The 56550-nt window shown below is 65.1% G+C and carries 54 protein-coding genes (1 of these 54 cut by a window edge); 35 read left to right on the top strand and 19 right to left on the bottom strand.

Going from position 1 to position 56550, the window contains the following annotated elements; translation table 11 throughout:
• The 9 genes from KHO27_RS25130 to tspR form a co-directional block, all read left to right on the top strand.
• Nucleotides 1-347: the 3' end of an FAD-binding and (Fe-S)-binding domain-containing protein gene (locus tag KHO27_RS25130; RefSeq protein ID WP_214500944.1), read on the top strand. 2464 nt of this gene lie to the left of the window's left edge; 347 of the gene's 2811 nt are visible here — the last part of the coding sequence; the start codon falls outside the window, past its left edge; its stop codon occupies nt 345-347.
• Nucleotides 348-603: 256 nt separating this feature from the next.
• Nucleotides 604-1482, top strand: coding sequence for a 50S ribosomal protein L11 methyltransferase (gene prmA / locus KHO27_RS25125; protein ID WP_214500943.1), 879 nt, complete (start codon nt 604-606; stop codon nt 1480-1482).
• A 43-nt stretch (nt 1483-1525) separates the two neighbouring features.
• On the top strand, nt 1526-2857 hold the full coding sequence (locus tag KHO27_RS25120; RefSeq protein WP_214500941.1) for a DUF3426 domain-containing protein: 1332 nt from the start codon (nt 1526-1528) through the stop codon (nt 2855-2857).
• Nucleotides 2858-3062: 205 nt separating this feature from the next.
• Nucleotides 3063-4076 carry a tRNA dihydrouridine synthase DusB gene (gene dusB, locus KHO27_RS25115; protein ID WP_102683176.1) on the top strand — a complete coding sequence of 338 codons (1014 nt, stop codon included), beginning with the start codon at nt 3063-3065 and terminating at the stop codon, nt 4074-4076.
• Nucleotides 4073-4393 (top strand): DNA-binding transcriptional regulator Fis, encoded by a 321-nt coding sequence (gene fis, locus KHO27_RS25110; RefSeq protein ID WP_011535876.1) that lies wholly within the window; start codon nt 4073-4075, stop codon nt 4391-4393. The genes dusB and fis overlap by 4 nt, the downstream gene beginning before the upstream one ends.
• A 78-nt stretch (nt 4394-4471) precedes the next feature.
• Nucleotides 4472-6079, top strand: coding sequence for a bifunctional phosphoribosylaminoimidazolecarboxamide formyltransferase/IMP cyclohydrolase (gene purH / locus KHO27_RS25105; RefSeq protein ID WP_214500940.1), 1608 nt, complete (start codon nt 4472-4474; stop codon nt 6077-6079).
• Nucleotides 6080-6260: 181 nt separating this feature from the next.
• Complete coding sequence (gene purD, locus KHO27_RS25100; protein ID WP_046854049.1) at nt 6261-7553, top strand: phosphoribosylamine--glycine ligase; 1293 nt, start codon at nt 6261-6263, stop codon at nt 7551-7553.
• 136 nt (nt 7554-7689) lie between these two features.
• Entirely contained in the window at nt 7690-10464 is a 2775-nt protein-coding gene (locus KHO27_RS25095; protein WP_214500939.1) for a hybrid sensor histidine kinase/response regulator, read from the top strand.
• A 129-nt stretch (nt 10465-10593) separates the two neighbouring features.
• On the top strand, nt 10594-11190 hold the full coding sequence (tspR, locus tag KHO27_RS25090; protein WP_023633040.1) for a type III secretion system genes modulator TspR: 597 nt from the start codon (nt 10594-10596) through the stop codon (nt 11188-11190).
• Nucleotides 11191-11202: 12 nt separating this feature from the next.
• On the opposite strand, the gene cobJ is transcribed toward tspR, so the two are convergent.
• The 4 genes from cobJ to cobG are packed head-to-tail and all read right to left on the bottom strand — an operon-like array spanning nt 11203 to nt 15566.
• A complete protein-coding gene (gene cobJ / locus KHO27_RS25085) occupies nt 11203-12903 on the bottom strand; it encodes a precorrin-3B C(17)-methyltransferase (RefSeq protein ID WP_214500938.1) in 1701 nt (566 codons plus the stop codon).
• On the bottom strand, nt 12891-13625 hold the full coding sequence (locus KHO27_RS25080; protein ID WP_102683173.1) for a precorrin-2 C(20)-methyltransferase: 735 nt from the start codon (nt 13623-13625) through the stop codon (nt 12891-12893). Before KHO27_RS25080 ends, cobJ begins: the two co-directional genes overlap by 13 nt.
• Nucleotides 13622-14248, bottom strand: coding sequence for a precorrin-8X methylmutase (locus KHO27_RS25075; RefSeq protein WP_046854044.1), 627 nt, complete (start codon nt 14246-14248; stop codon nt 13622-13624). Before KHO27_RS25075 ends, KHO27_RS25080 begins: the two co-directional genes overlap by 4 nt.
• Nucleotides 14241-15566, bottom strand: a complete 1326-nt coding sequence (cobG, locus tag KHO27_RS25070; RefSeq protein ID WP_214500937.1) for a precorrin-3B synthase — start codon at nt 15564-15566, stop codon at nt 14241-14243. The genes KHO27_RS25075 and cobG overlap by 8 nt, the downstream gene beginning before the upstream one ends.
• Nucleotides 15567-15677: 111 nt before the next feature.
• On the opposite strand from cobG, the gene cbiE reads away from it, so the two are divergent.
• The 11 genes from cbiE (at nt 15678) to cycA (ending at nt 26796) form a co-directional block, all read left to right on the top strand.
• Nucleotides 15678-16889 (top strand): precorrin-6y C5,15-methyltransferase (decarboxylating) subunit CbiE, encoded by a 1212-nt coding sequence (gene cbiE / locus KHO27_RS25065; RefSeq protein ID WP_214500936.1) that lies wholly within the window; start codon nt 15678-15680, stop codon nt 16887-16889.
• A complete protein-coding gene (locus KHO27_RS25060) occupies nt 16882-17976 on the top strand; it encodes a cobalt-precorrin-5B (C(1))-methyltransferase (protein WP_110701773.1) in 1095 nt (364 codons plus the stop codon). The genes cbiE and KHO27_RS25060 overlap by 8 nt, the downstream gene beginning before the upstream one ends.
• On the top strand, nt 17973-18692 hold the full coding sequence (locus tag KHO27_RS25055) for a cobalt-precorrin-6A reductase (protein ID WP_111533301.1): 720 nt from the start codon (nt 17973-17975) through the stop codon (nt 18690-18692). The genes KHO27_RS25060 and KHO27_RS25055 overlap by 4 nt, the downstream gene beginning before the upstream one ends.
• Before the next feature lie 117 nt (nt 18693-18809).
• Nucleotides 18810-19247 (top strand): NfeD family protein, encoded by a 438-nt coding sequence (locus KHO27_RS25050; RefSeq protein WP_110701776.1) that lies wholly within the window; start codon nt 18810-18812, stop codon nt 19245-19247.
• A gap of 27 nt (nt 19248-19274) precedes the next feature.
• Entirely contained in the window at nt 19275-20129 is an 855-nt protein-coding gene (locus KHO27_RS25045; protein ID WP_023631114.1) for an SPFH domain-containing protein, read from the top strand.
• Between the two features lie 111 nt (nt 20130-20240).
• Nucleotides 20241-20630, top strand: a complete 390-nt coding sequence (locus KHO27_RS25040) for a DUF2946 domain-containing protein (RefSeq protein ID WP_031315367.1) — start codon at nt 20241-20243, stop codon at nt 20628-20630.
• Between the two features lie 47 nt (nt 20631-20677).
• Nucleotides 20678-21163 (top strand): copper chaperone PCu(A)C, encoded by a 486-nt coding sequence (locus tag KHO27_RS25035; RefSeq protein WP_102683976.1) that lies wholly within the window; start codon nt 20678-20680, stop codon nt 21161-21163.
• Nucleotides 21164-21183: 20 nt separating this feature from the next.
• Nucleotides 21184-21609 carry a DUF2946 domain-containing protein gene (locus tag KHO27_RS25030; protein WP_214500935.1) on the top strand — a complete coding sequence of 142 codons (426 nt, stop codon included), beginning with the start codon at nt 21184-21186 and terminating at the stop codon, nt 21607-21609.
• A 69-nt stretch (nt 21610-21678) separates the two neighbouring features.
• Nucleotides 21679-23745, top strand: coding sequence for a TonB-dependent copper receptor (locus KHO27_RS25025; protein ID WP_214500934.1), 2067 nt, complete (start codon nt 21679-21681; stop codon nt 23743-23745).
• 58 nt (nt 23746-23803) lie between these two features.
• Nucleotides 23804-25168: a PepSY-associated TM helix domain-containing protein gene (locus KHO27_RS25020; protein ID WP_214500933.1), complete on the top strand. Its 1365-nt coding sequence runs from the start codon at nt 23804-23806 to the stop codon at nt 25166-25168.
• Between the two features lie 212 nt (nt 25169-25380).
• Nucleotides 25381-26796: a D-serine/D-alanine/glycine transporter gene (gene cycA, locus KHO27_RS25015; RefSeq protein ID WP_094012234.1), complete on the top strand. Its 1416-nt coding sequence runs from the start codon at nt 25381-25383 to the stop codon at nt 26794-26796.
• Between the two features lie 86 nt (nt 26797-26882).
• Here the strand turns inward: cycA and KHO27_RS25010 are convergent, their stop codons facing one another.
• Nucleotides 26883-27182 (bottom strand): hypothetical protein, encoded by a 300-nt coding sequence (locus tag KHO27_RS25010; RefSeq protein WP_102683972.1) that lies wholly within the window; start codon nt 27180-27182, stop codon nt 26883-26885.
• Nucleotides 27183-27699: 517 nt separating this feature from the next.
• On the opposite strand from KHO27_RS25010, the gene urtA reads away from it, so the two are divergent.
• The 6 genes from urtA to KHO27_RS24980 all read left to right on the top strand — a co-directional run bounded on the left by urtA (nt 27700) and on the right by KHO27_RS24980 (nt 33786).
• Nucleotides 27700-28965, top strand: a complete 1266-nt coding sequence (urtA, locus tag KHO27_RS25005; RefSeq protein ID WP_214500932.1) for an urea ABC transporter substrate-binding protein — start codon at nt 27700-27702, stop codon at nt 28963-28965.
• 112 nt (nt 28966-29077) lie between these two features.
• Complete coding sequence (gene urtB, locus KHO27_RS25000) at nt 29078-30565, top strand: urea ABC transporter permease subunit UrtB (RefSeq protein ID WP_110701786.1); 1488 nt, start codon at nt 29078-29080, stop codon at nt 30563-30565.
• A complete protein-coding gene (urtC, locus tag KHO27_RS24995) occupies nt 30565-31644 on the top strand; it encodes an urea ABC transporter permease subunit UrtC (protein WP_111533307.1) in 1080 nt (359 codons plus the stop codon). Before urtB ends, urtC begins: the two co-directional genes overlap by 1 nt.
• Nucleotides 31641-32498 carry an urea ABC transporter ATP-binding protein UrtD gene (gene urtD / locus KHO27_RS24990; protein WP_178082057.1) on the top strand — a complete coding sequence of 286 codons (858 nt, stop codon included), beginning with the start codon at nt 31641-31643 and terminating at the stop codon, nt 32496-32498. Before urtC ends, urtD begins: the two co-directional genes overlap by 4 nt.
• A 45-nt stretch (nt 32499-32543) precedes the next feature.
• Nucleotides 32544-33242, top strand: a complete 699-nt coding sequence (gene urtE / locus KHO27_RS24985) for an urea ABC transporter ATP-binding subunit UrtE (RefSeq protein ID WP_062572701.1) — start codon at nt 32544-32546, stop codon at nt 33240-33242.
• A 31-nt stretch (nt 33243-33273) separates the two neighbouring features.
• On the top strand, nt 33274-33786 hold the full coding sequence (locus KHO27_RS24980) for a GNAT family N-acetyltransferase (protein WP_214500931.1): 513 nt from the start codon (nt 33274-33276) through the stop codon (nt 33784-33786).
• 33 nt (nt 33787-33819) lie between these two features.
• Here KHO27_RS24980 and KHO27_RS24975 read toward each other — a convergent pair whose 3' ends face one another.
• A complete protein-coding gene (locus KHO27_RS24975) occupies nt 33820-34125 on the bottom strand; it encodes a chaperone modulator CbpM (protein WP_023630087.1) in 306 nt (101 codons plus the stop codon).
• 2 nt (nt 34126-34127) lie between these two features.
• Nucleotides 34128-35087: a curved DNA-binding protein gene (cbpA, locus tag KHO27_RS24970; protein WP_102683965.1), complete on the bottom strand. Its 960-nt coding sequence runs from the start codon at nt 35085-35087 to the stop codon at nt 34128-34130.
• A gap of 162 nt (nt 35088-35249) precedes the next feature.
• On the opposite strand from cbpA, the gene KHO27_RS24965 reads away from it, so the two are divergent.
• Nucleotides 35250-36521, top strand: coding sequence for an Hsp70 family protein (locus tag KHO27_RS24965; protein ID WP_046854026.1), 1272 nt, complete (start codon nt 35250-35252; stop codon nt 36519-36521).
• Between the two features lie 80 nt (nt 36522-36601).
• Here the strand turns inward: KHO27_RS24965 and KHO27_RS24960 are convergent, their stop codons facing one another.
• The 3 genes from KHO27_RS24960 to KHO27_RS24950 all read right to left on the bottom strand — a co-directional run bounded on the left by KHO27_RS24960 (nt 36602) and on the right by KHO27_RS24950 (nt 38817).
• The gene (locus KHO27_RS24960) at nt 36602-37609 is read right to left on the bottom strand and encodes an AI-2E family transporter (protein ID WP_046854025.1); all 1008 of its coding nucleotides are present in this window, start codon (nt 37607-37609) and stop codon (nt 36602-36604) included.
• A 70-nt stretch (nt 37610-37679) separates the two neighbouring features.
• The gene (locus tag KHO27_RS24955; RefSeq protein ID WP_046854024.1) at nt 37680-37964 is read right to left on the bottom strand and encodes a PsiF family protein; all 285 of its coding nucleotides are present in this window, start codon (nt 37962-37964) and stop codon (nt 37680-37682) included.
• Nucleotides 37965-38028: 64 nt separating this feature from the next.
• A complete protein-coding gene (locus KHO27_RS24950; protein ID WP_214500930.1) occupies nt 38029-38817 on the bottom strand; it encodes an AraC family transcriptional regulator in 789 nt (262 codons plus the stop codon).
• 141 nt (nt 38818-38958) lie between these two features.
• Between KHO27_RS24950 and KHO27_RS24945 the strand changes: the two genes are divergently transcribed.
• A complete protein-coding gene (locus tag KHO27_RS24945; protein ID WP_102683963.1) occupies nt 38959-39852 on the top strand; it encodes a DMT family transporter in 894 nt (297 codons plus the stop codon).
• Here KHO27_RS24945 and KHO27_RS24940 read toward each other — a convergent pair.
• Complete coding sequence (locus KHO27_RS24940; protein WP_214500929.1) at nt 39833-40723, bottom strand: lipase family alpha/beta hydrolase; 891 nt, start codon at nt 40721-40723, stop codon at nt 39833-39835. The genes KHO27_RS24945 and KHO27_RS24940 overlap by 20 nt on opposite strands.
• Before the next feature lie 122 nt (nt 40724-40845).
• Here KHO27_RS24940 and osmE point away from each other — a divergent pair, with 122 nt between their 5' ends.
• Together osmE and KHO27_RS24930 are read left to right on the top strand one after the other, a co-directional pair.
• Nucleotides 40846-41187: an osmotically-inducible lipoprotein OsmE gene (osmE, locus tag KHO27_RS24935; RefSeq protein WP_023631201.1), complete on the top strand. Its 342-nt coding sequence runs from the start codon at nt 40846-40848 to the stop codon at nt 41185-41187.
• A gap of 6 nt (nt 41188-41193) precedes the next feature.
• Nucleotides 41194-41751, top strand: coding sequence for a ferritin-like domain-containing protein (locus KHO27_RS24930; protein ID WP_023631202.1), 558 nt, complete (start codon nt 41194-41196; stop codon nt 41749-41751).
• Nucleotides 41752-41773: 22 nt separating this feature from the next.
• Here KHO27_RS24930 and KHO27_RS24925 read toward each other — a convergent pair whose 3' ends face one another.
• The gene (locus tag KHO27_RS24925; protein ID WP_214500928.1) at nt 41774-43840 is read right to left on the bottom strand and encodes an AsmA family protein; all 2067 of its coding nucleotides are present in this window, start codon (nt 43838-43840) and stop codon (nt 41774-41776) included.
• A gap of 335 nt (nt 43841-44175) precedes the next feature.
• On the opposite strand from KHO27_RS24925, the gene KHO27_RS24920 reads away from it, so the two are divergent.
• The 3 genes from KHO27_RS24920 (at nt 44176) to KHO27_RS24910 (ending at nt 46665) form a co-directional block, all read left to right on the top strand.
• A complete protein-coding gene (locus KHO27_RS24920; protein ID WP_214500926.1) occupies nt 44176-44721 on the top strand; it encodes a phage infection protein in 546 nt (181 codons plus the stop codon).
• A gap of 122 nt (nt 44722-44843) precedes the next feature.
• Nucleotides 44844-45476, top strand: coding sequence for a TetR family transcriptional regulator (locus KHO27_RS24915; protein WP_102683958.1), 633 nt, complete (start codon nt 44844-44846; stop codon nt 45474-45476).
• A gap of 100 nt (nt 45477-45576) precedes the next feature.
• Nucleotides 45577-46665: an AGE family epimerase/isomerase gene (locus KHO27_RS24910; RefSeq protein WP_214500925.1), complete on the top strand. Its 1089-nt coding sequence runs from the start codon at nt 45577-45579 to the stop codon at nt 46663-46665.
• A gap of 52 nt (nt 46666-46717) precedes the next feature.
• Here KHO27_RS24910 and KHO27_RS24905 read toward each other — a convergent pair whose 3' ends face one another.
• From KHO27_RS24905 to KHO27_RS24880, 6 genes are all read right to left on the bottom strand, one after another.
• Nucleotides 46718-47485 carry an SDR family oxidoreductase gene (locus KHO27_RS24905; protein ID WP_023629361.1) on the bottom strand — a complete coding sequence of 256 codons (768 nt, stop codon included), beginning with the start codon at nt 47483-47485 and terminating at the stop codon, nt 46718-46720.
• 610 nt (nt 47486-48095) lie between these two features.
• Nucleotides 48096-48812, bottom strand: a complete 717-nt coding sequence (locus KHO27_RS24900; protein ID WP_102683956.1) for an ABC transporter ATP-binding protein — start codon at nt 48810-48812, stop codon at nt 48096-48098.
• Nucleotides 48809-49684, bottom strand: coding sequence for an ABC transporter ATP-binding protein (locus tag KHO27_RS24895; protein ID WP_031314650.1), 876 nt, complete (start codon nt 49682-49684; stop codon nt 48809-48811). The genes KHO27_RS24900 and KHO27_RS24895 overlap by 4 nt, the downstream gene beginning before the upstream one ends.
• The gene (gene livM, locus KHO27_RS24890; protein ID WP_214500924.1) at nt 49681-50982 is read right to left on the bottom strand and encodes a high-affinity branched-chain amino acid ABC transporter permease LivM; all 1302 of its coding nucleotides are present in this window, start codon (nt 50980-50982) and stop codon (nt 49681-49683) included. The genes KHO27_RS24895 and livM overlap by 4 nt, the downstream gene beginning before the upstream one ends.
• A gap of 2 nt (nt 50983-50984) precedes the next feature.
• Nucleotides 50985-51899, bottom strand: a complete 915-nt coding sequence (locus tag KHO27_RS24885) for an ABC transporter permease subunit (protein WP_019098910.1) — start codon at nt 51897-51899, stop codon at nt 50985-50987.
• A gap of 156 nt (nt 51900-52055) precedes the next feature.
• The gene (locus KHO27_RS24880; protein WP_214500923.1) at nt 52056-53192 is read right to left on the bottom strand and encodes a branched-chain amino acid ABC transporter substrate-binding protein; all 1137 of its coding nucleotides are present in this window, start codon (nt 53190-53192) and stop codon (nt 52056-52058) included.
• Between the two features lie 465 nt (nt 53193-53657).
• Here KHO27_RS24880 and pncB point away from each other — a divergent pair, with 465 nt between their 5' ends.
• Both pncB and nadE read left to right on the top strand, forming a co-directional pair.
• Entirely contained in the window at nt 53658-54863 is a 1206-nt protein-coding gene (gene pncB, locus KHO27_RS24875; RefSeq protein ID WP_110701816.1) for a nicotinate phosphoribosyltransferase, read from the top strand.
• Nucleotides 54864-54866: 3 nt separating this feature from the next.
• Nucleotides 54867-55694 (top strand): NAD(+) synthase, encoded by an 828-nt coding sequence (gene nadE, locus KHO27_RS24870; protein WP_139673813.1) that lies wholly within the window; start codon nt 54867-54869, stop codon nt 55692-55694.
• Between the two features lie 114 nt (nt 55695-55808).
• Here the strand turns inward: nadE and azu are convergent, their stop codons facing one another.
• On the bottom strand, nt 55809-56255 hold the full coding sequence (gene azu / locus KHO27_RS24865; RefSeq protein ID WP_102683950.1) for an azurin: 447 nt from the start codon (nt 56253-56255) through the stop codon (nt 55809-55811).
• Nucleotides 56256-56550 lie beyond the last annotated feature (295 nt).

The following is a 56550-nucleotide window of genomic DNA, read 5'->3' as shown; positions in this document are numbered from 1 at the left end:
ACAAGCTGGAGTTCACCCCCCAGGACGAGCCCGTGGCGGTACACGTGACCTGCAGCACCCAGCACCTGGGCGAAAGCCAGGCGCTGATCGACCTGGCGCGGCGCTGCAGCAAGCAGGTGGTGATCCCCGAAGGCATTCATTGCTGCGGCTTCGCCGGCGACAAGGGCTTCACCACACCGGAGCTCAACGCCCATTCGCTGCGCACGCTCAAGGACGCGGTGCAGTATTGCAGCGAGGGGATCTCCACCAGCCGCACCTGCGAGATCGGCCTGTCGAGCCACAGTGGCATCGACTATCACGGGCTGGTCTACCTGGTGGACCGGGTGACGCGGGCGCGCAGTCTCTGAGGGCAGGGCTTTCTCGCACCGGCCTCTCGCCGGCAAGCCGGCTCCCACCCCGACCGCGCTAGCCCAATGCAATGTGCCATCCTGTGGGAGCCGGCTTGCCGGCGAGAGGCCGGTACAGGCAAACAAGCCAGTTGCTCCCACAGGTATGGCGCATGCCGGCATGCGACTTCTGCACAAACCCCACGCACTCAAGTAAACTGGCGGCCTTTTCGCGCAGCCTCGGGCTGCCCCTGTCGATTTACCAAAGGTGCCCGCCATGCCCTGGCTGCAAGTACGCCTGGCCATCAGCCCGGAACAAGCCGAAACCTACGAAGACGCCCTGCTTGAAGTGGGTGCTGTCTCGGTGACCTTCATGGACGCCGAAGACCAGCCGATCTTCGAACCGGACCTCAACACCACCCCGCTGTGGTCGCACACGCACTTGCTGGCGCTGTTCGAGGCCGATGCCGAGCCCGAGCAGGTGTTCGCCCACCTGCGCCTGCTGACCGGCGCCGAGCTCCCCGAGTACCACGCCGAGGTGATCGAGGACCAGGACTGGGAGCGCAGCTGGATGGACAACTTCCAGCCGATGCGTTTCGGCCAGCGCCTGTGGATCGTGCCGAGCTGGCACGAAGCCCCGGAAAAGGACGCGGTGAACCTGCTGCTCGACCCGGGCCTGGCCTTTGGCACGGGTACCCACCCGACCACCGCGCTGTGCCTGGAATGGCTCGACGGCCAGCAGCTGCAAGGCACGCAAGTGCTCGACTTCGGCTGCGGCTCGGGCATCCTGGCCATTGCCGCGCTGCTGCTCGGCGCCCGCCACGCGGTCGGCACCGACATCGACGTGCAGGCTATCGAGGCCTCCCGTGACAACGCCCAGCGCAACGGCATTGCCGACGACACGTTCGACCTGTACCTGCCCGAGCAGATGCCGGCGATGCAGGCCGACGTGCTGGTAGCCAACATCCTGGCCGGCCCGCTGGTAGCGCTGGCGCCGCAGCTGTCCGGCCTGGTGCGCCCCGGCGGCCTGCTGGCGCTGTCGGGCATCCTCGCCGAACAGGGCGAGGAAGTGGCCGCCGCCTATGCCGCCGACTTCGACCTGGACCCGATCGTCGTGCGCGACGGCTGGGTACGTATCAGTGGTCGCCGCCGCTAAGCGCGCCTAGACTCATCTCCTGCACAGCTTCCCGGACAGCCGCATGACCGACAGTTTCGTCACCCAGTGCCCGCATTGCCAGACCAGCTTTCGCGTCACCCATCACCAGTTGAGCGTGGCCCGCGGCGTGGTGCGCTGCGGCCAATGCCTGCAGGTGTTCAACGCGGCGAAGCAACTGCTGGAGCAGAACCGCGCCACGGCTGGCGAAGGCGACATTCGTGCGCCGGTGCCGGCAGTCGAGCCGGCCGTGCCAGCGCCCGCAGCCGTGCAACCGGAGGCCGCCCCGCCGGCACCGAGCGAAGACAACTGGACAGTCACGGCCGAGGAACTGGATGCCCTCGACCTCGACCAGGAACTGGCGCGCCTTGAACGGCGCAGCCCGGGTGATCGACGCGCAGCCCCGGCCAAGGGCATGCTCCAGGCCCGCCGCGACGATCAACTCGGCGATGGGCCTGGCGATGAACCGTTCGGCACCGCCACTGACGGCGACCGTGAGCCGGCGCAGGAGCGCGAGGACGCACCGATGCTGGTCGAGCAGGAGCCGCTGGACCTGGCGCCGGCCGACGACGAGCGCACCGAGCCTACCCTCGGCGCGACCAGCCTCGATCTGGACGATGAACCACCAGTGCGCGATCGGCCACTCGACGACGACCTCGACGAACCCTCGCGGCAGCTGCCCAGCCATGACGACCCCGTGCCGGAAAAAGGCCTTTCGGCGCTGGATGATGAGGTGCACAGCGCGCCGTTCTCGGCCCGCGACGATGACCCCGACGAACATCCCGGACAGCGCCTGGAACCGAGCCTGGCCGCCAAGCCCGAGCGCTCGCGCAAGGAGCCGTTGGTCGACGTGGTCGACGACCCGTTGCAGTTGGGCTGGGAAAAGCCCGCCCCGAACTGGGGCAAGCGCCTGCTGTGGGGTTTCCTGACCCTGCTGGCCGCGGGCCTGCTGGCATTCCAGTACGTCTGGTTCCACTTCGACGAAATGGCCCGCCAGGACCAGTATCGCCCCTGGTTCCAACAGCTGTGTCCGATGCTCGGCTGCCAGGTGCCGACCCGCGTCGACATCTCGCGGATCAAGAGCAGCAACCTGGTGGTGCGCAGCCACCCGGACTTCAAAGGGGCACTGATCGTCGACGCGATCATCTACAACCGTGCGCCCTTCGCCCAGCCCTTCCCGCTGCTCGAGCTGCGCTTCGCCGACCTCAACGGCCAGTTGATCGCCAGCCGGCGCTTCAAGCCCAGCGAGTACCTGTCGGGCGAGCTGGCCGGGCGCGGCGAGATGCCCAGCCAGACGCCGATCCACATCGCCCTGGACATCCTCGACCCTGGGCCGAAGGCGGTGAACTACAGCCTGAGCTTCCGTTCGCCAGAATAAGCGACAGGCGGCAAGCTTCAAGCCGCAGGTAAAAGCCTGTCTGCAGGCCTCTTGCAGCTTGAAGCTCGCCACTTGGCACTGGGTGTCATAACGCCGCAACTGTTCAGATTTTATCCAGATTCATCTTTATCCGGTCATCGAGAGCGGGTATCATGCCATCCCTTTTTCGAACTCCAATGATTCGGCCCCACAACAGGGAACACCTATGTCGGCGGTACGCATCGGCCCTTACACACTGCAGAACAACCTGATCCTGGCCCCCATGGCCGGCGTCACGGACCAACCTTTCCGAACACTGTGCAAACGCCTTGGCGCGGGCATGGTGGTGTCGGAGATGGTCTCCAGCGACATGCGCCTGTGGAACAGCCGCAAGTCGAGCCTGCGCCGCATCCACGAAGGTGATCCCGAGCCACGCTCGGTGCAGATCGCCGGTGGCGACGCGCAGATGATGGCCGAGGCGGCCCGGGCCAACGTCGAGGCCGGCGCGCAGATCATCGATATCAACATGGGTTGCCCGGCGAAAAAAGTCTGCAACAAGGCCGCAGGCTCTGCTTTATTGAGAGATGAAGCCTTGGTCACCGAAATCCTCCATGCCGTCGTCGGCGCCGTGGACGTACCGGTGACGCTGAAGATCCGCACCGGCTGGGACCGGGCGAGCAAGAACGGCCTGAACGTGGCGAAGATCGCCGAACAGGCCGGCATCCAGGCGCTGGCGGTGCATGGCCGCACACGCGCCGACCTGTACACCGGTGACGCCGAGTACGACACCATCGCCGCGATCAAGCAGGCGGTGTCGATCCCGGTATTCGCCAACGGCGACATCACCTCGCCGGAAAAGGCCCGGGCGGTGCTGCATGCCACCGGCGCCGACGGCCTGCTGATCGGCCGTGCCGCCCAGGGGCGGCCGTGGATTTTCCGCGAGGTCGAGCATTACCTGCGCACGGGCGAGCACCTCCCCGCCCCGGCGCTGGACGAAGTGGAACGCATTCTGCTGGAGCACCTGGCCGCGCTGCATGCCTTCTATGGCGATGTGATGGGCGTGCGGATCGCCCGCAAGCACGTTGGCTGGTACCTGGCAACCCGACCTGGCGGCAAGGAGTTCCGCAGCCAGTTCAACGCTTTGCAAGACACACAAGCGCAGTGCGCCAACGTTCAGGCGTTTTTCGCCGAACGTCGACAGAGCCTTGGGACAGAGGACGAACAAGGGGTGGCCGCATGACGATGATGACCGAGACATTAGTGAGTGGAACAACGCCCGTGAGCGACAACGCCAACCTCAAGCAGCACCTGAACACGCCGAGCGAAGAGGGCCAGACCCTGCGCGACAGCGTCGAGAAGGCACTGCACAACTACTTCGCCCACCTGGAAGGCGCTACCGTCACGGACGTGTACAACCTGGTGCTCTCGGAAGTCGAGGCGCCGCTGCTCGAATGCGTGATGAACTACGTCAAGGGCAACCAGACCAAGGCCAGCGAGATGCTCGGGCTCAACCGAGGCACGCTGCGCAAGAAGCTCAAGCAGTACGATCTGTTGTAAGGCCAGAACCCCAACCAAAAAGGCGCTCATGCAAAGAGGCGCCTTTTTTGCTGACTCCACCGCGTTATGGAATCTGAAATGACCGACCAGACTACCCGCCTGCCGATCCGCCGCGCCCTGATCAGCGTCTCCGACAAGACCGGTATCCTCGAATTCGCCCGTGAGCTGCAACAGCTCGGTGTCGAGATCCTGTCCACCGGCGGCACCTACAAGCTGCTCAAGGACAACGGCGTCAACGCGGTGGAAGTGGCCGACTACACCGGCTTCGCCGAAATGATGGACGGCCGGGTCAAGACCCTGCATCCGAAGATCCACGGCGGCATCCTGGGCCGTCGCGGCACCGACGACGCCATCATGAACGAGCATGGCATCAAGCCGATCGACCTGGTCGCGGTCAACCTGTACCCGTTCGAAGCCACCATCAGCAAGCCGGGCTGCGACCTGCCGACCGCCATCGAGAACATCGACATCGGCGGCCCGACCATGGTCCGTTCCGCGGCGAAGAACCACAAGGACGTGGCCATCGTGGTCAACGCCAGCGATTACGCCGGCATTGTCGAAGGCCTGAAAGCCGGCGGCCTGACCTACGCCCAGCGCTTCGACCTGATGCTCAAGGCCTTCGAGCACACCGCCGCCTACGACGGCATGATCGCCAACTACATGGGTACCATCGACCAGGCCAAGGACACCCTCTCCACCGAAGACCGCAACGAGTTCCCGCGCACCTTCAACAGCCAGTTCGTCAAGGCCCAGGAAATGCGCTACGGCGAGAACCCGCACCAGAGCGCGGCGTTCTACGTCGAGGCCAAGAAAGGCGAAGCCAGCATCTCCACCGCCATCCAGCTGCAAGGCAAGGAGCTGTCGTTCAACAACGTGGCCGACACCGACGCCGCGCTGGAGTGCGTGAAGAGCTTCGTCAAGCCGGCCTGCGTGATCGTCAAGCACGCCAACCCGTGCGGCGTGGCCGTGGTGCCTGAAGACGAAGGCGGTATCCGCAAGGCCTACGACCTGGCCTACGCCACCGACACCGAGTCGGCGTTCGGCGGCATCATCGCCTTCAACCGCGAGCTGGATGGCGAAACCGCCAAAGCCATCGTCGAGCGTCAGTTCGTCGAAGTGATCATCGCCCCGAAAATCTCCCAGGCCGCCCGCGAAGTGGTGGCTGCCAAGCAGAACGTGCGTCTGCTGGAGTGCGGCGAGTGGCCAGCCGAGCGCGCCGCCGGTTGGGACTTCAAGCGCGTCAACGGTGGCCTGCTGGTGCAGAGCCGCGATATCGGCATGATCACTGCCGACGACCTGAAGATCGTCACCAAGCGTGCGCCGACCGAGCAGGAAATCCACGACCTGGTGTTTGCCTGGAAAGTGGCCAAGTTCGTCAAGTCCAACGCCATCGTCTACGCCAAGCAGCGCCAGACCATCGGCGTCGGCGCCGGCCAGATGAGCCGCGTCAACTCCGCGCGCATCGCCGCGATCAAGGCCGAGCATGCCGGTCTGCAAGTGCAGGGCGCGGTAATGGCCTCGGATGCGTTCTTCCCGTTCCGTGATGGCATCGACAACGCGGCTAAAGTGGGTATCAGCGCCGTGATCCAGCCAGGTGGTTCGATGCGCGATGCCGAAGTCATCGCCGCCGCCGACGAGGCCGGTATCGCCATGGTATTCACCGGCATGCGCCACTTCCGCCACTGATTATGGCAATCGGCCGCACTGAAGCAGGCATCTGCTGCGTTGGGGCCGGTTCCGCTGATGCTCATTGCCATAAGGCAACTGCGCTTATCGGAACCGTCCCCGCCTTGCATCTACCTGTTTCATTGCGACCTCGTACAGCGAGGGGCGCTGCCTCTCGTTCGACAGATTTCGAGGTTTTGACATGAAAGTTTTGATCATCGGCAGCGGCGGTCGCGAACACGCCCTGGCCTGGAAAGTCGCCCAGGACCCACGGGTCGAGAAAATCTTCGTGGCGCCGGGTAACGCCGGCACCGCCAGCGAAGCCAAGTGCGAGAACGTCGCCATCGACGTCACTGCCCTGGAGCAACTGGCCGACTTCGCCGAGAAGAACGTCGACCTGACCATCGTCGGCCCGGAAGCGCCGCTGGTCATCGGTGTCGTGGACCTGTTCCGCAGCCGTGGCCTGGACTGCTTCGGCCCGACCAAGGGCGCGGCCCAGCTGGAAGGCTCCAAGGCCTTCACCAAGGACTTCCTGGCCCGCCACAAGATCCCGACTGCCGACTACCAGAACTTCACCGAGATCGAGCCGGCCCTGGCCTACCTGCGTGAGAAAGGCGCGCCGATCGTGATCAAGGCCGACGGCCTGGCCGCCGGTAAAGGCGTGATCGTCGCCATGACCCTACAGGAAGCCGAAGACGCCGTGCGCGACATGCTCGCCGGCAACGCCTTCGGTGAAGCCGGTTCGCGCGTGGTGATCGAAGAGTTCCTCGACGGCGAGGAAGCCAGCTTCATCGTCATGGTCGACGGCCACAACGTGCTGCCAATGGCCACCAGCCAGGACCACAAGCGTGTCGGCAACCAGGATACCGGCCCGAACACCGGCGGCATGGGTGCCTACTCCCCTGCCCCCGTGGTCACTGCCGACGTGCACCAGCGCGTGATGGACCAGGTGATCTGGCCGACCGTGCGCGGCATGGCCGAGGAAGGCAACGTCTACACCGGCTTCCTGTATGCCGGCCTGATGATCGACAAGGCGGGCAACCCCAAGGTCATCGAGTTCAACTGCCGCTTCGGCGACCCGGAAACCCAGCCGGTCATGCTGCGCCTGGAGTCGAGCCTGGTGCTGCTGATCGAAGCCGCCTTCGCCAAGGCCCTGGACAAGGTCGAAGCGCAATGGGACCCGCGCCCGAGCCTGGGCGTGGTGCTGGCCGCCGGTGGCTACCCGGGCGACTACGCCAAGGGCGCCGTGATCAGCGGCCTGGACGCCGCCGCCAAGCTGCAAGGCAAGGTGTTCCACGCCGGCACCGCGCTGAAGGACGGCCAGGTGGTCACCGCCGGTGGCCGCGTACTGTGCGCCACTGCCATGGGCGACACCGTCGAGGCCGCCCAGCAGCAGGCCTACCGCCTGGCCGAGCAGGTCAAGTGGGACGCCAGCTTCTACCGCAACGACATCGGCTACCGGGCCATCGCCCGCGAGCGCGGTGAGCAGCAGTAAAAGTGCAGCCAACGGTCGTGCCGCTCCCGGCGCACGGCCTTCGGCTCGTCGTCAAGGCCCCGCCGGGGCCTTGCCTTCGCCTTGGCGCGCCGCGCATAGTGGTTATCCGGCACATTAGCTAAGAAGGGATTTCGTCGTGCGTCGGCTTCGGATTGCCATAGCCCTGATCGTCAGCCTGCTGACCCTGCTCTGCCTGCTCCCGGCACACGCCGAACAGGCCGCGGGCTGGTCGGCGCTGCTCGATGAACAGGCCAACCTGCAGCTGTCCGACGTGCGCTCCGAACGCTACCGCAACCAGTTCAGCCCATTGGCCCTCGAAGAACTGGATGCCGCCCTCCCCGACCAGGCCCTGTGGTTGCACTACCGCCTGGATCCGAGCGACCAGGAACAACTGGTACGCATTTTCGCCCCCGACCTGTCACGCCTGGACCTCTACGCCCTGGAAGGCGGCAAACTGCTGCGCCAGTTGCACCATGGCCGGCAGGGCGACGGCCTCAGCCCCACCCTGCGCGGCAGGGACCACGTGCTGCCACTGCCGCACAGCAACCAACCATTGGATATCTACCTGCGGCTGGTTTCCGAACACCAGCTGCGCCCGGCCATCACTGTCGAGACCACCGCCCACGCCGCCGCCGACCAGCGCCAGTCGCTGCTGTTCGGCCTGTTGTTCGGTGGCCTGGTGATGCTGATCCTGCACAACCTGATCCGCTTCGGCTACACACGCTCCAGCACCACGCTGGTACTGGCGCTGTACCACGGCCTGATGATGCTCAGCGCGCTGATCCTGCTCAACCTCAGTGGCCCCTGGTGGCACCTGTGGCACAGCGCGCAGACCCCGGCGGCCTACCTGACGCTGGTGCTGGCAGGCCTGGCCGGGTTGTACTTCACCCTGCACTTCTTCTCCCCCTGCAGTTCGGCGCGGCTCAATCGCCTGCTGCACATGGAAATGGTGGTGGCCGCGGTCAGCGGCCTGGTGCTGCTGTTCGTCGACACCCTGCCGCTGAACCTGATGACCTACGCCCTGCTCGCCTTGGGCAGCGTGAGCATGCTGCTGGTCAGCGGCTATCACTGGTACAAAGGCTACGGCCCGGCGCGCCTGTTCGCCGTGGCGATGCTGGTGTTCAACCTCGGCGGCCTGGTGCTGTTGCCGGCCCTCCTGGGCCTCACCCGCACCTCCACGCCCTGGTTGCTGTGCATCCTCATGGCGCTGACCGTGGTCAGCGGCCTGCTGCTCAACCTGGCAGTCAGCGAGCGCCTGCGCCGGATCAGCGAGGAGCGCTTTCGCGCCAGCCGCGCCCTGGCCGCCAGCGATGCCGAGATCAACGCCAAGGCCGAGTTCCTGGCCAAGATCAGCCATGAGATCCGCACCCCCATGAACGGCGTGCTGGGCATGACCGAGTTGCTGCTGGGCACGCCGCTGTCGGTCAAGCAGCGCGACTATGTGCAGACCATCCACAGCGCCGGCAACGAACTGCTCACCCTGATCAACGAAATCCTCGACATCTCCAAGCTCGAGTCGCGGCAGATCGAGCTGGACGACGTGCAGTTCGACCTCAATGCCCTGATCGAGGACTGCCTGAACATCTTCCGGGCCAAGGCCGAACAGCAGAATATCGAGCTGATCAGCTTCACCCAGCCACAGGTGCCGCGGGTGGTCAGCGGCGACCCGACGCGCCTGCGCCAGGCCTTGTCGAGCCTGCTGGACAACGCCCTGAAGAACACCACCCAGGGCGAGATCCTGCTGGTGGTGGCCCTCGACCAGCGTGGCGACAGCCCGCGCCTGCGCATCGCCGTGCAGGACAGCGGCGAGCCCATGCCGCCGGCCGAGCGCGACGCCTTGCTGCAGGCCGAGCTGCACAGCCGCCACTTCCTCTCCAGCAACAAGCTCGGTGGCCACCTGGGCCTGGTGATCGCCAAGCAACTGATCGGCCTGATGCAGGGCGAGTTCGGCATCAAGACCAGCACCAGCATGGGCAACACCCTGTGGCTGACCCTGCCGCTCGACCCGCTGCGCCTGGAGCAGCCGCCCACCGACCTCGACGGCCCGCTGCGCGACGCCCGGGTACTGGTGGTGGACGACAACGACACCTGCCGCAAGGTGCTGGTGCAGCAATGCAGCGCCTGGGGCATGAACGTCAGCGCGGTGCCGTCGGGCAAGGAGGCGCTGGCCTTGCTGCGCACCAAGGCGCACCTGCGCGATTATTTCGACGCGGTGCTGCTCGACCAGAACATGCCCGGCATGACCGGCATGCAGTTGGCGGCCAAGATCAAGGAAGACCCGAGCCTGAACCACGACATCCTGGTGGTCATGCTCACCGGCATCAGCAATGCGCCGAGCAAGATCATCGCCCGCAACGCCGGGGTCAAGCGCATCCTCGCCAAGCCGGTGGCCGGCTACACGCTCAAGACCACCCTGGCCGAGGAGCTCGCCCTGCGCGGTCGCGAGCAGGCCGCGCCGCCGCTGCCGGTCGGCACCCCGGTGCCGTTGGACCTTCCCGGCGACTTCCGCATCCTGGTGGCCGAGGACAACAGCATCTCGACCAAGGTCATCCGCGGCATGCTCGGCAAGCTCAACCTCGAACCCGATACCGCCAGCAATGGTGAAGAGGCCTTGCAGGCGATGAAGGCCAAGCACTACGACCTGGTGCTGATGGACTGCGAGATGCCGGTGCTCGATGGTTTCTCCGCCACCCAGCAGCTACGCGCCTGGGAAAGCGCCAACCAGTGTCCGCGCACTCCGGTGGTGGCATTGACCGCGCATATCCTCAACGAGCACAAGGAACGCGCGCGCCTGGCCGGCATGGACGGGCACATGGCCAAGCCGGTGGAGCTGTCGCAGTTGCGCGAGCTGGTGCAGTTCTGGGCGGGGCAGCGCCAGGCGGTGTCCGACGACACCACGCAGATCCTGTAGGCGCTACCTCAGCTGCGAGGCAGCCACCTCAGAATCCGGCACCCGCTTCGCGGGTGATCGCGGCTGAAGCCGCTGCTACAGGTTCCGTGCTATACAGGTGCCACCCATTCCCGCCGCGGACCCAGCGCCATGCTCCATGAGTTGTTCAGCGTCTACCTGAAAATGCTCGTGCTCTACAGCCCGTTCTTCGTGCTCTCATGTTTCATCGGCCTGACCCGCGGCCACTCCAGCAAGGAACGCAAGCAACTGGCCTGGCGGGTAGCCATTGCCACGCTGGTCGCCAGCGTGCTGCTGTACCTGTTCGGGCGGGTGATCTTCGGGGTATTCGGCATCACCGCCGACGCCTTCCGCATCGGTGCAGGCTCGGTGCTGTTCATCTCGGCGCTGGGCATGGCCCAGGGCAAGTCGGCGGTGCAGACCGACAACGTGCAGCAGGACGTGACCATCGTGCCGCTGACCATCCCACTCACCGTCGGCCCCGGCACCATCGGTGCGTTGCTGGTGATGGGCGTGGGCCAACCGCACTGGGACGACAAGCTGCTGGCCATCGTCAGCATCGCCCTGGCCAGCTTCACCGTGGGCCTGGTGCTGTATCTCTCGCACCGTATCGAACGGATCCTCGGCGACCAGGGCCTGCAGATCGTCAGCCGCCTGATGGGGCTGTTCGTCTGCGCCCTCGCGGCGCAGATCATCTTCACCGGGATCAAGGGTTACCTGCTGCCCTGACCCCGGCTGCGCTCAGGGCTTGGCGGGGTACCAGCGCGGCGTGTACACCCACTGGCCGCCATCGGCACGGGGGAAGGTGCAGGTGGTCGAGGAGCCGACCAGCACCATGGTGCGCATGTCGACCATCTCCGGCAGCAGCTCGCCCAAGGTCACCACCCGCAGGGTCTGCCCCGGCCGGCCGATATCACGGCCCAGCACCACGGGGGTGCCTGCACCGCGATGGCGGCGTACCACCTCCAGCGCCATACCCAGCTGATGAGGGCGGGCCTTGGAGATCGGGTTGTAGAACGCCAGCACCAGATCCGCCTGGGCCGCCAGGTCGAGGCGCTTCTCGATGATCGACCAGGGTTTGAGGTTGTCCGACAGCGACATCACGCAAAAATCGTGGCCCAGTGGCGCCCCCGCCTGGGCGGCGGTAGCCAGCGAGGCCGAGACGCCAGGCAGGATCTCCAGCTCGACGCGCTGCCAGGCCGGGTCACTGGATTCGTGGAGCGCTTCGAGCACCGCGGCGGCCATGGCGAACACGCCCGGATCGCCCGATGACACTACCACCACCGAACGCCCTTGCGCCGCCAGCTCGAAGGCATGCCGAGCACGCTGCATCTCTTCGCGGTTGTCGGTGCAGTGCAGCACCTGATCGTCGCGGAAGGGGCCGGCCATGCGCACGTAGGTTTCGTAACCCAGCACATCCTGCGCACGCGCCAGCTCCGCCTTGACCGCCGGCACCATCAGCTCGGCGGCACCAGGGCCCAGGCCGATCACGGCCAGGCGACCACGGCGACGGCCAACGCGGTCGATGTCGACAGGTGCTGCGCAAACACCGTGGGCGAGCCCCGCCGACGAACCTACACGCGCTTGCGGCACTGCATCAGCCAGCATTCGCTCCAGGCTTTCGGCAGCCGGGGCGAAGCGCAGGGCAACATTCAGTGCCCGTGCAGCTTCGTGCAGGGCCGGCTCCGCCATCTCGGCTTCGCTCGCCAGCAGGCAGGCCAGCGCGGGCTCGGCGATGTTCGCCCGCAGCAGTTCCTCGCGTACCTGGTGCGCCAGGTCGGCGCTACCGGCCGTGACCGCCACCACCACGCAACGCGCATGGATCAGCAGTTCGTCACGGCTGGCCGGACGCAGTGCGCTGCCCACGTGGATAGTGCGCTGCGCCTCGTCACTGGCGGGCAGCTGGACGTGTTCGAGCCATGGCGCGTCACCTTCGACACGCACCGCCTCGCCCGCCAGCAGGTCGGAGACGAAGCGCTTGCCCTGCTCCAGGTCCGCCAGCGCGTAACCCTCGGGCGGGTTGAGCAGGCAGGTGCCGAAGCGCAGTTCGCCACTGGTGGTGATCGCCGCGCTCACACCCAGCGCCTCACCGATCTCTCGGGCCATGATATTGACCCCACCCAGGCCACCGAGCAGCGGCACCACGGCGCTGCCGTCCTCGGCCACCACCAGTACCGGTGGCTCGACGCCTTTTTCGCTCAACAGCGGCGCCAGGGTGCGAATGACGATACCCGCCGCGCACAGGGCGATGATCGGCGTGTCCTGCTGGTACAGCGCACGCAGGGTGTCGCCAAATGCTGCGTAGTATACGTCGGCCCCTTCCACGCGCCCTTCCAGGCCATGGATCAGCGCCTGTGGATAACAGGCCTGGATACGCCGCGCGGTGGCCAGGCTGCCCGGGCCGAGAATGACGATTGCCGGAGCCTTGTTCATCCCTGCCATTTCTCACCCGGCACGATGATCAGCGAGAAGTATGGCGAGGACTGTGGGTCGACCTCGTCCAGCGCGACGATCTTCTGGTTGGCCATCGTCGCCCGCTCCACGTACAGCGCACGGCTATCCATGCCCAGTTCGGCGAGCACCTGGCGCACCTTGGGGAAGTTGCGTCCCAGTTTCATGATCACTGCGGCGTCGGCATCGGCCAGACGGCGCTTGAGTTCCTCATGGGGCAACACGCCGGAAAGCACGGTGAGGGTCTGGTTGCGATACACCAGCGGCGCTCCGAGCACCGAGGCGCCGCCGAGCATCGAGCACACGCCCGGGATCACCTGGGCCTCATAGCGCGAGGCCAGGCGATCATGCAGATACATGTAGGAGCCGTAGAAGAACGGGTCGCCCTCACAGATCACCGCCACGTCACGGCCGGCATCCAGGTGTTCGGCCACCTGCACGCTGGCTTCGTCGTAGAAGTCGCTGATCACCTGTTCATAGGACAGTGGTGCCGGCAGCGCCTCGGTGGTCACCGGGTACACCAGCGGCAACAGGGTCTGTTCGGCTTGCAGGTGCGCTTCGATGATGCCGAAGGCGTTGCCGCGCTTGCCCTTGGCGACGAAGTACGCCACCACCGGCGCCTCGCGCAGCAGGCGCAAGGCCTTGACCGTGATCAGTTCGGGGTCGCCCGGGCCCACGCCCAGGCCCAGCAGTCGTCCGCGTGCCTGCATCATTCCACCTCCGTGGCCAGGGCGTTGACTGCCGCGGCGGCCATCGCGCTGCCGCCCAGGCGGCCCTGCATGATCACGAACGGCACGCCGCGGCTGTCGGCGGCGAGCATCGCCTTGGATTCGGCGGCGCCGACGAAGCCAACCGGGAAGCCGAGGATCAACGCCGGCTTCGGTGCGCCGGCATCGAGCATTTCCAGCAGGTAGAACAGCGCGGTCGGCGCGTTGCCGATCACCACCACGCTGCCTTCCAGGTGCGGGCGCCACAGCTCCAGGGCCACGGCGGAACGGGTGTTGCCTTCGGCCTTGGCCAGGTCCGGCACGCTCGGGTCCCGCAGGGTGCAGATCACCGGGTTGTTGGCCGGCAGACGGGCGCGGGTGATGCCTTCGGCGACCATGTGCGCGTCGCAGAGGATCGGCGCGCCCTTGGCCAGGGCCTCGCGGCCGGCACTGCCGGCGCCTTCGGAGAACTGCAGGCCATCGATGGCCTCGACCATGCCGCAGGCATGGATCACGCGCACGGCGAGCTTTTCAAGATCGGCGGGGATCCGCTCGAGCCGGGCTTCCTCGCGGATGATGCGGAAGGAATTGCGATAGATCTCCTGACCATCGCGGATGTAGTCAATCATCAAGGTGCTCCGTCGGCAGGTCGAGCATGGCGCCTGCTTCTTCTGGGGTGAGGTCGGCGCCGCGCAGCCTGCCGAAGCCCGGCTGGCGCGCATCGCGCAAGTAAAGGTCATAGCGGCCCGGGGCGCGGGCCAGCAGGGTGGCCGGGGCCGTGTGGGCCATGGCGCAGGAACGTGGGCAGGCGGACAGGTGCACGCTGCCTGGGGCGCCGTGGTGCAGCAAGCCGGCCAGGGTCACGGCATCGGCCTTGGTGTCGGCCTGGCCCTTGGCGCAGCCGCCGGAGCCAGTGCAGGCGACGACCCGCGCCAGCGGGTGCTCGCTGTGACACAGCAGGCCCAGGGCTGCAAGGTGTTCGCGGGCAGGCTCCACATGGGCCGGGTTCAGGTTGGTCAGTACCAGGCTTTGCCAAGGCGTCAGGCGCAAGCTGCCATCGCCCCATTGGCGGACGACATGGGCGGCGCCGCGCAGCATGGCCGGGGTCAGGCGACCAAGGGGTGGCGCGACGCCAAGGGCCACGCCCTGGCGCTGGGGCAGCACGCCAAGCCAGGCACTTGTCGTTGCCGGGCGCTGCAAAACCAGCAATGAGGTGTCGATTTTCAGGGGCAGCCCTTCAAGGAAGTGCTCCACCGGGCACACCTGCAGCAATTGACGCATGCGCGACTGCTCAGGCGTCGCCAGGTCGAGGAAGCGCTCCAGCACTGCACGCACCAACGCCAGCCCCTGCTCCACCGGCACCGCGCCCAGCGCCTGGCCATTCGACAGGCTGCTGGCGAGCCCGAACCGCAACCAGATCCGTCCTTCGCGTTGCATCGCGGACAGCCACAGATCATGGGCGTGCTCGAGCATCGCCAGCGCTTCGCCGCCATCGAGTTGCATGGCGAACTTGGCCGACAGCTTGTGGAGCCTGGGTGTACTTTCCAGCAGGTCGAGAATCTGCCCGGCCAACGGTCGGGTGTCGAACACCATCGCCGGATCGAGCCCAGCCAATGGGCTGACCAGGAGGTTGCGCACATCATCACCGGCCGCGTCACGCGGGCCGAGCCCGGCAGCCAGCAGATGCTCGACCAGACCCCGGTGATCATCACCGATGCCGCGAATCTGCAGATTGGCCCGATTGGTCGCCTCGATCACCCCTCCGGCAAAACGCTCGGCGGCGTCGGCCACGGCATCGGCCTGGTCGGCCAGCAGCAGGCCACCGGGCAGCTTGATCCGGCAGATGCCACCATCGCGCGCGGCGACGATGCGCCACAACCCCGGGCAGGCCGAGGGACGGGGCGAAACTTCGGGGGGCAGGGGCGGCGTCAAGGGGGCATCCGGCAATCGTGAAAGTGCGCTTCAGTGTAGAAGGCGCGGTATTATGCCTGCTTTGTCCGGCGGCATGAAAAACCGGTGGTCGAACGCCCCGCGATCAATAAACGGTATGAGGAACAGATGGCCCCCTGGCTGACAGTAATAGGCATCGGCGAAGACGGCTTCAGCGGCCTGGGCAAACAGGCCCGGCGCGCCCTGCTAGCGGCCACGCGAATCATCGGTGCCCCGCGCCAGCTGGCCCTGTTGCCCCGCTGTGTGACCGCCGAGCAACTGCACTGGCCCAGCCCCTTCTCCCTGGCCCCGGTCCTGGCCCTGCGCGGTGAGCCGGTATGCGTATTGGCCAGCGGCGACCCGATGTTTTACGGCGTCGGCGCCAGCCTGGCGCGCCAGCTGCCCGCCGAGGAACTGCAGGTGCTGCCGATGCCCTCCTCCTGCGCCCTGGCCGCCGCCCGCCTGGGCTGGCCGCTGCAGGACGTGCAGGTGGTCTCGGTGGTCGCCCGCCCGCTGGCGGCGCTCAATGCCCACCTGTACAGCGGCATGCGCCTGCTGGTGCTGAGCAACGACGAAGGCAGCCCGGCGGCCATTGCCGCGCAGCTGCGCGAACGTGGCTTCGGCCCCAGCCGTCTCCAGGTGTTCGAACAGCTCGGCGGCTCACAGGAACGAACGCTGAGCGGCACCGCCGACGATTGGCCACATACCGACATCGCCCCGCTCAACCTGGTCGCCATCGAATGCCAAGCCTCGCCTGATACCCCACGCCTGCCTCGCGTGGCCGGCCTGCCTGACAGCGCCTTCCGTCACGACGGCCAGCTGACCAAGCGCGACGTGCGAGCGATTACCCTGGCGCGCCTGGCACCGCAACCCGGCGAACTGCTGTGGGACGTAGGCGCCGGTTGCGGCTCCATCGGCATCGAATGGATGCGCGCCCACCCCAGCTGCCGCACCCTTGCGATCGAGGCGGACGAAGGCCGTCAGGGCTTCATCGAACACAACCGCGACACCCTCGGCGTGCCCGGCCTGCAATTGATCCGCGACAAGGCACCCGAAGCGTTGGCCGGGCTGGAACGTCCGGACGCGATCTTCATCGGCGGCGGCGTCACCCGCGAGGGCGTGCTCGACCTGTGCTGGGAGCGCCTGCTGCCGGGCGGACGCCTGGTTGCCAACGCTGTCACGCTGCAAAGCGAGGTCGCCCTGGGGCAATTTCGCGACCAGCATGGCGGCGAGCTGACCCGTATCCATATCGCCCACACCCAGCCGCTGGGCAGTTTCGACACCTGGCGCCAGGCCCTGCCGATCACTTTGCTCGACGTGGTGAAACCCGTCGATGCGTGAAGAAACCCGCGAACAGCCCGCGCCCCTGCGCAGCGGCCTGACCACCGGCAGCTGCGCCACCGCCACCAGCCTGGCGGCGGCGCGCCTGCTGCTGACCGGGCAGCACAACGACGCGGTGCACATCACCCTGCCCAAGGGCAAGGTGGTGGAGATGCGCCTGGAGTTCTGCCATCTCAACGGCGAGACCGCCGAAGCCGGAACCCTGAAAGATGCCGGCGACGACCCCGATGTCACCCATGGCGCCCTGCTCTACAGCCAGGTGCGCCTGCTGGCCGAGCCCGGCATTCGCTTTGTCGCCGGGCAAGGCGTAGGGACCGTGACCCGCCCGGGCCTGGTGCTGGGCGTCGGCGAGCCGGCGATCAACCCGGTACCGCGCAGGATGATCGGCGACCACCTGCAACAGTTGGCCAGCGAATGCGGCTATGGCGGCGGTTTCGAAGTCACGGTCAATGTCCAGGACGGCGAGTCGCTGGCGCTGAAGACCATGAACCCGCGCCTGGGCATCCTCGGCGGGCTGTCGATCCTCGGTACCAGCGGCATCGTCCGGCCGTTTTCCTGCTCGGCCTACATCGCCTCGATCCACCAGGGCATCGACGTCGCTCACACCAACGGCTACACGCATATCGCCGCCTGCACCGGCAACGCCAGCGAAGACACCATGCGCCGGGTCTACAACCTGCCGGAGATCGCCCTGATCGAGATGGGCGACTTCGTCGGCGCCGTGCTCAAGCACCTGCGCAAGGTGCCGGTGCCGCGCCTCACGCTATGCGGTGGCTTCGGCAAGATCAGCAAGCTGGCGGCCGGGCACATGGACCTGCACAGCCGCCATTCGAGCATCGACCTGCCGCAGCTGGCGGGCTGGGCGGCGGCCATTGGCGCCGATACCACCCTGCAACAGGCCATCGTCAGCGCCAACACCAGCCAGCAAGCGCTGGCCCTGGCCCATGCCGCCGGTATCGCCCTGGGCGACGAGGTCTGCCGTCACGCCCTGCTCTTCACCCGCAGCGTGGTGCCTGCCCAGGTGCAGGTCGAAGTGTTCGCCATCGATCGCCAGGGCGGCATCGTCGGCAAGGCGGGCGTGGCATGAACGGGCGGATCCTGCTGCTTGGCGGTGTCACCGAGGCCATGGCCATCGCTCGCCAGTTGGGGCCGCAGCATGTCTACAGCCTCGCTGGCATCGGCCGTATTCCTCAGGACCTGACCTGCCAGGTGCGAGTCGGCGGCTATGGCGGCGCCGAAGGCCTGGCCGAGTACCTGCGCGCCGAAGGCATCGACCTGCTGATCGACGCCACCCATCCCTATGCCGCGCAGATCAGCCGCAACGCCGCCCTCGCCGCACGCAGCGCTGGCATTCCCTGCTGGGCCCTGCGCCGCCCGGCGTGGCAGGCGCAGCCCGGCGATGACTGGCGCGAAGTCGAGGACTGGGCCGGGTTGATCGAGGCACTGGCCCCGTTCGAGCGCCCCTTGTTCACCCTTGGCCGCGAACCCCTGCAACATCTGGACGAAATCCCCCCACACCAGTTCTGGACCCTGCGCGCCCTCGAAGCGTGTCCCGGCAATGAACGCTGTGAGGTGATCGGTGCGCGCGGACCATTCCTCATCGACGATGAGCGTGCCCTGTTCGAACGTCGACGGATCGACGTGCTGGTGAGCAAGAACAGTGGCAGCACGGCCACCGAGCCGAAGCTGGAGGTGGCGAGAGAGCGAGGTACTCCGGTGTTGATTCTCAAACGCCCAGAGCTTCCCGAGGTCGATCGGTTGTTCAGCTCTGTGACTGAACTGGTATCGGCACTTACGCGCTGACTTCGATGGCCCCTTGGCCCGACCGGAATCTCAGACGCTTCAACCTTCTCCGCAAATGGCCATTTGCCTCTCCACTGCCGTAAACTCTGCCCCATCCCCCTGGAAGGCCCTGCTCATATGGAAATGCAATGGTGGATCTGGCTCGTCTTCGGCGTGGCCCTGATCCTGCTGGAACTGGTGCTCCCCACCTTCTTCATTCTCTGGTTCGGCATCGGTGCCGTGCTGGTGTCGTTCATTTCGCTGCTTGCTCCCGGCCTGCAACTCGATATGCAGGGCCTGCTGTGGGTGGTGCTCTCATCGATCACCACCGCCCTCTGGTTCAAGGTGTTTCGGCGCAAGAAGCCGGACGTGCGCTGGACCGCCGACAGCGTGATCGGCGAAGTCGGCCTGCTGACCAGCGCCGTGTCGCAGTTCCAGAAAGGCCGCGTGCGCTTCCAGAAGCCGATCCTCGGCAACGAGGAATGGACCTGCGTTGCCGACAGCGACATCCCCGCCGGCGCGCGCGTGCGCCTGGCCGCCATCGAAGGCAACACCGCCCGGGTCACCCGGGCCTGAATCCGCACTAAAAGGAAGTTCGCAAGCATGACCAGCCTCATCGTCGTCGCCACTCTCGCTGTATTCGTCCTGATCACCGTGTTCAAGGGCGTGCGCATCGTGCCCCAGGGCGAGGAATGGATCGTCGAACGCCTGGGCCGCTACCACAGCACCCTCAAGCCCGGCCTGAACATCGTCATTCCGTACATGGACGTGGTCGCCTACCGCCTGCCGACCAAGGACATCATCCTCGACGTGCAGCAGCAGGAAATCATCACCAAGGACAACGCGGTGATCGTCGCCAACGCTCTGTGCTTCGCCAAGGTGGTCGACCCACAGAAAGCCTCCTACGGCGTGCAGAACTTCTCGTTCGCCGTCACCAGCCTGACCATGACCTCGCTGCGCGCCATCGTCGGCGCCATGGACCTGGACGAAGCGCTGTCCAGCCGCGAGCAGATCAAGGCGCGCCTGCGCGAGGCGATGTCCGAGCAGACCGAAGACTGGGGCGTGACCGTGCGCTCGGTGGAGATCCAGGACATCAAGCCGTCGCCGAGCATGCAGACTGCCATGGAGCGTCAGGCCGCCGCCGAGCGTGAACGTAAAGCCGACGTGACCCGCGCCGAGGGCAACAAGCAGGCGGCGATTCTCGAGGCCGAAGCGCGCCTGCAGGCGGCCAAGCTGGATGCCGAGGCCCAGGTGAACCTGGCCGAAGCGTCGGCGCGGGCGATTACCCTGGTCAAGGAAGCCGTGGGTAGCGAGACCGTACCGGCCATGTACCTGCTGGGTGAGCGTTACATTGGCGCGATGGAGAACCTGGCGGCCAGCGACAATTCGAAAGTCGTGGTGCTGCCGGCTGACCTGCAGGAAACCGTGCGCGGCCTGATGGGGCGCGGCAAGGCCTGATATCACCTGGGGCTGCTGCGCGGCCCCAGGTGCGGCACTTCACCGCACCCCGGCTTTTTTACCTATACTCCGCCGTACAATAGCCATCACGATTCCTGACCGGATCTCTCCATGCCCCCACGTCGGCACATTGCCTGGATAGCCTGCCTTGCAGTGCTGTTCAACCTGCTGGCCATGCCGCTGTCCTCTGCCGCGCCCAAGGGCCCGGCCGAACAGCTGCTGTGGGGGGCTTTCTGCTCCAGCATGGCCAACAAGGCCAAGGTCGATGTCCAGGCCCTGGCCAAGATCGACCTGGGGCAGCAAAGCGACGACAGCGCCAGCATGATGAACTGCTGGTGCTGCCTGGGTGCAGCGCCACTGCTGGCCTTGCCCAGCTACCCGCCACAGTTGCACAACCCGCCGCTTCTGATCGCCGGGCACCTGCCGCACCTCGCCGACTACCAGCCCACGCCGCGCCAGCTCTGGCCCGCGCTCAATCCCCGTGCCTCTCCGTTGGTCTGAGTTCACTACGCTGTCCTTCAGAACCTGAACAGACCGGAGACTCACCCATGCTCAAGCAAGCCCTCGTCCTGGCCGCCCTGCTGCTGCCCGGCGCCTACGCCAACGCCCACGAGTACAGCGTCGGCGACCTGCACATCGCCCACCCCTGGTCGCTGGAGCTGCCGCCGAACGCGCCCAACGTCGCCGCCTACTTTGTCGTGCACAACAACGGCAAGGCCGATGACCGCCTGCTTTCGGTGAAAAGCCCCGTCACCGACGACGCCCAGTTGCACGAGCATGTGATGAGCGCCGCCGGCGCCATGAAGATGCAACATGTGCCCAGCGTGTTGGTCCCGGCCGGCAAGGATGTGGTGTTCGCCCCCAGCGCCTACCACGTGATGATCATGCAGCCCAAGGACCGCAGCCTGCTCACCGACGGCAAGCGCTTCCCGCTGACCCTGCACTTCGAGAAAGCCGGTGACGTCACGGTCGACGTCGCGGTGCAGAAGCAGCCGCCAGCCGAGCAGGCCGCAGTGCACGAACACACGCACTGACCGACTGACAGGCGCTCGCCATGAGCCTGCCGCGCTACAGCTCCGCCCGCAGCACCCGCCCTGATCGCAGGCGCGTCGGTGGCGGCTGGCTGAGCCTGTTCGCCATGTGGATGATCTTCATCGGCCCGCTGGTTTCCCAGTCGATGCCGATGGAGCACCACGCCGGCATGGCCATGCCCATGGACATGTCGATGAGCATGCCCATGACCCACGACGAGCACCATGGCCACGGCAACGATGGCCAGCTGCATGTCATGTGGGAGAAGTGCGGCTACTGCAGCTTGCTGTTCAACTGCCCCGCCCTGCCCCAGACCCTCAGCCCGCTGACAGCGGGCAGCCAGATCCCCCCTGTCCACCTCACCAATGCCACGCGCCAGGGCCATGCCCGGAAAGCTGTATTCCCCGGCGCCCGCAGCCGCGCGCCGCCCCGTTCGATCGTCGCCTGAACACAACGCGATAAACGCCCGAAGCCAGGAGGCTTCGCGCTGACTCATGACTGATCGACTGGAATCATTATGTCCGGCTGCACCCCTGTTTTTGCCCTTTCCCTGCGTGGGACCATCGCCGTACTGTGCGGCTCGCTGCTCGCGCCACTGGCCTTTGCCGTCGAAACCGGCCATGAAGGCCACATCCACGACACTGCCGAGCTGAGCCCGACGGTGATCACCGCCATCGCCCCGAGCTCGCCGCTGACCGTGGTCACCAACCCCAAGGACCCGCGCCAGCCCGTGCCGGCCAGCGACGGCGGCGACTACCTCAAGACTATCCCCGGTTTCTCGGTGATCCGCGCGGGCGGCACCAATGGCGACCCGGTGCTGCGCGGCATGTTCGGCTCGCGCCTGAACATCCTCACCAACGGCGGCATGATGCTCGGCGCCTGCCCGGGCCGCATGGACGCCCCGACCTCGTACATCTCCCCGGAAACCTACGACCGCCTCACCGTGATCAAGGGCCCGCAAAGCGTGATCTGGGGGCCGGGCGGCTCGGCCGGCACCATCCTCTTCGAGCGTGAGCCGGAGAAATTCGGCGAGCTCGGCAGCCGGGTCAACGGCAGCGTGCTGGCCGGCTCCAACGGCCGCTTCGACAAAGTCCTAGACGCTGCGGCCGGCAACCAGCTCGGCTATGTGCGCTTCGTCGGCAACCAGTCGCACTCGGACGACTTCGAAGACGGCAACGGCGACACCGTGCCTTCGCGCTGGGACAAGTGGAACGGCGATGTCAGCCTCGGCTGGACCCCGGACGCCGACACCCTGCTCGAGCTGACCGCCGGCAAGGGCGACGGCGAGGCCCGCTCCGCCGGGCGTGGCATGGACGGTTCGCAGTTCAAGCGTGAAAGCCTGGGGCTGCGCTTCGAGAAGGCCAACCTCGGCGAGGTGCTCGACAAGGTCGAGGCGCAGGTCTACTACAACTATGCCGACCATGTGATGGACAACTACACCCTGCGCACCCCGTCGGGCAGCGGCATGATGGGCATGCCCATGGTCAGCAACGTCGACCGCCGCACCATGGGTGCGCGGATCAAGGCCACCTGGCGCTGGGCTGACGTGCAACTGATCAGCGGCATCGACGCGCAGACCAACGAGCACCGCCAGCGTGGCGGCATGGGGGTCAACGCGCACAAGGGCCAGCCCTGGACCAAGGATGCCGACTTCCACAACTACGGCGCCTTCGGCGAGCTCACCTGGTATGCGACCGGCGAGGACCGCCTGATCACCGGCGCCCGCCTGGACCGCGCCTCAGCCCGCGACTTCCGCAAGGGCAGCGCCACCGAGGGCGACACCCGCGCCGACACGCTGCCCAGCGGTTTCGTGCGCTATGAGCATGACCTGGCGGCGATCCCCGCCACCACCTACATCGGCCTCGGCCACACCCAGCGCTTCCCCGATTACTGGGAGCTGTTCTCGCCCAAGCGCGCCCCGGCCAGCTCGGTGAACGCCTTCGACGGCATCAAGCCGGAGAAAACCACCCAGCTCGACTTCGGCATCCAGTATCGCGACGAGCGTCTGGAAGCCTGGGCATCGGGCTATGTTGGCCAGATCCGCGACTACATCCTGTTCGACTACCAACGCAACATGATGGGCAACCTCACCTCCCAGGCGCAGAACATCGACGCCCGCATCATGGGCGGCGAACTGGGCGCGGCCTACAAGCTGAGCGAGAACTGGAAGGCCGACGCCACGCTAGCCTACGCTTGGGGCAAGAACAGCAGTGATGGCAAGGCGCTACCGCAAATGCCGCCCTTGGAAAGCCGCCTGGGCCTGACCTACAGCCGCGACACCTGGAGCGTCGGCGCCCTGTGGCGCCTGGTGGCCGAGCAGAACCGCATCGCCCAGAACCAGGGCAACGTGGTGGGCAAGGACTACGACAAGAGCGCCGGCTTCGGCGTGTTTTCCCTCAACGGTGCCTACAAGGTGAACAACAACCTCAAGCTCAGCGCGGGCGTCGACAACCTGTTCGACAAGGCCTACGCCGAGCACCTGAACCTGGCCGGGAACGCCGGGTTCGGCTACCCGGCCAACAGTACCCAGCCGGTGAACGAGCCAGGCAGGACCTTCTGGACCAAGGTCGACTTCAGCTTCTGACAACAACAAACGGGCGCGGGACCTGACCGCGCCCACTTAAGGTCTACGGGAGGCTCTAATGAGCAAACCAAACGTTTCCTTCTACAACCTTGCGTGGCGCTGGCATTTCTATGCCGGGCTGTTCGTGGCGCCGTTCATGATCCTGCTGGCGATCACCGGGATCATCTACCTGTTCAAGCCGCAGCTCGATCCGTTGATGTACCGCGAGCTGATGGTGGTCGAGGCCGGTCATCACCGGCAGGCCGCCGACACCCTGCTGGCCAACGTGCGCCAGGCTTATCCGCAAGGCCAGGTGGGGCAGTACCTGCCAGCGATCAACGCCGAGCGCAGCGCGCAGTTCGTGGTGCATGACGGCGGGCGCGAGATGAATGTCTTCGTCGACCCGTACAGCGGCAAGGTGCTGGGCGAGCAGGATGGCAAGCAGAACCTGCAGGCCATCGCCCGCGCTCTGCATGGCGAACTGATGGTCGGCACGGTCGGTGACCGGCTGGTGGAACTGGCGGCCGGCTGGGGCATCGTCCTGGTTGTGTCCGGCCTCTATCTCTGGTGGCCACGCGGGCGCAGCAGCGCGGGCGTGCTGTGGCCACGTTTCAGCGCGCGCGGCCGCTTGCTGTGGCGCGACCTGCATGCCGTTACCGGCTTCTGGGGTTCAGCCCTGCTGCTGTTGATGCTGCTCAGCGGCATGACCTGGACCGGACTGTGGGGCAAGCAGTACGCCGACCTGTGGAACCGCTTCCCGGCGGCCATGTGGAACGACGTGCCGAAGTCCGATAAAGAAGCGCGCGACCTCAACAGCGCCCACCGCCAGACCGTGCCGTGGGCGATGGAGAACACGCCGATGCCGGTGTCCGGCGCCCATGCCGAGCATGCAGGGCATCACATGATGGATCACGCCCCGGCGGCGCCGCAGGTCAGCCTGCAGCAGGTCGAGGATGTCGCCACCCTGCGCAAGGTCGAACCGGGCTACAGCATCACCCTGCCGACCGGTGCCGACGGCGTGTTCACTATCGCCGTGTTCGCCGACGATCCACGCAACGACGCCACCCTGCATGTCGACCAGTACACCGGCCAAGTATTGGCCGACGTGCGCTGGCAGGACTACAGCCCGGTGGCCCGCGCCACGGAGCTGGGGGTGATGCTGCACGAAGGGAAGATGTTCGGGCCGTTGAACCAGCTCGTCATCCTGCTGGTATGCCTGATGATCCTGCTGGGTTCGGTAAGCGGGCTGGTGATGTGGTGGAAGCGCAAGCCGGCCGGTGGGCTCGGCGTACCGCCGCTGCGCCATGACCTACCGCGCTGGAAGACAGCAGTGGCGGTGATGCTGGTGCTGGGCATCGCCTTCCCACTGGTGGGGTTGTCCATGGTGGTGATGTGGGTGGTGGATAGCCTGGTGGTGCGGCAACGCAAGGTGGTCCACGCCTGAAACCGCATCGCGGGGCAAGTCGCATCGCGGTGCGTCGATGCGACTTGCCCCGCGATGAGGCCAGCACCAACAACCATTGATTCCAGTCATGTCGAGCATCACGCCGTACCGCCAAGATCGTGCCGATCTGCCACACCCGCGATTGGAACGCGACGTGATAGCCTACTCGGCTTTCGCTCACAAAAAGACTGACCCTCAATGGAATGCAGCCTATGACCCGGACCTCCCAGACACCCTCCGAAGAGCAGCACCTGCAACGCAACCTGACCAACCGCCACATCCAGCTCATCGCCATTGGCGGCGCCATCGGCACCGGCCTGTTCATGGGCTCGGGCAAGACCATCAGCCTGGCCGGCCCGTCGATCATCTTCGTCTACATGATCATCGGCTTCATGCTGTTTTTCGTCATGCGCGCCATGGGCGAGCTGCTGCTGTCGAACCTCAACTACAAGTCGTTCATCGACTTCTCCGCCGACCTGCTCGGCCCCTGGGCCGGCTACTTCACCGGCTGGACCTACTGGTTCTGCTGGGTGGTCACCGGCATCGCCGACGTGGTCGCCATTGCTGCCTACACGCAATTCTGGTTCCCCGACCTGCCACAGTGGATACCGGCGCTGAGCTGCGTGGCCCTGCTGCTGTCGCTGAACCTGGTGACGGTGAAGATGTTCGGCGAGATGGAATTCTGGTTCGCCCTGATCAAGATCATCGCCATCATGGGCCTGGTCGCCACCGGCCTGTACATGGTCATCACCGGTTTCCAGTCACCGTCAGGCCATACCGCCACCCTGACCAACCTGTGGAATGACGGCGGCATGTTCCCCAATGGCCTGCTGGGCTTCTTCGCCGGCTTCCAGATCGCCGTTTTCGCCTTCGTCGGCATCGAGCTGGTGGGCACCACCGCCGCCGAAGCGAAGAACCCCGAGCGCACCCTGCCGCGGGCGATCAACTCGATCCCGATCCGCATCATCGTGTTCTACGTGCTGGCGCTGATTGCCATCATGGCCGTGACCCCATGGCGCGACGTGGTGCCGGGCAAGAGCCCGTTCGTCGAGCTGTTCGTGCTGGCCGGCCTGCCGGCGGCGGCGAGCATCATCAACTTCGTGGTACTGACCTCGGCGGCCTCGTCGGCCAACAGCGGCGTGTTCTCCACCAGCCGCATGCTGTTCGGCCTGGCCCAGGAGGGCGATGCACCCAAGGCGTTCGAGAAACTCTCGCGCCGCGCGGTGCCGGCCAACGGCCTGTACTTCTCCTGCACCTGCCTGCTGCTGGGCGCGGTGCTGATCTACCTGGTACCCAATGTGATCGAAGCCTTCACCCTGGTGACGACGGTGTCGGCGGTGTTGTTCATGTTCGTCTGGACGCTGATCCTGCTGTCGTACCTGAGCTACCGCAAGCAACGTGCGGCGTTGCATGAACAATCCACCTACAAGATGCCCGGCGGGCGCTTCATGTGCTACGTGTGCCTGGTGTTCTTCGCCGGCATCCTGGTGCTGCTGAGCCTGGAGGCCGATACGCGCTCGGCGCTGGTGGTGACGCCGATCTGGTTTGTGATCCTGGCGGTGACCTATCAGTTTGTGCGCAGCAGGCGTCAGCCGCGTACCGCCGTGCGTGGGGCGTCGAACAACTGATCCTGAACCCATCGCGGGGCAAGCCCGCTCCCACGCCTGCCGTGTGAGGTCGGCGTGGGAGCGGGCTTGCCCCGCGATGAGGCCCGCTAGCCTTGCTCCAACCCTTCAAGCACGGCTTCGGCCAGCGCCAGGCCTTTCTCCAGCGAGTTCTCCGTTGCCGTCAGCAAACTGCGCAACGGATCTGCGGCCTTCTCCAATGCCGCGGCATTGGTCTCATAGGCCGCCTTCAACGCCGCCACGGCGCACACCAGCGCATCCTCGCTATCGACCCCGGCCTGTACCGAGAGCATCGGCGCGTGGGCGTGATTGCAGGTGCCAAAGTGGGAACTGGCGGTGACCGGACGTGATTTGCGCGGGGTGAGGTTGACCAGTGATTCCTGGTTCATGGCTGCACCTCTCGATGAAAGGTGGCGATCTCGATAAATGCGAACGGTGGATCTGGAACGATCTTCTTGAGCATGGTGCTACTCCTTGCAACATTTCCGAAGTGTTTCTCCGAGCCCATACGCCAATATGGGTGGACGGAGCCGTGCGGGTTGGCGTTACCGGTCGGAAGGCCGGCGAGCCCGAAGGCTCCCACACACAGCTCCGCCCATAACGGGTGCAACCATGCGGGGCACAGATTTCGCGAGAGCGAAGTGCCCGGTTCCGAATACGGGACGCCAATCCCGAACCGCAGAAACTACTGCGGTGCGGCACGGTACTCAAGTACCGCTTATGTGTCAAAAGTGTTCATCGCCCCCGGCCCCAATCCTGTGCAGGCCTGTGCAGCAAGCACCATCCTGGCCCCTCCCCGCGCCCCGATTCGTCGCACAGCCGCTCTATCACGCACCTTCCATCGCTCGGCACAGCCTTTGCAATCTCCGACCTGGCCAACCCCCACCATCACATCGGAGTGAGCACATGAAGCGACGCAGTCTGATCAAGGCCTTCACCCTCAGCGCATCGATCGCCGCGATGGGCCTGAGCTGGAGCATCCAGGCCGCCGAGACCATCAAGGTCGGCATCCTGCATTCGCTGTCCGGGACCATGGCCATTTCCGAGACCTCGCTCAAGGACATGGCGCTGATGACCATCGACGAGATCAACGCCAAGGGTGGCGTGAACGGCAAGATGCTCGAACCGGTGGTGGTCGACCCGGCGTCCAACTGGCCGCTGTTCGCTGAAAAGAGCCGCCAGCTGCTGACCCAGGACAAGGTCGCGGTGGTGTTCGGCTGCTGGACCTCGGTGTCGCGCAAGTCGGTGCTGCCAGTGTTCGAAGAGCTCAACGGCCTGCTGTTCTACCCGGTGCAGTACGAGGGTGAAGAGATGTCGCCGAACGTGTTCTACACCGGCGCCGCCCCCAACCAGCAGGCCATTCCTGCCGTCGAATACCTGATGAGCGAAGACGGCGGCAGCGCCAAGCGCTTCTTCCTGCTGGGCACCGACTACGTCTACCCGCGCACCACCAACAAGATCCTGCGCGCTTTCCTGCACAGCAAAGGCGTGGCCGACAAGGACATCGAAGAGGTGTACACGCCGTTCGGCCACGCCGATTACCAGACCATCGTTGCCAACATCAAAAAGTTCTCCGCCGGCGGCAAGACGGCGGTCATCTCCACGGTCAACGGCGACTCGAACGTGCCGTTCTACAAAGAACTGGCCAACCAGGGCCTGAAGGCCACCGACGTACCGGTGGTGGCGTTCTCGGTGGGCGAAGAAGAGCTGCGCGGCATCGACACCAAACCGCTGGTGGGGCACCTGGCCGCGTGGAACTACTTCGAGTCGGTGGATAACTCGGTGAACCAGAAGTTCGTCGCCGACTGGAAGGCCTACGCCAAGGCCAAGGGCCTGCCAGGCGCTGACAAGGCGGTGACCAACGACCCGATGGAAGCCACCTACGTGGGCATCCACATGTGGGCGCAGGCCGCCGAGAAAGCCAAGTCCACCGACGTCGACAAGGTGCGTGAAGCACTGGCCGGGCAGACTTTCAAGGCACCGTCGGGCTTCACCCTGACCATGGACAAGACCAACCACCACCTGCACAAGCCGGTGATGATCGGCGAGATCCAGGATGACGGGCAGTTCAGTGTGGTGTGGGAAACCGAGCAGCCGCTGCGGGCGCAGCCTTGGAGCCCGTTCATTCCGGGGAATGACAAGCGGCCGGATTATGCGGTGAAGGGCAACTGACGCTATCGCGGGGCAAGCCCGCTCCCACGCCGCCCCCATCATCTGACGAGATCGGCGTGGGAGCGGGCTTGCCCCGCGATGAATCCACTGCCGATTTTCCAGGACGCCTCGCATGCTCAGACTCCTGCTGACATTACTGCTGCTACTGCCCCTGGCCACCCAAGCCAGCGAGGGCGAATTCTTCCTCAGCGCCAAGCCCGCCGAACAGGCGCGCCTGCTCGAAACCTGGGCCGCGCAACCCGAAGCCGCACGCCTGCCGCTACTGGACAACCTGCGCCAGGGCCGCATCGCCGAAAACGACACGCGCAAACTGCGCCTGAACAACCGCCTGCGCGGCCTGATCGACAACGCCCTGGCCAGCCATCAGTTACTCAGCGACCAGACCAACGTACGCCTAGCGGCCGCCCAGCAACTGCAAAAAAGCGCACAACCCGCGCAAATGGCCTTCCTAGACCGGCGCTTCGCCAGCGAACCCGACGCCGCCGTGCACGCTGCCCTCGGCCTGGCCCTGGCCAACCTGCAACTGGGCGCCAGCGAGCCCGCGGTACGCCTGGCCGCCGTGCGCCTGCTCGGCGAAACCGGTGACCCGCTGGCCCGCACCCGCCTCGAAGCGCTACTACAACCCGGCGCCGAAACCGACGCCGCCGTGCGCACCGCCGCCGAAACCAGCCTGGCCCAGGTGCAGCGCAAACTGCTGGTTGGCGAGCTGCTCGGCCAGGCCTTCAGTGGCCTGTCGCTGGGTTCGATCCTGCTGCTGGCCGCGCTGGGCCTGGCGATCACCTTCGGCCTGCTCGGGGTGATCAACATGGCTCACGGCGAGATGCTGATGCTCGGCGCCTACAGCACTTACATGGTCCAGGTGCTGCTGCAGCGCTACGCTCCGAGTGCCATCGAGTTCTACCCGTTGATCGCCCTGCCGGTGGCATTCGCCGTCAGCGCAGGGGTCGGCATGGCCCTGGAGCGCACGGTGATCCGCCACCTGTATGGCCGTCCGTTGGAAACCCTGTTGGCCACCTGGGGCATCAGCCTGATCCTGATCCAGGCCGTGCGCCTGCTCTTCGGCGCGCAGAACGTCGAGGTAAGCAACCCGGCCTGGCTGTCGGGCGGCGTCCAGGTGCTGCCCAACCTGGTGCTGCCGTACAACCGCCTGGTGATCATCGGCTTCGCCCTCGCCGTGGTGCTGCTCACCTGGCTGCTGCTCAACCGCACACGGCTGGGCCTGAACGTGCGGGCTGTCACCCAGAACCGCAACATGGCGGCCTGTTGCGGGGTGTCCACCGGGCGCGTCGACATGCTCGCCTTCGGCCTCGGCTCGGGCATCGCCGGGCTCGGCGGCGTGGCCCTGAGCCAGGTCGGCAACGTCGGCCCGGACTTGGGCCAGAGCTACATCATCGACTCGTTCCTGGTGGTGGTGCTCGGTGGTGTCGGCCAGCTGGCCGGCAGCCTGTGGGCGGCCTTCGGGCTGGGCATCGCCAACAAACTGCTGGAGCCGCAGATCGGTGCGGTGCTGGGCAAGATCCTCATCCTTGCGCTGATCATTCTGTTCATCCAGAAGCGCCCGCAAGGCCTGTTCGCCCTCAAGGGACGGGTAATCGACTGATGAACCAGCCATTGATTGTCACTGCCACGCGCAAGGCCGGCACTCGGGTGTCGCTGGCCGTCGGCGCCGTTGTCGTCCTGGTGCTGCTGGCCCTGCCGCTGCTGTCGCTGCTGCCCGACGGGCACGCGTTGCAGGTCTCGGCCTATACCCTGACCCTGGTGGGCAAGATTCTTTGCTACGCCATCGTCGCCCTGGCCCTGGACCTGGTGTGGGGCTATGCCGGGTTGCTGTCGCTGGGCCACGGCCTGTTCTTTGCCCTTGGCGGCTATGCCATGGGCATGTACCTGATGCGCCAGGCGGCCGGGGATGGTCTGCCGGGCTTCATGACCTTCCTGTCGTGGAGCGAGCTGCCCTGGTACTGGGCCGGCACCCAGCACTTCGCCTGGGCGCTGTGCCTGGTGGTGCTGGCGCCGGGGTTGCTGGCGCTGGTGTTCGGCTTCTTCGCCTTCCGCTCGCGGATCAAGGGCGTGTACTTCTCGATCATGACCCAGGCCCTGACCTTCGCCGGGATGCTGCTGTTTTTCCGCAACGAAACGGGCTTTGGCGGCAACAACGGCTTCACCAATTTCCGCACCATCCTCGGTTTCGACATCACCGCCCAGGGCACCCGGGCCGTGCTGTTCCTGCTCACGGTGAGCCTGCTGCTGGGCAGCCTGTTCCTGTGCTGGCGCCTGACCCAGAGCAAGTTCGGGCGCCTGCTCACCGCCGTGCGCGACGCCGAGAACCGCCTGATGTTCTGCGGCTACGACCCACGCGGTTTCAAGCTGCTGGTGTGGGTGCTCAGCGCCGTGCTGTGCGGCCTGGCCGGGGCGCTGTACGTGCCGCAGGTGGGCATCATCAACCCCAGCGAGATGTCGCCGACCAACTCCATCGAAGCCGCCGTGTGGGTGGCTTTGGGCGGACGCGGCACGCTGATCGGGCCACTGCTTGGCGCCGGCCTGGTCAATGGCATGAAGAGCTGGTTCACCGTGGCGTTCCCCGAGTTCTGGCTGTTCTTTCTCGGCGCGCTGTTCATCCTCGTCACCCTTTACTTGCCCAAGGGCGTGGTCGGCCTGCTGAAGAAAAGGAGCCAGCCATGAGAAGCGTGCCCCCGGTGCACCCGGAATTCATGCTGGAACCGATATTCGACCAGGTCGGCAGCGGTCGCGAGGCCATCGGCCTGGGCCGGCGCCGCGAGGCCGGGCTCGACACCCGCCACGGCACGGTGCTGAGCCTGGAGGGTATCAGCGTCAGCTTCGATGGCTTCAAGGCGCTCAACGACTTGAACCTGTACATCGGCGTCGGCGAACTGCGCTGCATCATCGGCCCCAACGGCGCCGGCAAGACCACGATGATGGACGTGATCACCGGCAAGACCCGCCCCGACAGCGGCAGCGCCTACTTTGGCGACACCCTCGACTTGACCCGCATGAGCGAGTACCAGATCGCCCAGGCCGGGATCGGCCGCAAGTTCCAGAAGCCCACGGTGTTCGAGGCGCTGACGGTGTTCGAGAACCTGGAGCTGGCCTTGAAGGCCGACAAGTCGGTGTGGGCCAGCCTGGCGGCGCGCCTGAGTGGCGAGCAGCGCCAGCGCATCGATGAGGTGCTGACCACCTTGCGCCTGCTGCCACTGGCCCAACGCCCGGCGGGTCTGCTGTCCCACGGGCAGAAGCAGTTCCTGGAGATCGGCATGCTGCTGGTGCAGGAGCCGCAGTTGTTGCTGCTGGACGAACCGGTGGCGGGGATGACCGACGCCGAGACCGAGTTCACCGCCGAGCTGTTCCGCTCGCTGGCGGGCCGGCATTCGCTGATGGTGGTGGAGCATGACATGGGCTTCGTCGGCAGCATTGCCGACCATGTGACGGTGCTGCATCAGGGGAGTGTCCTGGCCGAAGGGTCGCTGGCGCAGGTGCAGGAGGATGAGCGGGTGGTCGAGGTGTATCTCGGTAGGTAGGCCTCTGAAGCCCACTCCCACGCACAAATCACACAAGGGCAAGACATGCTGAAAATCGACACCCTGCACCAGTACTACGGCGGCAGTCACATCCTGCGCGGCCTGTCCTTCGAGGCCAAGGTCGGCGAAGTCACCTGCCTGCTCGGGCGCAACGGCGTGGGCAAGACCACCCTGCTGCGCTGCCTGATGGGCCTGCTGCCAGCCCGCGAGGGCCGCGTAGAATGGGAAGGCAAGCCGATCACCACGCTCAAGCCCCAGCAACGGGTCCAGGCCGGCATCGCCTACGTGCCCCAGGGCCGCGAGATCTTCCCGCGCCTGACCGTGGAGGAAAACCTGCTGATGGGCCTGTCGCGCTTCCCCGCCCGTGAGGCACGGGAAGTGCCGGCGTTCATCTACGAACTGTTCCCGGTGCTGGAGCAGATGAAACAGCGCCGTGGCGGCGACCTCTCTGGCGGCCAGCAGCAACAGTTGGCCATCGGCCGCGCCCTGGCCAGCCGCCCGCGCCTGCTGATCCTCGACGAACCCACCGAAGGTATCCAGCCGTCGGTGATCAAGGAGATCGGCGCGGTGATCCGCAAGCTCGCCGACCGTGGCGACATGGCCATCCTGCTGGTGGAGCAGTTCTACGATTTCGCCGAGGAACTGGCCGACCAATACCTGGTCATGGCCCGCGGCGAGATCGTCCAGCGCGGCCGCGGCGAAAACATGCAGGCTGAAGGTGTGCGCGGCCTGGTTACCATTTAATCTGCAACCACTTCCCTTGCGAGACGCTGTCATGAGTTACCAGATCCGCGACGCCCTGATCGACGACGTGCCGGGCATCCTCGACATCTACAACGACGCCGTGGCCAACACCACGGCGATCTGGAACGAAACCCCGGTGGACCTGGCCAATCGCCGGGGCTGGTTCGAGGCCCGCGCGCAGCAGGGTTATCCAATCCTGGTCGCGGTGGATGACAGCGGCGTGCTGGGTTACGCCTCGTTCGGCGACTGGCGGCCGTTCGAGGGCTTCCGCCATACGGTCGAACATTCGGTGTACATCCGTGGCGACCAGCGCGGCAAGGGCCTAGGGCCCGTCCTTATGGAAGCGCTGATCGACCGAGCGCGTCTTTGCGACAAGCATGTGATGGTCGCCGCCATCGAGAGCGGCAATACCGCGTCGGTGCGCCTGCATGAGCGGCTGGGGTTCGTGGTGACCGGGCAGATGCCGCAGGTGGGCGTGAAGTTCGGCCGTTGGCTGGACCTGACCTTCATGCAATTGATGCTCGATCCTGGGGCACAGCTGTGAAGCCCGAGGGGCCGCCGTGCGGCCCCACAACGTTTACATCTGGGTAAACCGGCCCAACCGTTGGCGCAGCATGTGGTTCTCGCTGCGCAACTGCTGTACCTCTTCCAGCAGCTCAAGCGCCAGGGCCACCCCTTCCCACTCCAGCTCCAGCTGATCATGCAGCTTCACCGCACGCTTGAGAGTGACCGGCGCGCGGTCGTCGAACACCCATTCCTCCGGCGTTCGCCCCGAAGGTTCAACGATGCCGTGCTCGACGATCTCGATCACGCAATCGGCCGTGAGGTCGGCTTCCTGGCAAAGGGTACGCATGTCCAGTTGAACGATCAGGGTGCTGCTCATGATCACTTACTCCATTGAGTCCTCGGGTTGAACGCGGCTTTCTCGGAGAGCTGGGTCCACAATGCGCGCGCTGCGTCATCGGATTGGGCAGGCATCACTACCTTGAGCTGGGCGTACAGGTCGCCGCGCTCGCCCTGCTTGTTCAACAGGCCCATGCCCTTGACCCGCAGGCGCTGGCCGCTCTGGCTGTCGGGGCGGATGGTCAGGTTGATCTTGCCGGTCAAAGTCGGCACGGCCACCTTGGCGCCGAGTGCCGCCTCCCACGGTGCCAGCGGCACGGTAATGATCAGGTCATGACCTTCGACATCGAACAGCGGGTGCGGTGCCATGCGGATGGTCAGGAACAAATCGCCGTTGGCCCCGCCGCCCACGCCCGGCGCGCCCTGGCCCTTGAGGCGGATGCGCTCGCCGTCGGTCACCCCGGCGGGGATCTTCACGTTCAGGGTCTTGGTGGTGAACCCGGTGCGCTGGCCGGCAGCGTTGGTCTGCGGCACCTGGAAGCTGATCTGCTTGGATTCCTTGTTCAGGGTTTCCTCGAGGAACACCGCCAGTTCCAGTTCCACGTCCTGCCCTCGCCTGCCGGCACTGCGTTGTTGCCGGCCACCGCCGCCACCGAAGGGGTTGCCACCCCGGGCGCCGAAGATCGAGCTGAAGAAATCGGAAAAATCGCCACCTTCGAAACCACCGCCACCACCGCTGCGAGACTCCCAGCCAGGCGGCGCCTGGAACGGCCGGCCATGCTGGCCGCCGTATTTGCGGATCTCGTCGTACTCGGCGCGCTTGTCCTTGTCGCCAAGCACTTCGTAGGCCTCGTTGGCCTCCTTGAACTTGTCCTCGGCGTCACGCTCCTTGCTGACGTCGGGGTGATACTTGCGCGCGAGCTTGCGGTACGCGGCCTTGATCGCCTTGTCGTCCGCGCTCGCCTCGACGCCGAGTATCTTGTAATAGTCTTTGAAGTCCATCTATGGATCACCGATGTGAATGTACGTATTGCTACTGAAGATTGGGGTCAAGCATAGCCTTTCAAGGCTCATCCGGGGTTGCGCTATCGCAGACGACCGGTCTTGATTTAGCCGCAGAACGGCATAAACTGCGCGGCCGTTTTGCCTCCGGAAGCTTTCTCCATGTCTGACGTATCCCCGGCCCGTGCCCTCGGCATCGACTTCGGTACCTCCAACTCCACGGTCGGCTGGCACCGCCCTGGCGCCGAATCGCTGATCGCCCTGGAAGATGGCAAGATCACCCTGCCGTCGGTGGTCTTCTTCAACATCGAGGAACGTCGCCCGGTGTACGGCCGCCTGGCCCTGCACGAGTACCTGGAAGGCTACGAAGGCCGCCTGATGCGCTCGCTCAAGAGCCTGCTGGGCTCCAAGCTGATCAAGCACGACACCAGCGTGCTGGGCAGCGCCCTGCCGTTCAAGGACCTGCTGGGCATGTTCATCGGCGAGCTGAAAAAGCGCGCCGAAGCCGATGCCGGCCGCGAATTCGACCAGGTGGTGCTGGGCCGCCCGGTATTTTTCGTCGACGAAGACCCGGCCGCCGACCAGGAGGCCGAGGATACCCTGGCGGAAGTTGCGCGCAAGATCGGCTTCAAGGACGTGTCGTTCCAGTACGAGCCGATCGCTGCGGCGTTCGACTACGAGTCGGGCATCAGCCGTGAAGAGCTGGTGCTGATTGTGGATATCGGCGGTGGTACCTCGGACTTTACCCTGATCCGCCTGTCGCCCGAGCGCCACCTGGTGGCCGAGCGCCAGGACGACATCCTCGCCACCGGCGGCGTGCACATCGGCGGTACCGACTTCGACAAGCAGCTGAGCCTGCAGGGTGTGATGCCGCTGTTCGGCTATGGCAGCCGGATGAAAAGCGGCGCGCTGATGCCCACCAGCTACCACCTCAACCTGGCCACCTGGCACACCATCAACGCCCTGTATGCGCAGAAGTCGCAGCTGGCCCTGGGCAGCATGCGCTACGACATCGAGGACACCCTGGGTATCGACCGCCTGTTCAAGCTGATCGAGCAGCGCGCCGGGCACTGGCTGGCGATGGAGGTGGAGGCCAGCAAGATCGAGCTGACCGAGCGCGACAGCCGGAGCATCGACTTTGGCCGGATCGAGCCGCAGCTGTCGGCCGAGCTGACCCGGGCACTGTTCGAAGATGCAATTGACGGTTTGCTCGAGCGCGTGCGCGGCAGCGTGAGTGAACTGCTAGCCAAGGCGGGCGTGAGCGAAAGCCAGGTGGACACGGTGTTCTTCACCGGCGGCTCCAGCGGCATTCCGGCGCTGCGCAACAGCGTGGCGGCGATGCTGCCCAATGCGCGGCATGTGGAAGGCAACATCTTCGGCAGCATCGGCAGCGGTCTGGCGATCGAGGCGCGCAAGCGTTACGGCGTGCTCTGATTCGAAGACCTTATCGCGGGGCAAGCCCGCTCCCACGCCAGGTTCTTGGCTGCTTTGGGAGCGGGCTTGCCCCGCGATGATCAGACCAGCTCAGCCCGCTTCAACTCGCTCTTCAGGTAGGCGTAGTAGATCGGCCCCGCCACCACCCCCGGCAGGCCGAACGCCGCCTCGAACACCAGCATCGCCAGCAACAGCTCCCAGGCCTTGGCACTGATCTGTCCGCCGACGATCCGCGCGTTGAGGAAATACTCGACCTTGTGGATAACGATCAAGTACCCCAGTGCCGCCATCGCCACCCAGATCGACAGCGACAGGCCGACGATGGTGATCAGGGTGTTGGACATCAGGTTGCCGATCACCGGCAGCAGCCCGAGCAGGAAGGTCAGCACGATCAGGGTCTTGGTCAGCGGCAGGTGCACGCCGAACAGCGGCAGCACCACGGCAAGGAAGATGCCGGTGAAGAAGGTGTTGAGCAACGAGATCTTGATCTGCGCAAAGACGATGTTGCGAAACGCCTGCACCAGCAGGCTCAGGCGCTCGAACAAGGCCGCGGCCAGGGGCTTGCGCCGGGAAATGTCGGGGATGCGCTGCAGGGCGACGATGGCGCCGAGGATCATGCCGATCAACAGGGTCACGAACATGTGCGCCATGCCCTTGCCGACCAGTTGCAGGTCGCTCAGGTGGCTCTTGATCCATTCGCCGATGGCCACCTTGAACTCGGCGGCGCTGGCCGGCAGGTAGGCTTCGATGAACGGTGGCAACTGGCCACGAGCACGCTCGACCAGGCCCATGAACTTGTCCAGCGAGGCGCCGGGGTTCTCGGCTTCGTGCAGGAGGAAACTGAAGGCGCCGGCAATCAGCAGGGTGAGCGTGCTCACCACCAAGGTGCCGAGCAGCGCCACCGCCAGCCAGCGCGCACGCTGCCCGGCGATCAGCGGCTGCAGCCTGGGGGTGAGCATGTTGACCAGCTCGAACACCAGCAGGCCGGCGAGCAGGCTCGGCAGCAGCTTCAGGGGCAGCGCCAGCAACAGGCCGGCCATGACGATGATCCAGCTGGCCAGGGTGACCTGGCGGGGGGTGAAGGTCATACAGCCTCGACGGCAGACAGCGGAAAGTCCCGCAGTCTGCCAGCCTTCAAGGCAGAGGCATAGGCGCAGGTCATTTCTTCTTCAGGCAGTCGCTCATGAAGGTCTTGCGCTCGTCGCCCTTGAGCGCCTTGGTGGTGGCATCGGCGTTGCAGGTCTTCATCTTCTCCTGCTGGGTGGCGGCAGGCTTGGCCTTGAGGCAAGTGCTCATGAACGCCTTGCGCTCGTCGCCCTTGAGCGCCTTGGCGGTCGCGTCGGCGTTGCAGGTCTTCATCTTTTCCTGTTGCGCGGTGGCGGCGAATCCTTGCCCCGCGATCAACATGCCCAACACCAGCAGGGGTACGTGCAGCAGCTTCATGGAGTGGTCTCCTTGCCTGCGCGCCGGATGCGCGCTCGTCGCAGCTGAGTGTAGACAAGAATTTTTACATCTCTGTCCGCGCCCGCCGTCGGTACTGTTCCGGCGTGCACTGGGCCTGGCGCTGGAACATGGCGATGAAGGCCGACGCGCTGCTGTAGCCGAGGTCGAAGGCGATGGCCTGGATCGCGGTGCCCGCCTCGAGCGCCTCGATGGCGCGCAGAAAGCGCAGGCGCAAACGCCATTCGCCGAAGCTCATCCCCAGTTCACGCAGGAACTGCCGGGCCAGGGTGCGTTCGCTGACATGCACCTGCGCGGCCCAGTGGGCCAGCGGGTGGTTGTCGCCGGGCTCGCCATGCAATCCTTCAAGCACCTGGCGCAGGCTGTCGCTGCGGGCGAACGGCAGGTAGCAGGTCTGGGTCTGCGCCAGGTGCAACTGGTCCAGCAGCACCTGTGCCAGGCGCTGGTCACGCTCGTCCCGGGCGATGCGCAGGTCGCGGCGGGCGAAGTCGCCGAGGATCGCCTTGAGGATGTCGCTGATCACCAGGCTGCAGGGTTGTGCAGGCAGCCCGGCACACAAGCTGCGGTCAAGGTAGACCGAGCGGTAGACGATGGCCTGGGGGTTGTAGCAGCCATGCTCGGTATCCGGCGGCACCCACACGGCGTAGTGCGGCGGCGAGATGAAGCGCTGGCCTTCGACGTCCAGGTGCATCAGGCCATGGGATGCGTAGTTGAGCTGGCCCCAGGGGTGACGGTGCGGGGCGCTGTGGGTGTCGGCGCCGAATTCGTCGTAGCGAAAGTACACCGGGGCCGGGAGCTGGTCGAAGCGCGGAATGTCGAGGTACTTGCGGGCCATGCTGTCTGCTTCGCGGGGTCGGTTGTCTGGATGGAAGTATAGGCATGCAAGCAGACAAGCGATAATACCCGCCGTCACACCCTCCCTGCAGGACCAGGCAAGCCCGCTCCTGCAGGGGACACCCGTTACTTGAGAGTCCCAATGAACTACCTCTTCCCCCTCATCGCCATCCTCATCTGGGCCGGCAACACCGTTGTCACCAAGATGTCCGCAGGGGCCATCTTCCCGGCCGAGATCGGCTTCTACCGCTGGTTGCTGGCCGGCCTGTTGTTCACGCCGTTCCTGCTGCCCCAGGTCTGGCGCAACCGCGCGGCGATCCGCCCGCACCTGGGCAAGGTGTTCGTGCTGGGCGTGCTGGGCATGGCCATCTACCAGAGCCTGGCGTACTTCGCCGCCAGCATCACCAGCGCCACCAACATGGGCATCATCCTCTCGCTGATGCCGCTGATGTCACTGGCCCTGTCCATCGCCTGGCTGGGCCAGCGCCTGAGCTACGGCGCGCTGCTGGGCGCGATCGTGTCGTTCTTCGGCGTGCTTGAAGTCGTCTCGGCCGGGCAGCCCGGCACGCTGCTGCACCAGGGCCTGAACAGTGGCGACCTGATGATGCTGGTGGCCACCCTCGCCTATGCGCTGTACAGCTTCCTGCTGAAGAAATGGCAGCTGCGCCTGCCGCCGCTGCAATTGCTCTACCTGCAGGTGCTGGTGGCGATCCTGGTGCTGCTGCCGCTGTTCGTGCTGTCACCGAAGACCGGGCTGAACGGCCACAACCTCGGCCTGGTGCTGTATGCCGGCCTGCTGGCCTCGATGGTCGCGCCGCGAGTATGGATGCAGGCCGTGCATCGCCTGGGCCCGAGCCGCACCACGCTGTTCTTCAACCTGCTGCCGGTGGTCACGGCGGTGATCGCCGCCGTGGTGCTGGACGAGCAATTGGCCAGTTATCACCTGGTCGGCGGTTTGCTGACACTGGTCGGCGTGCTGCTGGCCGAGCGCTGGACAACGCCAGTACGGCGCACGGTCACACCCCCGCGGCCTTGAGCCGCGCGGCATGTTCGGTGAACAGCCGCACAGGCTCGGCGCCCTTGCCCACGGCGCCGAGGGACTGGTTGACGATGTCCAGGTGGTCGAGCGGATAGTCGTCGCCGATCACCTGGCCCAGGTGCGAGCTGAAGCGCCCGACCATGCCGTCGCAGTGGCCCTTCTCGCGCACGAAGCTGCGGGCAAACAAGCGGCAGAAGCGATTGCTGCCGTCGAAGCGGTTCAAGCCCTGGTCGGTGCGGCCCGGCTGCAAGGTGCCTGACCAGGAGTAGTAACGCACGCCGTTCACCTCGGCCGGCCCCTCGCCGCCCCAGACCTCGGGCAGCCCCTGTGGATAAGCCTGGTTGAACAGCGCCACCCCGGCGCTGGTAAGCGACTGGTGCGAGGCATGCACGTCGATCGGCAGCGGATCCCGGCGCCAGCCGGTCTCCAGCCAGCCCAGCAGCACGGCGAAACCATGCAGCACGGCCTTGAGGATGCGCCCCTTGGCAGAGTCGCCCGGCGCCGTGCGTTCAAGGTGATCGGCCAGTTCCGAGCCATGGTTGGGGCCGGCCACCGAGGTCACCGAGGCCACCCGGTCTGGCCGCTTCGCCGCCGCATAGCGGGCACTGAGCGCGCCCTGGCTGTGGCCGATCAGGTTGACCTTCTCGGCCCCTGTTCGTCGGCAGATGTCCTCAATGATGATCAATAGCTGCTCGCCGCGTACCTCGCTGGAATGCAGCGGCGATATCTGCACCGGATATACCTGCGCGCCGCCCCGGCGCAATGCCGGGACAATGCCGAACCAGTAGGGATACAGCAGTGCCCGCACGAAACCGAGCATGCCCGGCACCAGCACCAGTGGATAACGCGTGGCCAGTTCCTGACTCATCACCCTGCCCTTTTCCATGGACGACCGGCCCACACTACAGCGTGCCCTGCGTCATTCGCAATCGAACTCCCGGCGCGCCGTGCGGTTCCAAGCAGAACAGACCCTGAGCAAGGAGCGGGACCATGTACAAGCAGACCCTGGCCATCCTTCTGGCAAGCGCGACCCTCGCCGCCTGCGGCAGCCGCCCGGAAAACCCGGTGGACTACGTCACCTACCGCGACGAGCCGCTGGTCAAGCAGGTAGAGCACGGCATGACCATGCAGAAGGTCATCGCCATCGGCGGCAGCCCGTCGAATGTCAGCGACCTGCCCCACGGCGGCACCTGCAATGACTACATCCTCAACCGCGATGGCCAGCAACAGCCCTATTACGTGCGCTTCGACGCCACCGGCCATGTCGACGCCAAGGGCTTCAAGACCTGCAAGCAACGCCAGGAAGACAGCGACGCCGTCCACGGCGCATGACACCCCATGACTACCCTGATCCTTTCGGAGATGAACATGAGCGTTGAACTGACCGATGTGAAAACCCTGCGCGAACGTGCCCGCCAGCATGTCGAGCAAGGCGCGGTGACCGAGGGTTACCACGCCGATCGCGAGAAGATCCTGCGCCTGCTCAACGAGTCGCTGGCCACCGAGCTGGTCTGCGTGCTGCGCTACAAGCGTCACTACTTCATGGCCAGCGGTATCAAGGCCAGCGTCGCCGCCGCCGAATTCCTCGAGCACGCCACCCAGGAAGCCGAGCATGCCGACAAGCTGGCCGAACGCATTGTACAGCTGGGCGGCGAGCCGGACTTCAACCCCGACAACCTGACCAAGAATTCCCATGCCCAGTACGTGGCGGGCAGTTCATTGAAGGAGATGGTGCTGGAGGATCTGGTGGCCGAACGGATCGCCATTGACAGCTACCGCGAGATCATCCAGTACATCGGCGACAAGGACCCGACCACGCGGCGCATCTTCGAAGACATCCTGGCCCAGGAAGAAGAACACGCCGACGATATGTCGGATCTGTTGCAGGGGTTGTGAATAATGGGGGCGCGCAGCGCCCCTACTTCTTGGCCTTCACCGCCGCCGGTGCCTTGCCGGCGCGCATCTGCTGCAACAACGGCGTGCACTGGTTGGGCACATCGCCGCTGCTCGGCGCTATCAGCGCCAGCAGCCCCGCCGCCGGCCCCGCCACCACACCCAACGCCACCATCCCCGCACCACGCAGCGCCAGCGGCACTGCCTGCACACCTGCACTCGGTTTGGCGAAAGGCCCACGCACGTACAGCGGTGAGCGCAGTGAGAACAGCCGTAGCCCTTTCGATTCCGGGGTGATCTTCAGGTCCAGTTGCTCACTGGCGAAATTGGCCGTGCCGTCGATGTGGATAATGGCGTTCTCGGTATCGAAGACGAACAGGCGGGTGGTCGCCAGGCCCTCCTTGATGCCGACATCGGCCGCGGCACAGTTGATCTTCACTTCCTCATCGCCAAACAGCTTGCCGATCACGTAGTTGCCCACGTTGAGCCCGGCGATCTCCATCAGGCTGCGGCTGATGGCGCCATCGTTGATCAGCAGGCGCAGGTCGCCGTTGGAAGTGCCGAGCAACGCCGCCACCGAGTTGCCCCGGCCACTGATATCGGCGTCGCCGTTGAGCTCGCCGAAGCTGGTCTGCATGGGCGCGAAGCTGGGGAACAACTGCTTGAGCTTGAAGCCCCGGGCGGTGAGCTGGGCGCGCCCCTGCATCGGCGTGCTGCGCCCGTCCAGGCGGATGTTGGAATCGAGGCTGCCCCCGGCCACGCCGAAGCGCAGCGGTTCCAGGCGCAGCAGGCCATCCTCGAGAATCACATGGGCAGACAGGTCATTGAACGGTAGTTTCTCGCTGTGCACGATGCGCTTGCCGGCGAAGGTCACGTCGGCATCCATCGCCCGCCAGCGCTCGGTGCGGAACTCCTCTACCGGCAACACCTTGTTGGCCGGCTGCTTGCTGGCGCCGCCGCGGGCCTTCTGCTCGGCGTTGGAGTCGGCGCCGATCAGCGGTGCCAGGTCCTTGAACAGCAGTTGATTGGAGACCAGGTTGCCGGACAGTTTTGGCCGGGGCTGGCTGGCGACGAAGGCCAGGTCGCCGTGGATATCACTGTCGCCGATCTTGCCGTTGAAGCCTTCATAGCGGAAATGCGCGCCCTCGGCGGCCTGCAGGTTGGCGCTCAGGTGGCCGTCGGTGGCGTAGGGTGGGGTGTCGGGCAGGGTCACGCCGGTCAGCGGGTAGAGGTTGCCCAGGCTGCTGCCGGAGAGCTTCAGGCGCAGGTCGAGGGCCCCCAGGTTGCGGGGGTCGGTCAGGGTACCGGCAAGGGCCACGTGGGTATCGCCGATGCGCACGTCGGCCTGCAGCGGGAAGGGTTGGCTGGCATCCTGCAGCGCCAGCAGGCCGCCGATCTTGCCGGTGCCGGCCACTGCCTGGCCCTTGTAGCGCCCCTGGGCCTTGAAGCCGAAGGCATAGTCCTGGGCGTTGCCGGCCTTCTCGGCGCGGGCCTTGCCGACGATATCGCTGAACGGAATCGGCTTGCCCAGCGGGTCGACCTGCACTTTCATGCTGGTTTTCAGGGTCTGGTCGTCGAAGCTGACATTGCCTTGGTCGAAGCCGATCGCGCCGATGTCCAGCACCCACTTCGACGGCTCCTCGTGCTCATCCTTGGGCCCGAAGTCGAACACCCAGTTGGCCCGGCCATCGACCAGGCGGGTGAGGCTGGCACTGGGCTTGACCAGGTCGATGCGCGGGATGCTGATGCGCTGGACGATCAGCGGCAACGGCGCCAGGCGGAAGTCCACCCGCTCCAGCCCCACCATGCGCGGCTCCTTGAGCCATTCGGGGTTGCCCAGGGTGAGGTCTTCGGCGGTGAAGTGCGGCCAGGGCACGAAGGCACGCCAGCCGCCCTCCTCGGGTTCGGTGCGCCAGTGCACGGCGAGGTTGCCATTGATCGCGAAAGGCCGGTGCAGGGCTTCGGAGACTTTCTCGTTGAGCAACGGCTTGACGCGGTTCCAGTCGAAGGTGGCGATCACCACCACCAGGATTGCCAACAGGGTGGCCAGGGTGGCGAAGGTCCAGACGATGATTCTGGCAGGGCGCGTCATTGCGTGATTCTCCTGACTGCATGGAAGGCGGCGCGACGATGGCACTCATTATGTCGGACTGATGAAAACCCGCCGGGTTTAATCCGCGCAGCATGATAACCAAGATTTTCCTGACGATTTTCTCAGCTTTTGGTCTACGGAGCGTGGCAGTGTTACCGGGGAGTCGGCGTGCCTCAATACTCGGCGCATCGCCGAAAACATTGAGCCAGAGCGCTCCAAGCACAGTATCAATGCCGTCGATTGTTACCATTATCCTGATGAACTTTTCTCTGGAGTTACCGGGCGTAGCATTGGCTCCGTACCCACTTTCCAGCCCCCCAGAGGAGCACCGAATCATGAAACGCCATCTGCTGCTGAGCCTGACCCTGTCTGTACTTGCTGCCAACGCCTTCGCCCTGCCAGCCGAAGACCAGCACCTGAGCGCCGAGTCGCGCTCCAGCGCCATCACCGTCAGCCAACCACTGAACACCCTGGCAGAAGGTGGCGCCGAGCGCCTGCAGGAACGTGCAGGCCGCGTGGCCGAAGGCGGTGCCGAACGCCTGCTCGAACGTAACAACCGTGTTGCCGAAGGTGGCTCTGATCGCCTGATCGAACGCAATGACCGTGTCGCCGAGGGTGGTTCGGATCGCCTGATCGAACGCAACGACCGTGTCGCCGAAGGTGGTTCCGATCGCCTGATCGAACGCAACGACCGTGTCGCCGAAGGTGGTTCCGATCGCCTGATCGAACGCAACAACCGCGTCGCTGAAGGTGGTTCCGATCGCCTGATCGAACGCAACAACCGCGTCGCTGAAGGTGGTTCCGATCGCCTCAACGAACGCAACAACCGTGTAGCCGAGGGTGGCTCGGATCGCCTGGTCGAACTCAGCCGTGTGAGCTGATCGCCATGGCCGAAAAGAACAACCCTCCGTGCGGTAGCTGCTCCCCTCCAAGCCCGGTCCATTGACCGGGCTTCGTTTTTCTATCCAGAATGCCCAGCCGTACCGTCATAGAAGCCTGCCCCATGCTGCCGCGCGCCGAACAGAAGCTACAAACCCGCCAGGCCCTGCTGGATGCCGCCTGCCTGCTCATGGAAAGCGGCCGGGGTTTCGGCAGCATCAGCCTGCGCGAGGTGGCCAAGGCCGCTGGCATCGTGCCCACCGGTTTCTACCGCCACTTCCCCGACATGGATGCCCTGGGCCTTGCCCTGGTCGCTGAGGTGGACACCACCTTCCGCCAGACCATCCGCCTGGTGCGCCATAACGAATTCGAGCTGGGTGGCATCACCGATGCCTCGGTGCGCATCTTCCTCGACGTGGTCGCCGCCCACCGCGCGCAATTCCTGTTCCTCGCCCGCGAGCAGTACGGCGGCTCGCAACCGGTGCGCCAGGCCATCGCCCGCCTGCGCCAGGACATCAGCAGCGACCTGGCCACCGACCTTGCGCGAATGCCGCGCTGGCGGCACCTGGACGGCGCCGCCCTGGCGGTGATGGCCGACCTGGTGGTCAAGACCGTGTTCGCCACCCTGCCCGAGCTGATCGACAGCCCCGAACCGGGCCATGCACAGGCGCTGACGGCACAGGAAAAGATCACCCAGCAGCTGCGCTTCATCTTCGTCGGTGCGCGGCACTGGCAGGGCCTGGGCAATCCCGGCTGAGATTTTCGCCCAGGCCGGATCGTGGCAGCGGCGGTGCCCCACGAACCCCTTGTCACTTCTGCTACCATGGCGCCCTGCCCGACCGTCCACGAGCGCCACCATGTCCGACCCCCGTCCCGCACTGACCCGTTTCCAACAGCACTTCGCCGAGCGCATCGTGCCGCTGTGGCAAGGCCCGGGCTGGAACGCCGACATGGCCCTGCCGTACGAAGCCCTGGACACCCAGCACCGGCCACTGCCGGTGCAACGCTACCGGGCCATGGCCTGCGCCCGCCAGCTGTACCTGTTCAGCAGCCGTATAGAACAACCGGGTGCCGCCGAGCGCGCCGCGGCGCTGTTCCGCTCACTGCAGAAGCACTTCCACGACGCCGAGCACGGTGGCTGGTTCTATAGCATCGACGCCCAGGGCAAGCCGCTGGACCGGCGCAAGGACCTCTACACCCATGCCTTCATCGTCTTCGCCTGCGCCCATTACCTGGGCAAGGTCGGCGAAGGGCTGGTGGAAGCCACGCTCAATGGTGCCCTCGAGGTGATCCACGAGCAGTTCGCCCGCGACGATGGCCTGTACGAGGCCAGCCTGGGTGAGGATTGGTCAGACCTGGGCAGCGGCCCGCTGCAGAACCCGCAGATGCACCTGGCCGAAGCCTTCCTGCAAGTGCTGGCGGTACGTGAGGATGAAGAGGTGCGTCACTCGCTGTTGCAGCTGTGCGACGGCTTGCAGGCGCAGTTCATCGAGCCGCAACACGGCCTGATGCTGGAGAAACCGCGCGGGGCTGTGGATAACTGGTTCGAGCCGGGACACCAGTTCGAATGGTTCTATCTGCTCGACACTTCCGAGTTGCTGCGCGGTACTGCGCTGCATGCCTCCATCGAGCGGGCCTTCGACTTCGCCGAACAGTGCGGCGTGAAGGATGCTGCGGTACTGGCGATGCTGGATGTGGACGGCAAGGTGATCGACGCGACACAGCGTATCTGGGCGCAGGTGGAGTACCTGCGGGCACTGGCCCTGCGACCGGGAAGCGAGGCGCGGCTGCTGGAACAGCTCACGGCGCTGGAGTCACGCTTCCTGCATGAAGGCGGCTGGCATGAGTGCCGCGATGGCGAGGGGGCAGTGAGCCGCCATGACATGCCTTCGACCACGCCCTACCACCTGGCGACCTGCCTCGAAGGTCTGCAGCGCCTGATCTGACGCTATCGCGGGGCGGTGCTCCGATGCGACTTGCCCCGCGATCATCGGCGAATCAGCCTTTCGCCGACCGGTCGATCGAGAACCCTGCCCAGTCCTGGCTCACCGGCATCAGCTCAAGGCTGTTGATGTTGATATGCGCCGGCTGGTTGAGAATCCAGAAGATGGTCTCGGCGATATCCTGCGGCTGGATCGGCTCGGCACCGGCGTAGGTGGCGTCGTACTTGGCCTGGTCGCCGCCGAAACGCACCAGCGAGAACTCGCTTTCGCACAGCCCCGGCTCGATGTTGCTGACCCGCACGCCAGTGCCGCGCAGGTCGCAGCGCAGGCTCAGCGAGAACTGGCCGACGAAGGCCTTGGTGCCGCCATACACATTCGCGCCCGGGTACGGGTAGTTGCCCGCCACCGAACCGACATTGAGGATTGACGCGCCGCGCCCGTGGGCGATCAGGCGCGGCAGCAACAGGCGGGTGGTATACATCAGGCCTTTGATATTGGTGTCGACCATGGTTTCCCAGTCGTCCAGGCTGCAGTTCTGCGCCGCATCCACACCCAGTGCCAGGCCGGCATTGTTGACCAGGCCCTGGAGCTTGTCGAAGCTCGGCGGCAGGCTGGCGATGGCGGCTTCCATGGCCTGGCGATCACGCACATCGACCACCAGCCCATGCACCTCGGTCTTGGCCGAGAGTTCTTGGCACAGCGCATCCAGGCGCTCCTTGCGGCGACCGGTGAGCACCAGCTTCCAGCCAGCATCGGCGAAACGGCGGGCGGTGGCCTCACCGAAACCGGAAGTCGCGCCAGTGATGAATACGGTGGACGTCATGCTCTTCTCCTTGGGTGTGCTCGGCAGGCCTTGCAGCATGCCCGGCGCAAGCGTTGTCGACAACCGTTTCAGCCACTGGTCAAAAAACGTACAGACGCTGAAAAGCCCCGTGATTGGGGGCTTTCGTCAGGCTATGCGCATCTTATCCACAAGGCTTTCCCCACAGATTGGGGGCAACTTGTCGGTTCCAGGGAACCTTTGCTTGCTGTGGACATCTGCCCGTGATGGCGCAACGCTTTCAACCTGCCGTCTGCGGCGGTCTGTCCAAAGTTTTTTCACAGACTTATCCACAGAACTCAGATAGCTGTGGATGAACCGCGCTGCTGCTAAAAACCCTCGATAAATCATGCACAAGCAAGACCTGATCAAAAAACGAACAGATCCTTGGAGGCGTTGTTACACAAGGGCTTGAGCAAGGTGCCACCATGTTTTCCACAGGCGGTTCCACATAATCCGTGGAAAGTTTTCCAGCTGTGGAAACAATGGCTTGCGTGGGGATTGTGGTGTGCTGCAGGAAAGATATGCGACAAGTTGTCCACATGTGCTGAAAGGCATAAAACGCATCGCGGGGCAAGTCGGGTTGCCGCACCGACTTGCCCCACGATTTACTTCAGTGCCCGCCCAGGTAGGCGTTACGCACCTCCTCGTTGACCAACAGCTCCTGCCCAGTCCCGGTCATGCGAATTTGCCCGTTGACCATCACATAGGCCCTGTCCGACAGCTTCAATGCATGGTTGGCATTCTGCTCGACCAGGAAAATGGTCATCCCGGTCTGCGCCAGCTCGCGCAGGGTCGAGAAGATCTGCTTGACCACGATCGGCGCCAGCCCCAGCGACGGCTCATCGAGCAGCAACAGCTTGGGCCGGCTCATCAGCGCCCGGGCAATCGCCAGCATCTGCTGCTCGCCCCCGGACATGGTCATGGCCCGCTGGTTGCGCCGTTCCTTGAGCCGCGGGAACAGCTCGTACATGCGCTGCATGTCCTGGTCGGCATGTTTGTCGCCGATCGGGATGGTGCCCATCATCAGGTTTTCCTCGACGCTCATGTCGGGGAACACCCGGCGCCCTTCCGGGGACTGGGCGATGCCATTGGACGCGATGTAGTGCGACGACTTGCGGGTGATGTCGGTGCCGCGATAGACGATCTGCCCGGATGCCGCGCGCGGCTGGCCGAAGATCGACATCAGCAGCGTGGACTTGCCCGCGCCGTTGGCGCCGATCAGGCTGACCGTCTCGCCTTCGTTGATGTGCATCGAGACCTTCTTCAGGGCCTGGATCGGCCCATAGAACACATCCAGGTCCTTCAGCTCGAGAATGGGCGCGCTCATGTCAGTTCCTCTTCGTCGGCACCCAGGTAGGCGGCAATCACCGTCGGGTTGTGGCGGATATCCTGCGGTGATCCCTCGGCGATCACGTTGCCGTGGTCGAGCACGACGATGTGGTCGGAGATGCTCATGACCATGCCCATGTCGTGCTCGATCAGCACCACGGTGATGTCATGCTCGTCGCGCAGCACGCGGATCATGCGGCTCAGCGCTTCGGTTTCCTGGGGGTTGAGGCCGGCAGCCGGTTCGTCCAGGCAGATGATCTTCGGCCGGGTGCACATGGCCCGGGCAATCTCCAGGCGGCGCTGCTGCCCGTAGGACAGCTCACCGGCCAGGCGGTTGGCGCAGTCCACCAGGTCGACCACCTCCAGCCAGTAGAACGCATGGTCGAGGGCATCGCTCTCGGCCTTGCGATAACCCGGGGTATTGAGCACCCCGGCCAGCAGGTTGCGGTTGACCCACATGTGCTGGGCCACCAGCAGGTTCTCCACCACCGACATTTCCTTGAACAGACGGATGTTCTGGAAAGTGCGCGCCAGCCCGGCGCGGTTGACCAGGTGGGTACCGCCGAACATCTTGTAGTACAGGCGGTTGGCGAAGCGTGCCGGCGAAACGAAGTCCGCCGCCCGGAAGCGCTCGCCGAGCAGCTGGATGACGTTGGTGTGGCTGCCGCGCACGTTCAGCTCGATCCGCCCGCCGGTGGCCTTGTAGAAACCCGTGAGGCAGTTGAACACCGTGGTCTTGCCCGCGCCATTGGGGCCGATCAGGGCGAAAATCTGGTTACGCTTGACCTGCAGGCTGACATCGCTGAGCGCCTTGATCCCACCGAACTGCATCATCAGGTTGTCTACAGACAGAATGACTTCGTCGCTCATGGCGCCACTCCTTTACGCGGGACCACGCCGGTACGGCTGATGCGGATCAGCCCCCGCGGTCGCCAGATCATCATCAGCACCATCAGCACGCCGAACAGCAGCACCCGGTATTCGGAGAAGCTGCGCAGCAGCTCGGGCGCCACGGTCAGCACGAACGCCGCGATCACCACGCCCACGGTCGAGCCCATGCCGCCGAGCACGACGATGGCCAGGATCAGCGCGGACTCGAAGAAGGTGAACGACGATGGGTTGACGAAGCCCTGGTAGGTGGCGAAGAACACCCCGGCAAGGCCTGCGGTGGACGCGCCGAGGGTGAACGCGGAAAGCTTGACCAGTACGTGGTTCAGGCCCATCGAGCGGCAGGCGATCTCGTCCTCGCGCAAGGCTTCCCAGGCGCGGCCCACCGGCATGCGGGTCAGCCGGTGCTTGACGTAGAGCACCGCCAGCACCACCAGGAACAGCACCGCGTAGATGAACACGAACTTGAGGTTGGCGTTGTATTCGAAGCCGAAGAACTCGTGGATCGGCACCCCGCCGTCCTTGGCCCGGCGACCGAACTCAAGGCCCAGGAAGGTCGGCGACGGCGCCGGCATACCGTTGGGGCCGCCAGTGAACGACAGCCAGTTGTTCAGCACCAGGCGGATGATTTCACCGAAGCCAAGGGTGACGATGGCCAGGTAGTCGCCATGCATGCGCAGCACCGGGAAGCCGAGGATGCACCCCGCCAGCGCCGCGGCAATGGCCGCCAGTGGCAGCACGCTCCAGAAGCCCAGGCCCAGGTACTGGTAGCCCAGCGCCAGGCCATAGGCACCGATGGCGTAGAACGCCACATAGCCCAGGTCGAGCAGGCCGGCCAGGCCGACCACGATGTTCAGGCCCAGCCCCAGCAGCACGTAGATCAGGCCGAGGATGACCACGGTCAGCAGGTACTTGTTGGCGAAGATCGGGAACACGATGGCGATGACGATCAGCGCCGGGATGATGTAGCGCAGGCGCGACTTGTAGTTCGGCGCCAGCACATGCACGCCCGAACCGCCGCTGTCGAAGCCCTGGAGCATGCGTTGGCCGGTCGGCGTCTGCAGGAACAGGCTGAGGATGAAACGCCCGATCATCACGCCACCGACCAGCCAGGCGACGCGGGCGGGTTCGGCGTTGAACGTGTAGCCATCGAGCACCACGCCGACGACGGGGCCGAAGACGATAAGGGCCAGCAGGCCGGCGACGAGGGTCTCCAGCAGGCTGCGTTTGAGGTCGAAACCCTTGGTTTGCGAAGCAGAGGCAGTATTGGCAACGGACATGTTCACACCTTAGCCACGAGCGGGCGACCCAGCAGGCCTTGGGGACGGAAGATGAGGATCATCACCAGCAGCGAGAAGCTGAACACGTCCTTGTAGTCGGAGTTGATCAGGCCAGAGAACAACGACTCGGAAATCCCCAGGATGATCCCGCCGAGCATGGCCCCCGGCAGCGAGCCGATACCGCCGAGCACCGCGGCGGTGAAGGCCTTGATGCCGATGATGAAGCCGGCGTAGAAATCGAAGGTGCCGTAGTTCATGGTGATCAGTACGCCCGCCAGCGCGGCCATCACCGCACCGATGACGAACACGTAGGAGATCACCCTGTCGGTGTTGATGCCCAGGATCGAGGCCATCTTGCGGTCTTGTTGCGTGGCCCGGCACATGCGCCCGAGCTTGGTGTACTTGATCACGTAGGTGAGCAGGCCCATGCCGACGAAAGCGGCCACCAGGATGAAGATCTTGGTGTAGGTGAGCTGCACGAAACCGGTGCCCACTTCGACGCGCATGGCGCCTTCGAGCAGGGTCGGCACGCCTTGCTGGCGGGCGCCCTGGCTGATCTGCGCGTAGTTCTGCAGGATCAGCGAAATGCCGATGGCGCTGATCAAGGGCGCGAGGCGAGTGGAGTTGCGCAGGGGTTTGTAGGCGATGCGTTCGATGGTGAAGCCATAGACGCCAGTGACGACGATGGTGAACAACAGCGTGCCCAGCATCAGCAGCGGAAACGACTCGATACCGAAGTAGGCCAGCAATGCCAGGCTGATCGCCGCGAGGTACGCGGAGATCATGTACACCTCGCCGTGTGCGAAGTTTATCATGCCGATGATGCCATAGACCATTGTGTAGCCGATGGCGATCAGGCCATAGACCGACCCGAGGGTCAGGCCGTTGACCAGTTGCTGCAGGAAAATACCATCCATAACGCAATCTCACCTGATTGAGATTGCACGAGCGCCGACCACGCAGGGCCCGGATGCAGCGGCCCTCGCAGCGCAGAACTGTGCACATCTACTGACAATGACAGGTACCGCGGGGCAACGGCCCGGGGCATCGCGCGCCCGGGCCGGATGCCGTTGTTATTGTTGTTTTTCCAGCTGGTGGTACTTGCCGTTGGCATCCCACTGGTAGACCACGTAGTCGGAGACGGTCAGGTCGCCCTTCTGGTCCCACTTCTTCTCGCCCATGACGGTCTTGACCGGGTTGGCCTTGAGCCACTTGGCGGCGTCCTCGCCCTTGTTCGACTTGGCGCCGTTGAACGCGGCGGCCAGGGCCTGGACCGAGGCGTAGGCATACAGGGTGTAGCCTTCAGGCTCGGTGCCGTTCTTGCGGAACTCCTCGACCACCGCCTTGCTGTCGGGCAGCAGGCGCGGGTCGGCGCCGAAGGTCATGTACACGCCGTTGGTGTACTGGGCGCCGCCGGCGGTGGCCACCAGTTCGTCGGTGACGATGCCGTCGTCGGACATGAATGCCACGTCCTTCAGGCCCTGCTCGCGCAGCTGGCGCACCAGCGGGCCGGCCTCCGGGTGCAGGCCGCCGAAGTAGACGACATCGGCACCTGCGGCGCGGATCTTGGTGACAACCGCGCTAAAGTCTTTCTCGCCGCGGGTCAGGCCCTCGTACAGCACCGGGGTGACGCCGCGCTTGATCAGCTGGGCCTTGGTGGCGTCGGCCAGACCCTGGCCATAGGTGTCCTTGTCGTGCAGCACCACCACCTTCTTGCCCTTGAGCACGTCGACAATGTAGTTGCCGGCGACGATGCCCTGCTGGTCGTCACGGCCGCACATGCGGAACATCGCGGACAGGCCGCGCTCGGTCACCTGCGGGTTGGTGGAGCCGGGAGTGATGGCGATCACGCCGGCCTCATCGTAAACCTCGGAAGCGGGGATGGTGTTGGAGGAGCAGAAGTGACCGACCACGCCCGCCACCTTGTCCTGGTCGACCAGGCGGTTGGCCACGGATACTGCCTGCTTCGGCTCGCAAGCGTCATCGCCCTTGACCAGCACGATCTTCTCGCCGTTGACGCCGCCGGCCTTGTTGATCACGTCGGCCGCGGCCTGCGCACCTTTCATGTACTGCTCGCCAAACGCTGCGTTGGCTCCGGTCATCGGGCCCGCGACGCCGATCTTGATGTCGGCCTGAACATACGAAGAAACACCCAGTGCGGTGGCTACAGCCAGTGCCAGGAAACCTTTCTTGTAAAACGTCTGCGACATGAGGTGGTGCTCCTAGAATATTTTTTTTGGTTGGCACTACAACTTCTCAGCCCTGTGCTCCGAGCAAGGGCCGTGCCAGTGGTTTTGTCTTCCGGGAAAACACACGACAAGGGATGAACAGAGGCGACCGGCGGCCTTTTCTTTATTGAGCGTGCAACCGTCTGCCGCACGGCAAGTGGCACCCACACGCCTAGACAAGGAGCAACCATCGCCCGCCATCATTGCAACCCTCGCAAGTGTTAACGTGCAACCGCGCTGTAACAGCGGACGTCACCGAACTGCACACCACTGGTGCGCGACTGCTACAGGGAGCACTGTTTGAAGGCTAGCTGGCGCACGGTAAATTACCTGTCGCGGCCATGATCGCGGGCGATGCGGGAGCAGGCTTGCCCCGCGATGTGAGCACATGCAAAAGCAAAAGGCTGGCACAATAGCCGCCATTGCCCGCTTTGGAGCTTCCCCCTGATGAGCGAGAGCGCATTCGCCGAGCGCATCGTGCACAACCTGCTCGACACCGACTTCTACAAGCTCACGATGATGCAGGGCGTCCTGCACAACTACCCGGACGCCGATGTCGAATGGGAGTTTCGCTGCCGCAACGGCGAGGACCTGCGGCCCTACCTGGGCGAGATCCGCAACCAGCTCGAGCTGCTCAGCGAGCTGACCCTGGATGACGGCCAACTGGCCTTCCTCGAGCGCATCAGCTTCCTCAAGCCGGACTTCCTGCGCTTCCTGCGCCTGTTCCGCTTCAACCTGCGCTATGTGCGCATCGGCATCGAGAACGACCAACTGTTCCTGCGCCTGAAAGGCCCATGGCTGCATGTGATCCTGTTCGAAGTGCCGCTGCTGGCCATCATCAGCGAAGTGCGCAACCGCCACCTGCACCCGCGCATGCGCCTGGCCGAAGCCCGCGACCAGCTATATCGCAAGTTCGACTGGCTGCGCGCCCACGCCAGCGTCGACGAACTGGCCGAACTGCAGGTGGCCGACTTTGGCACCCGCCGGCGCTTCTCCAGCCGCGTGCAGGAAGACGTGGTGCGGGTGCTGCGCGATGAGTTCCCGGGCCGCTTCGTCGGCACCAGCAACGTCGACCTGGCATGGAAGCTGGATATCAAGCCCCTGGGCACCATGGCCCACGAATGGATCATGGCCCACCAGCAGCTAGGCCCACGGCTGATCGACAGCCAGATCGCCGCCCTGGACTGCTGGGTGCGCGAGTACCGTGGGCTGCTCGGCATCGCCCTGACCGACTGCATCACCATGGATGCCTTCCTGAAGGATTTCGACCTGTACTTCGCCAAGCTGTTCGATGGCCTGCGCCACGACTCGGGCGAGCCGGTGGCCTGGGCGGAAAAGGCCATCGCCCATTATCAGAAGCTCGGTATCGACCCGATGACCAAGACCCTGGTGTTCTCCGATGGCCTGAACCTGACCCGCTCGCTGGAAATCTTCCGTGCCTTGCGCGGGCGCATCAACGTCAGCTTTGGCATCGGTACCAACCTGACGTGCGACATCCCCGGCGTGGCACCGATGAACATCGTGCTTAAAATGACCGACTGCAACGGCTCGCCGGTGGCGAAGATCTCCGACGAAGCCGCCAAGACGCAGTGCCGTGACGAAAACTTCGTCGCTTACATGCGCCACGTATTCAAAGTCCCCAGCAAGGAGTAACCCATGCAAGCCGTTCAGCAAGAGATTGCCCGGGCGCTCAAGGTGCAGCCGCCATTCGCCGATGCTGCCGCCCTTGAGCAGGAAGTGGCCCGGCGCGTGGCGTTCATCAAGGACTGCCTGGCCAATGCCCGGCTCAAGACCCTGGTGCTGGGCATCAGTGGCGGTGTCGACTCGCTGACCGCCGCCCTGCTCGCGCAGCGCGCCATCAGCGAGCTGCGCGACGAAACCGGCGACAAGGCATATACCTTCATCGCCGTGCGCCTGCCGTACCACGTGCAGCACGACGAGCACGACGCCCAGGCCTGCCTGGAGGTGATCAAGGCCGACGAGGTGCACACCATCGACATCGCGCCAGCCGTAAAGGCCTTGGCGGCGGAGGTCGAGGAACTGAAAAACGGCTCGCCGACCCTGGTCGACTTCGTCGTTGGCAACGTCAAGGCGCGCACGCGCATGGTCGCCCAATACACCGTCGCCGGTGCCCGTGCGGGCCTGGTGATCGGCACGGATCACGCGGCCGAAGCGGTGATGGGCTTCTTCACCAAGTTCGGTGACGGGGCCTGCGACCTGGCGCCGCTGAGCGGGCTGGTGAAAAACCAGGTGCGCTCCATTGCGCGCAGCTTTGGCGCGCCGGAATCGCTGGTGGAAAAAGTACCGACCGCGGACCTCGAAGACCTCGAACCGGGCAAGCCGGACGAAGCGTCCCACGGCGTGACCTACCAGCAGATCGACGCCTTCCTGCACGGTGAGCCGGTGAGCCAGGAGGCGTTCGACATCATCGTCGCCACCTACCGCAAGACCCAGCACAAGCGCGAGCTGCCGTTCGCCCCTTGATCCGGCTATGGAAACAACTGTGGGAGCGTGCCTGCCCTGCGATGACGTTGGTGGTTTCACCTTCGCCATCGCGGGGCAAGCCCGCTCCCACAAGGGTACTGCGTCAGGCGTCGCTTACTTGACGACGACCTTGCCCTTCATCATCGAGATGTGGCCAGGGAAGGTGCAGAAGAAGCTGTAGTCGCCACCGGCTTCCAGCTTGGAAGTATCGAGCTTGAAGGTGTCTTTTTCGCCGGCACCGATCATCTTGGTGTGGCCGATGATCGCGGCGTTGTCGGCCTTGATGTAATCCTTGTCCAGGCCTTGCGACATGCCTTCGGTGGCGATGGCCTGCATGTCGGCGGTCTTGCTGATGACCAGGTTGTGGCCCATGACGTTCTTCGGCAGGCTGCCACCGTGGGTCAGTTCGATCTCGACGGTCTTGCAGCTCTTGTCGACGGTGAATTCCTTGGTGTTGAACGACATCTGGTCGGTCGAGTCGACAGTCACCTTGCAGTCGGCGGCAAAGACGGAGGCGCTGGCGAGGGTCAGCAGGGATACCGCTACAGCTTTCGCAAACATCATGAATCTCCTTGGCAGGGTTTTATCAATTGCGAGACTGCCTGAAAACCGGACGCCCGTACCTGATATGGGTCAAGGGGTGTCAAGTCGCCAGCCAGTAGATTTGTTCAATGGATTGTATACAACCAATCAAAGTGCACATCATGCCCTCTTAATGGACGATGAGACAACCTCTCAATTAGGAGCAATGTCATGACATTGAGCAGCATGATGCGCAGCCTGCTGGCAGCCTACGCCTGTGGCGCGGCCGGTTCGGCGGTCTGCGAGTTCGCCCGCCCCGAATGATCCCCTTGGA

It is taken from the genome of Pseudomonas sp. RC3H12, from assembly GCF_018596375.1.
Taxonomy (GTDB): Bacteria; Pseudomonadota; Gammaproteobacteria; order Pseudomonadales; family Pseudomonadaceae; genus Aquipseudomonas.
The sequence above is the reverse complement of the archived record's forward strand: the minus strand, read 5'-3'. Positions and strand labels throughout refer to the sequence as shown.

Coding starts and splice junctions, on each gene's coding strand:
- prmA (WP_214500943.1), top strand. CDS start 604: ATGCCCTGGCTGCAAGTACGCCTGGCCATCAGCCCGGAACAAGCCGAA.
- KHO27_RS25120 (WP_214500941.1), top strand. CDS start 1,526: ATGACCGACAGTTTCGTCACCCAGTGCCCGCATTGCCAGACCAGCTTT.
- dusB (WP_102683176.1), top strand. CDS start 3,063: ATGTCGGCGGTACGCATCGGCCCTTACACACTGCAGAACAACCTGATC.
- fis (WP_011535876.1), top strand. CDS start 4,073: ATGACGATGATGACCGAGACATTAGTGAGTGGAACAACGCCCGTGAGC.
- purH (WP_214500940.1), top strand. CDS start 4,472: ATGACCGACCAGACTACCCGCCTGCCGATCCGCCGCGCCCTGATCAGC.
- purD (WP_046854049.1), top strand. CDS start 6,261: ATGAAAGTTTTGATCATCGGCAGCGGCGGTCGCGAACACGCCCTGGCC.
- tspR (WP_023633040.1), top strand. CDS start 10,594: ATGCTCCATGAGTTGTTCAGCGTCTACCTGAAAATGCTCGTGCTCTAC.
- cobJ (WP_214500938.1), bottom strand. CDS start 12,903: ATGGCAGGGATGAACAAGGCTCCGGCAATCGTCATTCTCGGCCCGGGC.
- KHO27_RS25080 (WP_102683173.1), bottom strand. CDS start 13,625: ATGATGCAGGCACGCGGACGACTGCTGGGCCTGGGCGTGGGCCCGGGC.
- KHO27_RS25075 (WP_046854044.1), bottom strand. CDS start 14,248: ATGATTGACTACATCCGCGATGGTCAGGAGATCTATCGCAATTCCTTC.
- cbiE (WP_214500936.1), top strand. CDS start 15,678: ATGGCCCCCTGGCTGACAGTAATAGGCATCGGCGAAGACGGCTTCAGC.
- KHO27_RS25060 (WP_110701773.1), top strand. CDS start 16,882: ATGCGTGAAGAAACCCGCGAACAGCCCGCGCCCCTGCGCAGCGGCCTG.
- KHO27_RS25055 (WP_111533301.1), top strand. CDS start 17,973: ATGAACGGGCGGATCCTGCTGCTTGGCGGTGTCACCGAGGCCATGGCC.
- KHO27_RS25050 (WP_110701776.1), top strand. CDS start 18,810: ATGGAAATGCAATGGTGGATCTGGCTCGTCTTCGGCGTGGCCCTGATC.
- KHO27_RS25045 (WP_023631114.1), top strand. CDS start 19,275: ATGACCAGCCTCATCGTCGTCGCCACTCTCGCTGTATTCGTCCTGATC.
- KHO27_RS25040 (WP_031315367.1), top strand. CDS start 20,241: ATGCCCCCACGTCGGCACATTGCCTGGATAGCCTGCCTTGCAGTGCTG.
- KHO27_RS25035 (WP_102683976.1), top strand. CDS start 20,678: ATGCTCAAGCAAGCCCTCGTCCTGGCCGCCCTGCTGCTGCCCGGCGCC.
- KHO27_RS25030 (WP_214500935.1), top strand. CDS start 21,184: ATGAGCCTGCCGCGCTACAGCTCCGCCCGCAGCACCCGCCCTGATCGC.
- KHO27_RS25025 (WP_214500934.1), top strand. CDS start 21,679: ATGTCCGGCTGCACCCCTGTTTTTGCCCTTTCCCTGCGTGGGACCATC.
- KHO27_RS25020 (WP_214500933.1), top strand. CDS start 23,804: ATGAGCAAACCAAACGTTTCCTTCTACAACCTTGCGTGGCGCTGGCAT.
- cycA (WP_094012234.1), top strand. CDS start 25,381: ATGACCCGGACCTCCCAGACACCCTCCGAAGAGCAGCACCTGCAACGC.
- KHO27_RS25010 (WP_102683972.1), bottom strand. CDS start 27,182: ATGAACCAGGAATCACTGGTCAACCTCACCCCGCGCAAATCACGTCCG.
- urtA (WP_214500932.1), top strand. CDS start 27,700: ATGAAGCGACGCAGTCTGATCAAGGCCTTCACCCTCAGCGCATCGATC.
- urtB (WP_110701786.1), top strand. CDS start 29,078: ATGCTCAGACTCCTGCTGACATTACTGCTGCTACTGCCCCTGGCCACC.
- urtC (WP_111533307.1), top strand. CDS start 30,565: ATGAACCAGCCATTGATTGTCACTGCCACGCGCAAGGCCGGCACTCGG.
- urtD (WP_178082057.1), top strand. CDS start 31,641: ATGAGAAGCGTGCCCCCGGTGCACCCGGAATTCATGCTGGAACCGATA.
- urtE (WP_062572701.1), top strand. CDS start 32,544: ATGCTGAAAATCGACACCCTGCACCAGTACTACGGCGGCAGTCACATC.
- KHO27_RS24980 (WP_214500931.1), top strand. CDS start 33,274: ATGAGTTACCAGATCCGCGACGCCCTGATCGACGACGTGCCGGGCATC.
- KHO27_RS24975 (WP_023630087.1), bottom strand. CDS start 34,125: ATGAGCAGCACCCTGATCGTTCAACTGGACATGCGTACCCTTTGCCAG.
- cbpA (WP_102683965.1), bottom strand. CDS start 35,087: ATGGACTTCAAAGACTATTACAAGATACTCGGCGTCGAGGCGAGCGCG.
- KHO27_RS24965 (WP_046854026.1), top strand. CDS start 35,250: ATGTCTGACGTATCCCCGGCCCGTGCCCTCGGCATCGACTTCGGTACC.
- KHO27_RS24960 (WP_046854025.1), bottom strand. CDS start 37,609: ATGACCTTCACCCCCCGCCAGGTCACCCTGGCCAGCTGGATCATCGTC.
- KHO27_RS24955 (WP_046854024.1), bottom strand. CDS start 37,964: ATGAAGCTGCTGCACGTACCCCTGCTGGTGTTGGGCATGTTGATCGCG.
- KHO27_RS24950 (WP_214500930.1), bottom strand. CDS start 38,817: ATGGCCCGCAAGTACCTCGACATTCCGCGCTTCGACCAGCTCCCGGCC.
- KHO27_RS24945 (WP_102683963.1), top strand. CDS start 38,959: ATGAACTACCTCTTCCCCCTCATCGCCATCCTCATCTGGGCCGGCAAC.
- KHO27_RS24940 (WP_214500929.1), bottom strand. CDS start 40,723: ATGAGTCAGGAACTGGCCACGCGTTATCCACTGGTGCTGGTGCCGGGC.
- osmE (WP_023631201.1), top strand. CDS start 40,846: ATGTACAAGCAGACCCTGGCCATCCTTCTGGCAAGCGCGACCCTCGCC.
- KHO27_RS24930 (WP_023631202.1), top strand. CDS start 41,194: ATGACTACCCTGATCCTTTCGGAGATGAACATGAGCGTTGAACTGACC.
- KHO27_RS24925 (WP_214500928.1), bottom strand. CDS start 43,840: ATGACGCGCCCTGCCAGAATCATCGTCTGGACCTTCGCCACCCTGGCC.
- KHO27_RS24920 (WP_214500926.1), top strand. CDS start 44,176: ATGAAACGCCATCTGCTGCTGAGCCTGACCCTGTCTGTACTTGCTGCC.
- KHO27_RS24915 (WP_102683958.1), top strand. CDS start 44,844: ATGCTGCCGCGCGCCGAACAGAAGCTACAAACCCGCCAGGCCCTGCTG.
- KHO27_RS24910 (WP_214500925.1), top strand. CDS start 45,577: ATGTCCGACCCCCGTCCCGCACTGACCCGTTTCCAACAGCACTTCGCC.
- KHO27_RS24905 (WP_023629361.1), bottom strand. CDS start 47,485: ATGACGTCCACCGTATTCATCACTGGCGCGACTTCCGGTTTCGGTGAG.
- KHO27_RS24900 (WP_102683956.1), bottom strand. CDS start 48,812: ATGAGCGCGCCCATTCTCGAGCTGAAGGACCTGGATGTGTTCTATGGG.
- KHO27_RS24895 (WP_031314650.1), bottom strand. CDS start 49,684: ATGAGCGACGAAGTCATTCTGTCTGTAGACAACCTGATGATGCAGTTC.
- livM (WP_214500924.1), bottom strand. CDS start 50,982: ATGTCCGTTGCCAATACTGCCTCTGCTTCGCAAACCAAGGGTTTCGAC.
- KHO27_RS24885 (WP_019098910.1), bottom strand. CDS start 51,899: ATGGATGGTATTTTCCTGCAGCAACTGGTCAACGGCCTGACCCTCGGG.
- KHO27_RS24880 (WP_214500923.1), bottom strand. CDS start 53,192: ATGTCGCAGACGTTTTACAAGAAAGGTTTCCTGGCACTGGCTGTAGCC.
- pncB (WP_110701816.1), top strand. CDS start 53,658: ATGAGCGAGAGCGCATTCGCCGAGCGCATCGTGCACAACCTGCTCGAC.
- nadE (WP_139673813.1), top strand. CDS start 54,867: ATGCAAGCCGTTCAGCAAGAGATTGCCCGGGCGCTCAAGGTGCAGCCG.
- azu (WP_102683950.1), bottom strand. CDS start 56,255: ATGTTTGCGAAAGCTGTAGCGGTATCCCTGCTGACCCTCGCCAGCGCC.